General features: G+C 62.7%; 47 protein-coding genes (1 of these 47 running past the window's edge). 25 read left to right on the top strand and 22 right to left on the bottom strand.

What is annotated here, in order from left to right:
* A protein-coding gene (locus PRZ03_RS22145; protein WP_273602301.1) for an AsmA family protein crosses the window boundary here: on the bottom strand, window positions 1–3,831 show its 5' portion. The gene continues 3 nt to the left of window position 1, outside the view; 3,831 of the gene's 3,834 nt are visible here — the first part of the coding sequence; it begins with the start codon at window positions 3,829–3,831; its stop codon lies off the left edge, out of view.
* 314 nt (window positions 3,832–4,145) lie between these two features.
* On the opposite strand from PRZ03_RS22145, the gene PRZ03_RS22140 reads away from it, so the two are divergent.
* The 3 genes from PRZ03_RS22140 to PRZ03_RS22130 all read left to right on the top strand — a co-directional run bounded on the left by PRZ03_RS22140 (window position 4,146) and on the right by PRZ03_RS22130 (window position 7,844).
* Window positions 4,146–4,724 (top strand): BPSL1445 family SYLF domain-containing lipoprotein, encoded by a 579-nt coding sequence (locus tag PRZ03_RS22140; RefSeq protein ID WP_263534324.1) that lies wholly within the window; start codon window positions 4,146–4,148, stop codon window positions 4,722–4,724.
* An 80-nt stretch (window positions 4,725–4,804) separates the two neighbouring features.
* Window positions 4,805–5,827, top strand: a complete 1,023-nt coding sequence (locus PRZ03_RS22135; protein WP_273602300.1) for a stealth family protein — start codon at window positions 4,805–4,807, stop codon at window positions 5,825–5,827.
* A gap of 139 nt (window positions 5,828–5,966) precedes the next feature.
* On the top strand, window positions 5,967–7,844 hold the full coding sequence (locus PRZ03_RS22130; protein ID WP_273602299.1) for a DUF885 domain-containing protein: 1,878 nt from the start codon (window positions 5,967–5,969) through the stop codon (window positions 7,842–7,844).
* Window positions 7,845–7,918: 74 nt separating this feature from the next.
* Here PRZ03_RS22130 and PRZ03_RS22125 read toward each other — a convergent pair whose 3' ends face one another.
* The 6 genes from PRZ03_RS22125 to PRZ03_RS22100 all read right to left on the bottom strand — a co-directional run bounded on the left by PRZ03_RS22125 (window position 7,919) and on the right by PRZ03_RS22100 (window position 14,243).
* Complete coding sequence (locus PRZ03_RS22125) at window positions 7,919–8,830, bottom strand: sensor domain-containing diguanylate cyclase (RefSeq protein WP_273602298.1); 912 nt, start codon at window positions 8,828–8,830, stop codon at window positions 7,919–7,921.
* Window positions 8,831–8,944: 114 nt separating this feature from the next.
* Window positions 8,945–9,784, bottom strand: a complete 840-nt coding sequence (locus tag PRZ03_RS24000; RefSeq protein ID WP_273602297.1) for a CPBP family intramembrane glutamic endopeptidase — start codon at window positions 9,782–9,784, stop codon at window positions 8,945–8,947.
* The gene (locus PRZ03_RS22115; protein ID WP_273602296.1) at window positions 9,781–10,269 is read right to left on the bottom strand and encodes a DinB family protein; all 489 of its coding nucleotides are present in this window, start codon (window positions 10,267–10,269) and stop codon (window positions 9,781–9,783) included. The genes PRZ03_RS24000 and PRZ03_RS22115 overlap by 4 nt, the downstream gene beginning before the upstream one ends.
* A 21-nt stretch (window positions 10,270–10,290) precedes the next feature.
* Entirely contained in the window at window positions 10,291–11,055 is a 765-nt protein-coding gene (locus tag PRZ03_RS22110) for a LytR/AlgR family response regulator transcription factor (protein ID WP_273602295.1), read from the bottom strand.
* Window positions 11,055–12,134 (bottom strand): sensor histidine kinase, encoded by a 1,080-nt coding sequence (locus tag PRZ03_RS22105; protein ID WP_273602294.1) that lies wholly within the window; start codon window positions 12,132–12,134, stop codon window positions 11,055–11,057. Before PRZ03_RS22105 ends, PRZ03_RS22110 begins: the two co-directional genes overlap by 1 nt.
* 72 nt (window positions 12,135–12,206) lie before the next feature.
* On the bottom strand, window positions 12,207–14,243 hold the full coding sequence (locus PRZ03_RS22100; protein WP_273602293.1) for a M13 family metallopeptidase: 2,037 nt from the start codon (window positions 14,241–14,243) through the stop codon (window positions 12,207–12,209).
* A gap of 215 nt (window positions 14,244–14,458) precedes the next feature.
* Here PRZ03_RS22100 and PRZ03_RS22095 point away from each other — a divergent pair, with 215 nt between their 5' ends.
* From PRZ03_RS22095 to PRZ03_RS22065, 7 genes are all read left to right on the top strand, one after another.
* On the top strand, window positions 14,459–18,469 hold the full coding sequence (locus PRZ03_RS22095) for a PAS domain-containing protein (RefSeq protein ID WP_273602292.1): 4,011 nt from the start codon (window positions 14,459–14,461) through the stop codon (window positions 18,467–18,469).
* Complete coding sequence (locus PRZ03_RS22090; protein WP_273602291.1) at window positions 18,466–19,209, top strand: substrate-binding periplasmic protein; 744 nt, start codon at window positions 18,466–18,468, stop codon at window positions 19,207–19,209. The genes PRZ03_RS22095 and PRZ03_RS22090 overlap by 4 nt, the downstream gene beginning before the upstream one ends.
* 214 nt (window positions 19,210–19,423) lie before the next feature.
* A complete protein-coding gene (locus tag PRZ03_RS22085) occupies window positions 19,424–20,770 on the top strand; it encodes a peptide MFS transporter (protein ID WP_273602290.1) in 1,347 nt (448 codons plus the stop codon).
* An 81-nt stretch (window positions 20,771–20,851) separates the two neighbouring features.
* On the top strand, window positions 20,852–22,552 hold the full coding sequence (locus PRZ03_RS22080; RefSeq protein WP_273602289.1) for an alginate export family protein: 1,701 nt from the start codon (window positions 20,852–20,854) through the stop codon (window positions 22,550–22,552).
* Window positions 22,553–22,585: 33 nt separating this feature from the next.
* Window positions 22,586–23,593, top strand: coding sequence for an SDR family NAD(P)-dependent oxidoreductase (locus PRZ03_RS22075; protein WP_273602288.1), 1,008 nt, complete (start codon window positions 22,586–22,588; stop codon window positions 23,591–23,593).
* A 57-nt stretch (window positions 23,594–23,650) separates the two neighbouring features.
* Window positions 23,651–24,262, top strand: coding sequence for a glutathione S-transferase family protein (locus PRZ03_RS22070; protein ID WP_273602287.1), 612 nt, complete (start codon window positions 23,651–23,653; stop codon window positions 24,260–24,262).
* A gap of 110 nt (window positions 24,263–24,372) precedes the next feature.
* On the top strand, window positions 24,373–25,392 hold the full coding sequence (locus PRZ03_RS22065) for a tetratricopeptide repeat protein (protein ID WP_273602286.1): 1,020 nt from the start codon (window positions 24,373–24,375) through the stop codon (window positions 25,390–25,392).
* A gap of 1 nt (window position 25,393) precedes the next feature.
* On the opposite strand, the gene PRZ03_RS22060 is transcribed toward PRZ03_RS22065, so the two are convergent.
* The 5 genes from PRZ03_RS22060 to PRZ03_RS22040 form a co-directional block, all read right to left on the bottom strand.
* The gene (locus tag PRZ03_RS22060) at window positions 25,394–26,062 is read right to left on the bottom strand and encodes a class I SAM-dependent methyltransferase (RefSeq protein ID WP_273602285.1); all 669 of its coding nucleotides are present in this window, start codon (window positions 26,060–26,062) and stop codon (window positions 25,394–25,396) included.
* Window positions 26,063–26,157: 95 nt separating this feature from the next.
* Window positions 26,158–26,517: a SirB2 family protein gene (locus PRZ03_RS22055; protein ID WP_273602284.1), complete on the bottom strand. Its 360-nt coding sequence runs from the start codon at window positions 26,515–26,517 to the stop codon at window positions 26,158–26,160.
* Window positions 26,518–26,696: 179 nt separating this feature from the next.
* Window positions 26,697–27,053 carry a hypothetical protein gene (locus tag PRZ03_RS22050; protein ID WP_273602283.1) on the bottom strand — a complete coding sequence of 119 codons (357 nt, stop codon included), beginning with the start codon at window positions 27,051–27,053 and terminating at the stop codon, window positions 26,697–26,699.
* 2 nt (window positions 27,054–27,055) lie between these two features.
* Window positions 27,056–27,637: an RNA polymerase sigma factor gene (locus PRZ03_RS22045; protein WP_263534343.1), complete on the bottom strand. Its 582-nt coding sequence runs from the start codon at window positions 27,635–27,637 to the stop codon at window positions 27,056–27,058.
* A gap of 4 nt (window positions 27,638–27,641) precedes the next feature.
* The gene (locus PRZ03_RS22040) at window positions 27,642–27,851 is read right to left on the bottom strand and encodes a YgaP family membrane protein (protein WP_273602282.1); all 210 of its coding nucleotides are present in this window, start codon (window positions 27,849–27,851) and stop codon (window positions 27,642–27,644) included.
* Between the two features lie 200 nt (window positions 27,852–28,051).
* On the opposite strand from PRZ03_RS22040, the gene PRZ03_RS22035 reads away from it, so the two are divergent.
* From PRZ03_RS22035 to PRZ03_RS22010, 6 genes are all read left to right on the top strand, one after another.
* Complete coding sequence (locus PRZ03_RS22035) at window positions 28,052–28,483, top strand: thioredoxin family protein (RefSeq protein ID WP_273602281.1); 432 nt, start codon at window positions 28,052–28,054, stop codon at window positions 28,481–28,483.
* A gap of 72 nt (window positions 28,484–28,555) precedes the next feature.
* Window positions 28,556–28,993 carry a GNAT family N-acetyltransferase gene (locus PRZ03_RS22030; protein ID WP_273602280.1) on the top strand — a complete coding sequence of 146 codons (438 nt, stop codon included), beginning with the start codon at window positions 28,556–28,558 and terminating at the stop codon, window positions 28,991–28,993.
* Between the two features lie 220 nt (window positions 28,994–29,213).
* Window positions 29,214–29,930 (top strand): cytochrome c biogenesis CcdA family protein, encoded by a 717-nt coding sequence (locus PRZ03_RS22025; protein WP_273602279.1) that lies wholly within the window; start codon window positions 29,214–29,216, stop codon window positions 29,928–29,930.
* A gap of 54 nt (window positions 29,931–29,984) precedes the next feature.
* Window positions 29,985–30,746, top strand: coding sequence for a hypothetical protein (locus tag PRZ03_RS22020; RefSeq protein ID WP_273602278.1), 762 nt, complete (start codon window positions 29,985–29,987; stop codon window positions 30,744–30,746).
* A 168-nt stretch (window positions 30,747–30,914) separates the two neighbouring features.
* A complete protein-coding gene (locus PRZ03_RS22015; protein WP_273602277.1) occupies window positions 30,915–31,328 on the top strand; it encodes a GNAT family N-acetyltransferase in 414 nt (137 codons plus the stop codon).
* An 87-nt stretch (window positions 31,329–31,415) separates the two neighbouring features.
* Window positions 31,416–31,838, top strand: coding sequence for a cupin domain-containing protein (locus PRZ03_RS22010; protein ID WP_273602276.1), 423 nt, complete (start codon window positions 31,416–31,418; stop codon window positions 31,836–31,838).
* Window positions 31,839–31,845: 7 nt separating this feature from the next.
* Here PRZ03_RS22010 and PRZ03_RS22005 read toward each other — a convergent pair whose 3' ends face one another.
* The 4 genes from PRZ03_RS22005 to PRZ03_RS21990 form a co-directional block, all read right to left on the bottom strand.
* Entirely contained in the window at window positions 31,846–33,633 is a 1,788-nt protein-coding gene (locus PRZ03_RS22005) for a serine hydrolase (protein WP_273602275.1), read from the bottom strand.
* Window positions 33,634–33,821: 188 nt separating this feature from the next.
* The gene (locus PRZ03_RS22000; RefSeq protein ID WP_273602274.1) at window positions 33,822–34,106 is read right to left on the bottom strand and encodes a type 2 periplasmic-binding domain-containing protein; all 285 of its coding nucleotides are present in this window, start codon (window positions 34,104–34,106) and stop codon (window positions 33,822–33,824) included.
* A gap of 32 nt (window positions 34,107–34,138) precedes the next feature.
* Window positions 34,139–37,072 carry a collagenase gene (locus PRZ03_RS21995; protein ID WP_273602273.1) on the bottom strand — a complete coding sequence of 978 codons (2,934 nt, stop codon included), beginning with the start codon at window positions 37,070–37,072 and terminating at the stop codon, window positions 34,139–34,141.
* A gap of 310 nt (window positions 37,073–37,382) precedes the next feature.
* Window positions 37,383–38,297 carry a LysR substrate-binding domain-containing protein gene (locus PRZ03_RS21990; protein WP_273602272.1) on the bottom strand — a complete coding sequence of 305 codons (915 nt, stop codon included), beginning with the start codon at window positions 38,295–38,297 and terminating at the stop codon, window positions 37,383–37,385.
* Window positions 38,298–38,419: 122 nt separating this feature from the next.
* On the opposite strand from PRZ03_RS21990, the gene PRZ03_RS21985 reads away from it, so the two are divergent.
* On the top strand, window positions 38,420–39,547 hold the full coding sequence (locus tag PRZ03_RS21985; protein ID WP_273602271.1) for an alpha/beta fold hydrolase: 1,128 nt from the start codon (window positions 38,420–38,422) through the stop codon (window positions 39,545–39,547).
* Window positions 39,548–39,549: 2 nt separating this feature from the next.
* Entirely contained in the window at window positions 39,550–39,948 is a 399-nt protein-coding gene (locus PRZ03_RS21980; protein ID WP_273602270.1) for a nuclear transport factor 2 family protein, read from the top strand.
* A 7-nt stretch (window positions 39,949–39,955) separates the two neighbouring features.
* On the opposite strand, the gene PRZ03_RS21975 is transcribed toward PRZ03_RS21980, so the two are convergent.
* From PRZ03_RS21975 to PRZ03_RS21960, 4 genes are all read right to left on the bottom strand, one after another.
* A complete protein-coding gene (locus PRZ03_RS21975) occupies window positions 39,956–41,098 on the bottom strand; it encodes an alpha/beta hydrolase (RefSeq protein WP_273602269.1) in 1,143 nt (380 codons plus the stop codon).
* A gap of 137 nt (window positions 41,099–41,235) precedes the next feature.
* On the bottom strand, window positions 41,236–42,162 hold the full coding sequence (locus tag PRZ03_RS21970; RefSeq protein WP_273602268.1) for a type 2 periplasmic-binding domain-containing protein: 927 nt from the start codon (window positions 42,160–42,162) through the stop codon (window positions 41,236–41,238).
* A 16-nt stretch (window positions 42,163–42,178) separates the two neighbouring features.
* Window positions 42,179–44,956, bottom strand: coding sequence for a formate dehydrogenase subunit alpha (gene fdhF, locus PRZ03_RS21965; RefSeq protein ID WP_273602267.1), 2,778 nt, complete (start codon window positions 44,954–44,956; stop codon window positions 42,179–42,181).
* Window positions 44,953–46,662: an NADH-ubiquinone oxidoreductase-F iron-sulfur binding region domain-containing protein gene (locus tag PRZ03_RS21960; protein ID WP_273602266.1), complete on the bottom strand. Its 1,710-nt coding sequence runs from the start codon at window positions 46,660–46,662 to the stop codon at window positions 44,953–44,955. Before PRZ03_RS21960 ends, fdhF begins: the two co-directional genes overlap by 4 nt.
* A 71-nt stretch (window positions 46,663–46,733) precedes the next feature.
* Between PRZ03_RS21960 and PRZ03_RS21955 the strand changes: the two genes are divergently transcribed.
* On the top strand, window positions 46,734–47,519 hold the full coding sequence (locus PRZ03_RS21955) for an enoyl-CoA hydratase-related protein (protein WP_273602265.1): 786 nt from the start codon (window positions 46,734–46,736) through the stop codon (window positions 47,517–47,519).
* Window positions 47,520–47,542: 23 nt separating this feature from the next.
* Entirely contained in the window at window positions 47,543–49,078 is a 1,536-nt protein-coding gene (locus tag PRZ03_RS21950) for a 3-hydroxyacyl-CoA dehydrogenase (protein ID WP_273602264.1), read from the top strand.
* Between the two features lie 59 nt (window positions 49,079–49,137).
* On the opposite strand, the gene PRZ03_RS21945 is transcribed toward PRZ03_RS21950, so the two are convergent.
* Together PRZ03_RS21945 and pcaF are read right to left on the bottom strand one after the other, a co-directional pair.
* Entirely contained in the window at window positions 49,138–50,019 is an 882-nt protein-coding gene (locus tag PRZ03_RS21945) for an IclR family transcriptional regulator domain-containing protein (RefSeq protein WP_273602263.1), read from the bottom strand.
* 309 nt (window positions 50,020–50,328) lie between these two features.
* Complete coding sequence (gene pcaF, locus PRZ03_RS21940) at window positions 50,329–51,534, bottom strand: 3-oxoadipyl-CoA thiolase (protein WP_273602262.1); 1,206 nt, start codon at window positions 51,532–51,534, stop codon at window positions 50,329–50,331.
* Window positions 51,535–51,840: 306 nt separating this feature from the next.
* Here pcaF and PRZ03_RS21935 point away from each other — a divergent pair, with 306 nt between their 5' ends.
* The 5 genes from PRZ03_RS21935 to PRZ03_RS21915 all read left to right on the top strand — a co-directional run bounded on the left by PRZ03_RS21935 (window position 51,841) and on the right by PRZ03_RS21915 (window position 57,478).
* On the top strand, window positions 51,841–53,121 hold the full coding sequence (locus PRZ03_RS21935; RefSeq protein ID WP_263534361.1) for an HD-GYP domain-containing protein: 1,281 nt from the start codon (window positions 51,841–51,843) through the stop codon (window positions 53,119–53,121).
* Window positions 53,118–55,283, top strand: a complete 2,166-nt coding sequence (locus PRZ03_RS21930; RefSeq protein WP_273602261.1) for a sensor domain-containing protein — start codon at window positions 53,118–53,120, stop codon at window positions 55,281–55,283. Before PRZ03_RS21935 ends, PRZ03_RS21930 begins: the two co-directional genes overlap by 4 nt.
* 59 nt (window positions 55,284–55,342) lie before the next feature.
* The gene (locus tag PRZ03_RS21925; protein ID WP_263534363.1) at window positions 55,343–55,666 is read left to right on the top strand and encodes a DUF1840 domain-containing protein; all 324 of its coding nucleotides are present in this window, start codon (window positions 55,343–55,345) and stop codon (window positions 55,664–55,666) included.
* Between the two features lie 4 nt (window positions 55,667–55,670).
* Window positions 55,671–56,324: a histidine phosphatase family protein gene (locus tag PRZ03_RS21920; protein ID WP_338109629.1), complete on the top strand. Its 654-nt coding sequence runs from the start codon at window positions 55,671–55,673 to the stop codon at window positions 56,322–56,324.
* Window positions 56,325–56,518: 194 nt separating this feature from the next.
* Window positions 56,519–57,478: a porin gene (locus PRZ03_RS21915; RefSeq protein ID WP_263534364.1), complete on the top strand. Its 960-nt coding sequence runs from the start codon at window positions 56,519–56,521 to the stop codon at window positions 57,476–57,478.
* Window positions 57,479–57,671: the final 193 nt, after the last annotated feature.

Below are 57,671 nucleotides of genomic sequence, written 5' to 3'. Positions count from 1 at the left end.
GCGCGGCATATTGCCGCCACTGGCGCGCAAGGGGTCGGTGCAAATGTCTGCACCGTCGGGCGGATTCGGTCCCCGCATCAGCCGCTCTATGGGCAGCCAGACGGGCGAGAGAACGGAGCGTATGGTCGAGCCGATCAGGTCGCCCCGGTGGATGCCGATGCGCTGGTTGTTCAGGGTGCCGCTGACGCGCAAGGGGGTTTGCAGGCGAAACAGGGCGAAGCCTTTGGCGCGTGGGCGGAACACAAAAGACAACTCATCGGTCGCCAAGTCGGCAAAGCCCTTGCCATGCACGCGCACCCGGGTGGTGTCTATGGTCAGGTTGTCTTCGGTCAGCTTGCCGTCCTTGAGGTCGAAGCGCGCCACCACGCAATTCACCTGCGGCTGTCCGCCCGGATCAAACAGCGGTATGAGGTTCAAAACCAGATTGACCGACCAGAGGTTGAAGACATCGGCACGCAGATTGCTGGGCCAGACAGCCACATCGATCTTGCCATCGGCCGCGCGCAGCACGGTGTCCAGGGTGGGCGCTTTGCCGGCCAGGTCCAGATTCATGCTGAATAGGCCTTGCACATTGCCCTCGCGGCCCATGCGGCGGGCAATGATGCCGTAGTCAAAGCGCTCGATCACGGTTTGCGCCTTGAACTCGATTTGCTCGCCGGTTGGGTCAAACGTGGCCGTCATCCGCATGCCGCCGCCTGGCAGATTGACGAAGGCAGGGTCCAGGCGCAGGCGGCCGTCCTTGAGCTTCAGGTGTAACTCTCCGTCGGCCAGCCGGTCCTCGCCGGAGAAGACCTCGCGGGCGACGACATCGACATTGGCGTCGAAGCGGCGCAAGAAACCCGCGCTCAACAAGCCCTCGGCGCGGCTGGCCACGCTGCTGATTCTGTTGCGCAGGCTGAACATGGCGCTGCCGTTCCCCTCAGCCTTTGCCTGCGCCGCCTGCTCTGCCTCATCGCTGAGCTCAGGGGTCGGGAAGTCGGCCAACTGAACGCTGCGCCCGGATAGGCGGGCATCCAGGCGCGGCCTTGGCCCGCTCAGGTCGATATTGCCGCTGCCGCCGAGCTGACTGTCGCCGACGCGCAGGCGCAGCTGCTCCAATTCGTAGCCATCGGCGTTCATGCGCACCGGCCCGCGCAGCCGCCAGGGCCCCCAGTGCGGCAGCTTGACCCGCAGGAGCGCGTTCAAGCTGTCGAGCCTGTCACCGCTGACTTCGAAGGTCAGGTCGCCCTCGCGTCCCAAGGGCAAGGCCACCCGACCTTCGAGCTGCAGCAGCGTGCCGGCGCCTTGCGCCTCAAGCCAGAAGGGCAGGCGCTCATCGACTTGGGTGAAGCCCGCCAGCGTACCGACGCGCACGCCGAGCTTGAGCGGAGTTTTGTCGACGCTGCCGTTCAGCTCCACCCACAGCGGCTGACCGGCCGCAGCATGGATGACTGCCTGTTCGATGGCGATGTCGGTCACGGGCCGCCGGCCCGCGCCGATGACCCTGACGCTGCCGCCGCTGATATGGGCCTCCAGTGCAGCCTGGCCGAAGAACTCGCGAACGCTATTGCCCTGGCCGCTCAAGCTGACTTGCAGAGCGTCGGCCCTGCCATCGAGGGCGTCGGCCGCACCCAGCCCGCGCAGCAAGGCGCCGATGTCAATGGCCTTGCTGGAGAGTTCGAGCTTGGCGCTGAAGGGCTCGGCGCGCGGGTCCATGGCGAGCTGGCCTTGCAGCTTCTGGCCGGCGATTCTTGCGCCTAGCGCCGACGGAGCCAAGCGCCCATCGCGCAGCCGGGCTTGCAGGTGCAGGTCTTTGAGCTCGGCCAGATCGGGGCGCTCCAGCACGACGCGCTGCAGGCTCAGGTCCAGGTCGGCGTCGGGCCAGCTGAGCATAGATGCGAGCAAGGGCTCCAAGGAGCGGGGTGTGGGCTGTTGCCTGGGCACGACGCGCAGGGTCGAGAGCTCGGCCATATCGAGCAAGGGGCTGTGCAGCGTGGCGCGGCTGATCTGGCCGTGGCCGTCTGCAGCGCTTGCGACGCGGCTGAGGTAGGCGTCCAGCAGCAACGCGCTGCGGCCAAGCTTCAGTTGGGCATGGCTCAGCTGCAGCGCCGCATCGCTGAGCTGCAGCTGCCCCTTGAAGTCGACCGCAAGCCTGGACGTCGGTGCAAGGCTCAAATAAGGCGCTAGGTCGCCGGAGCTGGGCGCCTTGAAGGCGAAGCTCAAGGCGGTGTCGCGCCAAGCACTCGGCTTGAACTGGCCTTGCAGGCGCAAGCTCATCTGCGAGGGCTTGAGCTTGAGGTCGAGCTCAAGCGGTGCGGCGAGCTCGCGCCACAGCTGCTCCAGCGAGCCTGCGCGCACAGACAGCAGCGCGCTTTGGCCGAGCAAGCTGCCGCTTGCCTGCCCGCTCAGGCGCCCACCTGCGCGAGCAGCCATGCTCAGGCGATCGAGCGTGATGGTGAGCGGCGCTGCGGCCTTGTTGCCGTCGCTGCCGCCGGGCCTGGGGATGTTCAAGCGCGCCGCTGCCGCAGCGAGCGAAAACTCGAGCCGGGGCAGCAAATCGTCCAGCGTTTCGCCGCTGCCACTGAGGCGCAGGTCCAGCCGCCCGAGCTGGCCATGGACTGGGGGCGCAGCGTCGCTCTTGCTGTCCAGTTGCTGCAGCAAGGGCTCGAGCGCCAGGTCTGCGGCCCCCAATTGCAGCGCCAGCCTTGGGCTTGCCGGGCGGGTGTCCAGGTCGAGCTGGCCGTCAAAGGGCAGACCGGCAGCCTTCGCATTGAACTTCAGGCTTGCCGTCTGCCCCTCGCTGCGCAAGGCAAAGGTGCTATCACCCAGCTCCACCGGCAGCCCAAGCCAGCGGTCCACGCTCAGATCCAACTGCAGATCCACGCCGGCCGGCACCAGGCGGCGCAGGGCAAAGGGCTGTGGTCCTGCGGCGGGCGGCTCGGACTCCCGCGCTGGCAACCAGGGCTGCAGATCCAGCGTCGCAAACTTCAAATCTCCACTGAGTCGGGGGCGCGCGGCGTCGAGCGCAAGCGTCAGCCGCCCCTCAAACTCGGTGTCGCCCAGCTTTGCGCTCAGCGCGGTCAAGCTGATCTTGGGGCTGCTTTGTAGCTGGGCCTGGCCTTCGGCGCGCAGGCTGGCGCCGTCGAAATTGGCGGCCAGCTGGAAGGGCCAAGGCGCCTGGCCCGTCAACAGCCCGGCCAGGGGAGCGCCTGCTATCGAGAGGCTCAGCGGCGGCTTCGCTTCGGCTGAGCTCTTCGCGGCCGGCAGCCAAAGCATAGACAGCTGCACATCCTCGCCGGCCCGGGCGCTGCCACTCAGCTCCTGCAGCGCCAGCTCATATTGATGGGCTTTGGCGGAGTCTTGATAACGAAGGTTCAGCCGGTGCAGCTTGAAGGGCGCGAGGTCGAGGTCTGCGGGCGCAGTGTTCGTGGCGGGGGAGTGGCCTGCCGCCCAGTTGCCGTGACCATCGGCCTTGCGTTCGAGCAGCAGGGCGGCGCTGCCGACCTCCACGCGCTTGAGCGGACTCCGCCCGCGCAGGGCCTCGATGAGATCCAGTTCGGCACTCGCATCGTCCAGCACCAACAGGTCGGCCTGGCTAAAACCGGCCGGGTTTTGAATCCGCAGCCGACCGAGCTGCAGCTCGATACCGAGGCTGCGCCTGAGCTTCAAGACCAGCGGCCCTTGCGTCAGCACCGGGCGGCCCAGGGCTTCGGTCGCATGGCGCTGCGCCGACTGGCGCCCGGGCGATATATCGATCGCCAACTCCAGCATGAAGGCGGCGACGAGCAGGGCCGCTGGCAGGGCGATCAAGCCCGCAGCCAGCCATGCCCAACGGCGCCAGCTCAAGCTCAAACCCCAAGCTCCAGCACTTTGACGCGCGCGCGGCAGATCCGTGGCCTTGAGATGTGCGGCAAAGACTTGGTGCGCCGATTGATGACAGTCATTGATGAATCATAAATGACAGGCACTGTGGCAAAAAGGCCCAGGCCAATGGCCGCTAGTCCTGCTAACGCTTGAATCGCAGTGCAAGTTGCGTACACTAGATCGACTCGGTCTGCGTACTCCGCAATGGCCAAGTCCAGAGGGGCCGGCACAAACGCCTGCCCCAGCGCACACCCTTTGGTGTGGGTTCACTCCGAAGTCCGAACATTAGAAAGACTACATCCATGAACAAGAGAAACTTCCTCGTTACCGGCGCATCTTTGGCAGCTGTTGCCTTGTTGAGCACGGCTTGCAGCACCACCGGCGGTGCCTCGGGCGACCCGGCCGCTCAGCGCGCAGCGATCGACTCGGCGGTTGAGAGTTCTTTGGCCCGTCTGTTCCAGGAAAATTCCAACGCCAAGGAATTGGTGGCTTCCGCCAAGGGCGTGTTGGTGTTCCCTAATTTCGTGTCGGCAGGCTTTATCGTCGGCGGCGCCAGCGGCACGGGCGCGCTGCGCAAGGGCGGCAAGAGCACCGCTCACTTCCGCATGACCGAGGCCTCGGTAGGCTTGCTGGCCGGCGCGCAGTCGCAAGGCGTGTTCATCTTGTTCATGACGCAAGAAGCCCTGAATAGTTTTGAAGCCAGCAGAGGTTGGACGGCCGGCGTCGATGGTTCCATCACCTTCGTCAATGTGGGCGCGGGCGTCAATGTCTCGACCCAAACGGCGCAGCAGCCCATCATTGGTTTCGCGCTGACCAATGGCGGCTTGATGGGCAATCTGAGCCTGAACGGCAGCAAGATTTCGCCCCTGACTTTCAATTAATTGCCGGCGCAAATCTGGCAAAGGCTCGGTGACTCGGCGCGCTCGCGCCCCTGTCGCCATTGCTGCCCTTGATGGCATGAATGCCGAAATTGGTGAGCGCAACCGAGCCTGTTGATATTGTTTACCTCTGGGTAGACGGTAGCGACCCCGCTTGGCGACGCAAACGTCGCCGGGCGGCAGCGCGCCTGTGTGCGGGGCACCGCGACGCCATGGCTGTTTATGGCAATGTCGAAGGGCGCTTTCGTGACAACGATGAGCTGCGCTACAGCTTGCGCGCATTAGAGCGTTACTTCCCTGCACATGGCCATGTCTATTTGGTCACCGATGGGCAGCGGCCGGCCTGGTTGATCGAGTCAGAGCGCCTGACCGTCATCGACCACAGCGCGCTGATGCCGGCCGGCGCCTTGCCGACCTTTGACTCCGGGCATATCGAGTCCTATATCCACCGGATCCCGGGGCTGTCGGAGCGTTTTCTCTATTTGAACGACGATGTCTTTTTGGGCGCGCCGCTGCGCCTGGAGGATTGGTTTTGGCCCGGCGGCATCTACACCGCATGGTCTGACGAGGCGCCGGTCAGTGATGAGCCGATGCGGGCCGACGCGACCGCGCTGGACAATGCCTGCCGGCTCTCGCATCAATGGCTGAGTGCCAGCCCACAGCAGCCCGTGGCGAGCTATCTGCCGATCTTTCGCACCTTTGCCCATGCCCCGCGGCCGATGCTGCGCTCGGTCTTGTTTGAGCTGGAGGAGCTGGCCCCGGAGCTGTTCGGAACGGTTCGCTCGACGGTTTTCAGGGTCTGGAACAAGCCGACGATTGTGTCGGACTTCGTGATGCGCTGGTCGCTCAGCCGCGGCTGCGCCAAGCTGCGCAGTTATCGCCATCTGTTCTTGGCCACCGGCGCCGCGCATGAGGACACCGAGGCGAAGTCCGCGCTACAGGCCTTGATTGCGGCCGAGGGCGAGCTGGACTTTTTCTGCCTCAACGACACCACCGACGACGCGTCCGCCGACGACCCTCGCTTGTTGCGCGTGCGCGCCGCCTTGCAGCAGATGTTCGCGGTGCCGTCGAGCTTTGAGCGCTCGACCGGGCCAGCTTCTGCTTGAATGGGCCTAAATACTCCGCTGCCCAAGCGGTATTCTCGGTGGCTCAGATGCTCCCCTGCCGGCGTACTTCAGCGTGACCGTGGGCACCCGGTCTGGAGCGCCGTCGCAGCTGTCTTTCGTCGATCTTGCTTGCCTTTATATGAAGAATAGAAATAGCGTGGCTGCCTTGGCTTTAGGTGCGCTGGTCTTGCTGCTGGCGCTGGCACCGCTTGGCGCCAGCGCTGCCAGCGCTGCCAGCGGTACCAGCGGTAACAGTATCAGCGCCGCCCCTGGCGGCTCCGCAAGGCCGCCGGCGGCAAGCGCCAGCAAGCAAGAGGCCAAGCGCTTGCAGCAGCTGCTTTCCGACTACTACCTCGCCAGGAGCCGGTACGAGCCGCTGGGGGCAAGTGCGAGCGGAGATCAGCGATTCGACGACCAACTCGGCCTCAGCATTGCACCGCATCTGCAGGCCAAGCAATACGCGCTGTACCGCCAATTTGCTGCGCGCCTGCAGCAGATCAAGCCGGCGCAGCTTGGGCAGGCAGACCGCATCAACTACGAAATTCTCGATTACGAACTGGCCGAGGCCCTGTCTTTCGAGCCTTTCCCGACCCATCTATTGCCGATCGACCAAGAGGACAGCGTGCCGGTGCAACTGGCCAATTACTCCAGCGGTGACGGTCCTCAAGCGCTCTCAACGCCTAAGCAATACTGGGCTTATCTGAATCGACTCAGGCAATTGACGCCCTGGATAGATCAGGCCATTGCCAATATGCGGGAGGGCATACAGACCGGCATCGTGCCGCCCAAGGCCTTGGTGGTCGCGGCTCTGCCGCAGCATCAACAGATTGTCAGCAGCACGGCCGAGGCGAGTGTTTTCTACAGCCCGATCAAGCGCCTGGAAGCAGGTGCGACGGCGGGCTTTTCGGCGGCCGAGTGGCGCCGTCTTGGCGCCGCCTACCGGCGCGAAATCGACACACATCTCAACCCGGCCTTGGCCCGCTTGGCGCAGTTTTTGCAAACCGAATATCTGCCGGCAAGCCGCAGCAGCGCCGGCTTGGGCGCGCTGCCGAATGGCGAAAAATGGTACAGGGCAGCCGTCGCAAGCGCCACCGGCAGCCTTTTGGACCCGGCGCAGATTCACGCCATCGGCCTGACCGAAGTGGCGCGCATACAGCAGCAGTTTGAGTTGCTGGGGCCGAAGCTGGGCTATAGCGGGCCGGCGGCTGATTTGCCGCAATGGGTTGCTGTGCAAGACCGCTTTCGTCCCTTCAACAGCGCGGATGAAGTCAATGACTGGTTTCGCCGGCTCGACCGCCAGCTGGACGGCAAATTGTCGGCCCTGTTCAGCCTGATGCCCAAGGCTGGCCTGGAGGTGCGACCTGAGCCCGAGTTGACACGAGCGACGGCGTCAGACCACTACACCAGCCCCAGCGCCGACGGCCAGCGGCCCGGCGTGTTCTGGTCGGTGGTCAATGATCCTCGCCGTTATGACAGCACGCAGATGAGCAGCCTGTTTTTGCATGAGGGGCGCCCCGGCCACCACTTTCAGATCGCCCTGCAGCAGGAGTTGAACTTGCCGGACTTCCGCAAGTTTGGCGGCAACAACGCTTTCATGGAGGGCTGGGCGCTCTACGCCGAAACGCTGGGTCAGGAAATGGGCTTGTATGAGGATACGGTGCAGTATTTTGGCCATCTCAATTCGGAGCTGCTGCGCGCAGCTCGCTTGGTGGTGGACACCGGCCTGCATGCGCAGGGCTGGACACGCGAGCAGGCCATCCAATACCTGCAGGCGACATTGGGCTACGACCTGGATGAGGCGACCAGCGCGATCGAGCGCTATATGGCCAGTCCGGGCCAGGCGCTGGGCTACAAGATCGGCGCCATGAAGATCGCGGCGCTGCGCCAGCGCGCCAGCAAGGCCTTGGGGGCCAAGTTCAGCTTGCCCGCCTTTCATGCCGCCGTGATCGGCGAGGGCTGCCTGCCGCTGCCTGTGCTTGAGGCCAAGGTCGAACGCTGGATTGAGGCTCAGAAATAGGCAGGTGAGGGCGAGGCTTGCGGCCCAATGCCGCCCAGCGCAATTGCTCTCAGCGGGCGCCGCGTAAGCTCACCTCAGGTCGAGACAATTTGGTTGCGGCCCTTGAGTTTTGCGGCGAACAGCCGCTTGTCGGCTAGATTGATCAATTCTTTGAGGGTATTGGTTTCCTGCGGGCACATCATGGCCAAACCAATACTGACCGTCACGGTCGGCAAAACCGTCGATTTTTCATTTGGAATCTGCAACTGCCGGATTTCTGCCATGAGTCGGTCGAGGACAACCATGGCTTGCTCAATATTTGTATTGCCGAAGACATAGACAAACTCCTCGCCACCGTAGCGGGCGCAGATGTCCCCCGGGCGCTTCCCTTGGTTAGACAAGGTTTCGGCGATACGTATAAGGCAATCATCCCCCGCTTGATGTCCATAATGGTCATTGAGCAGTTTGAAAAAATCTATATCTATCATGGCCAAGCTGATGGGTGCTTGCAGCCTGGCGCATCGATTCCATTCCGCCGCTAGAAACTCATCAAACCAACGTCGATTGAAAATGCCGGTCAGACCATCAAGGCGGGATAGCGCCATGACCGCTTCTTCCGCTACTTTTCTTTTTGTGATGTTTTGGTGAGAAATGAGGAAATAGGTTTCCAACAAGTAATCAAACGGTTTTACCGTCATCATGAACCAGCGAATTTCATCGGGGCTGTTGCAGGGATATTCGAAATTGAAGACGCCTTGCCCTGCTGCGATTAAATTTCTGATGCCTTTTGCGGCGGCGCTGCTGAATTCCTCACCGTAGTCTGCGGAACTGTCGCAGACAGCGAGATAGTTCACATCGGTCCAGTCCATCGTCGGACATAAATTTTCCTGCCCGAATTCGGTCCAGGCCCTATTGACGAATCGAATCAAACCTGTGCGATCGATAACAACAATATGCTCGGACAGGCTGTTGATTGTGGTCAGCAAAAACGCGTAGCTGTTGATCATTCAGCTCGCAACATGGTTGCGTCCTGGTGGCGGTGCAGTGTCGAAGATGCTAACAGGCAGCCAAGTGCTCAGGTGAGGATCGAAATCAAGGTCCGGTCGACGCGACACAAGACCTCACTCCGGGCACGCAACTTTGGCGTTGCGCATTCGCGCTCGGTACAGCCCGCCGCCAATGGCGGTACAAAGAGCCATCACGAGCAGACCATCGGCACTCGGCGAGAACAGCCAGGCCTGCGGGCCGGATAGCGCCAAGCCGCCGGCCAGGGCGAGCTGCGCGCTGATGTTCATGCTCGCGTGTAGCGCAAAGGCCGGCCAGATCGATGGCCAGCGCAGAAACAACTCGATATAGAGCCACTGCATCGCCAGCACACCGAGCAGAAGGCGCGGCGCCAGCGTCCGGAGCGACTCGCTGGAGTAGGCGGCCGTCAGCAGGTCCAGATAGGGCAGGTGCCAGGCAAACCAGATCAAGGCCCCGAGCAGCAGCACGCGCAAGTACGAGGTTCGCGCCAGCAGGCTGGGCATCAGATAGCCGCGCCAGCCTGACTCTTCCAGAAAGGCAAACAAGGCGATGCCGAGCGCGCTCGGCAGCAACTGCGCCAAGGCCAGCGGCTTCGGCCGCAGCATCAGGCTGCCCCAAGCTAAGCCGATGGCGATCACCAGACCGACCGCCAAGACCGCAGCAAGTGCAGCCACCGCAGCGGCGCTGGCGCTGCGCCCGTGCCAAGCGAAGTAGCCCCCCTGGGCCGGCCGCCGGGTCGCGGCGTCCCGCCGTCTGAACACAAAGCCCAACAGGGCCGGCGCCAGTATCCACAAAAGCATGCCTGTCGTGCCGCTTGGGGCTATCACTTGCCCCTGGTCAAGCACCAGGCGGCCGAGCAGGCCGGCGCCGATGGCGAGGGCGCCAAACAGCAGCGGCAGCAGCGGCAGCTGCTGTTTGGCGCCCGATCTGTTCACAAGGCGCGGTGCATGAATGTCGTCAAGGTCTCGGGTGGCGGCTGCACACCGGCCTGGAACAAGATCCGGCCGATGGCACCGCGGTGATAGCCGCCATGCGTGATCAGGTGCATCAGCATCTCCGCGCGCGTCATGCGGCCGGCTTTGCCGTCAACGAAAGTGAAGGCCACTTCTTCGGCCAGCTCCGCGTCACCGAGTCCGCGCACATAAGTCTCCAGCCACTGGTCGGCCGCCTGCTGGGCTTCGAACAGATCGGTCAGCGCCGGTGTCTCCGTTGTGTTCAGACCGGTATAACCATGCGCCAGACCTTGCAGATTGCCGTGGAAAATCTTGTCCACCACATAGATATGGTTCAGCACGCGGGTGGCGTTATGCCGCTCTTGCGCTTGGCTGGTTTCATGCAGGCCGATGACCAACGGAAATAGATCCTGATTGGCCCAGGTCTTGAAGGCGATCAGTTTGAGCAGCAGCGGTTTGATGGACATGAGGGTGTGTGGCTTGGCGGTTCAAAAACTCAGCAGCTCCTTCAGCTCGGCCGCATTGCGGCGCGAGACCTCCAGGCGCTTGCCGTCGATCATGGTGACTTCAAAGCCCTCGCGAATCGACTCCGCGATGCCTTTGATGGCTTGCAGATTGACCAGATGCTGCCGGCTGGCGCGGAAAAACAGCTGAGTCGGCAGGCGTTCCTCGATCTGGTTCAAGGACTTTTTAACATAGGCGCTCTTGGTTTCACCTGCGGGCTGGGTGAAAAACACCCGCACATAGTTCTTGCAGCTCTCAATGTAGAGAATCGAGGGCAGGGCGAGCAAGTGACAATGGTCACCGTCCTTGATGAAAATCTTGCTGTTGAGGTCCAGCACCGGTTTGGGTTCGGTTTCGGCCTCGGGCCCGGTCTGAGCCAACTCCGGCTCGGCGCTCAGTTTGGCCACTGCTTGCGCCAGCCGCAGCGGGCTGATCGGTTTGAGCAGGTAGTCGACCGTGTTGAAGTCAAAGGATCGGATCGCGTGCTCGGAGAAGGCGGTCGTGAACACGATGCGCGGCGTGTAGGCTAGCTTTTCCAGCAACTCGAAGCCGCTGTCGCCGGGCATGTGGATGTCGAGGAAAAGAAGGTCGGGCCGCAGCTCTTCGATCAGGATGCGCGCGTTTTCGGCGTTATCGGCCTGACCCAAGACCTCGATCTGTTCGGTAAAGGCGCCCAACATGCGCACCAGGCCTTCGCGAGCCAGCCGCGAATCCTCGATCACCAAGGCTCTTAGTTTGGTTTTGCTCATCAGCTGAATTCCTTGGGCAGGCTGAGTTCGACCTGGAAATGGCCTGGAGTCGATTTGATGCCTAGCGCCGCACGCTCGCCGTAGAGCAAATGCAGGCGCCGCTCGATATTGGGCAGACCTAGGCCAAGTCCTTGCCCGGCCGGCGTGGTGGCGGCATTGAGTGGCGAGTCGTTGCTGACCAGCAGCCGCAGCTTGTCGCCGGCGTCGATCACTTCAACGCTGAGTGTGCCGCCTTGGGGCAAGTGGTCGAGGCCATGTTTGATCGCGTTCTCGACCAAGAGTTGCAAGACCATGGGCGGCAAGAGGCAGCTCATCAGCGCGGGCGCTGCGTTGAGCCTGAAGTCCAGCCTGTCCTCCATTTGGGTGCGCATGATGGAGACATAGGCCTCGATGATGGCTAACTCCTGGTTCAAACGGGTCTTGCTTTGCTGGCTGCTCTCCAGCGAGTAGCGCAGCAGCTCGGACAAGGCCACGATCATCGCGTCGGCACGGTCGCCGTCTTCATGGATCATGAAGCGGATATTGTTCAGCGCGTTGAACAGAAAATGCGGTTTGAGCTGATTGGTCAAACTGCTCATTTGCGCGGCTTTCAAGCTCATCTGCAGCTGAAGATTTTGCACTTCACCCTCGCGGGCGCGCTGTGCGGCGGCGGCGCTGATGTAGACAAAGGCCCAGGCGCTGATGAAGAGCTGGGCCTGCAGACCATTGCTGAGGATGTTGCGCAGCAGAAAGCTCGGGGCGTCGAAATCCGCCCGCCCGCCGCTGATCTGGGTCCAAAAGAAAGGCATCACCATGGCCGCCACTGCCGCCATCACGGCCACACCGCTCAGGCTGCTGTAGCCGATGACGACCGGGATCAGGCGCCCCATCGCTAGCCCTGCCCAGCCGCGCCGCAAATAGAGCCAGCGAAAGCCCAGCACCGCCAACGTGTAGGGCGCCGTCCAGGCCAGGGTGTTGGCCAGATTGCTGGCGTCCAGCCGCCCAAACAAGAGGATGCTGAGCAGCGTCACCGCCGCGATAAAGCCCATGGCCGCGCCGTGATAGAGCCAGAACCGCCGCTCGCGGGGGAAGAACTTCATCGCTTTTTTCGCTGCTTTGCTGGCTAGGTGAATAGAGGGGGCTGCGCGCGGATTGTCGTGCTCATTGCTCGCTCACCACAGGCGCACACGCTCGGCGGCGGGCTTGAACATCTTGTCGCCGGCGTGGGTGCCGAAGGCTTCGTGGAAACCGTCGACATTCTGCGCCGGCCCATTGGCGCGGAATTCGTTCGGCGCATGCGGGTCGGAGCTCAGCAGCTGCAGCGTGCGCTCATCGCGGCGCTTGACGCGCCAGCTTTGCGCGAAGCTCAAGAAGAAGCGCTGCTCGCCGCTGTAGCCGTCAATCACCGGCGCCGGCCGGCCGCCCAGGCTGGCTTGGTAGGCCTTGAAAGCGATTTGAAGGCCAATCAGATCGGCCATGTTCTCCGGCAGGGTCAGCTCGCCATTGACGTGCTTGCCCGGCAGAGCCTCCAGCGCATTGAACTGCGCCACCAGCTTGGCGCCGAGCGCCTCGAAGGCCTTGCGGTCGGCCTCGGTCCACCACTGTTTCATCACGCCGTCGCCGTCGAATTGGGCGCCCATATTGTCGAAGCCATGGCTGATCTCGTGCCCGATCTGCGCGCCGATGCCGCCGTAATTGGCCGCGTCATCGGCCTGCATCTCGAACAGCGGCGCTTGTAAAATGCCGGCCGTCAGATTGATCTCATTGCCCATCGGGTCGTAAAAGGCGTTGACCTCTAGCGGCGACATCGCCCAGGCCTTGCGGTCCATGGGCTTGCCGGCCGCCGCGGCCTTGTGCTCCCAAGCAAAGCGCTTGGCGCGCTGCTGGTTGCCGAAGGCGTCGCCGGCGCGAACGTCCAAAGCGCTGTAGTCGCGCCATTGGTCCGGGTGACCGATCTTGGCCTTGTACTTGGACAGCTTGTCCAGCGCGGCCGCCTTGGTGGCAGGCTCCATCCAGCTATTGGCCGCCATCAACTGCTGGTAGGCGGCCAGCACATTGTTGAATATGAGCTCGACTTTTTGCTTGTGCGCGGCCGGGAAATGTCGCGCCACATATTGCTGGGCCAAGGCTTCGTTCATCGCCTCGCTCAACTGCTCCAAGGCGCGCTTAGCCCTTGGGCGGTCGGCTTGTGCGCCCGTGACGGCCTTGCCGTGGAAAGCGAAATGTGCCTCGCGAAAGCCCCGCGGCAAGACCTGCGCGCTAGCGTCCAGGCTGCGCAGCGTGAAGTAGGCCTGCCAGTCGGCCAGCGGCATCTCGGCGAAGAGCCGGGCGGTGGCGATGGCCGTGTCCAGCTGGGTGACGGTGACCTTGTCTTCATCCGAGATCTTGGCTGCGGCTAAAAACGCCTGCCAGTCGAAGCCGGGGGCTTTGGCCACCAGCTCTGCGGCCGAGAGGGGGTTGTACATCTTGGCGGGGTTGCGTGCCTCGCTCAAGGGGGTGTGCGCCTGGGCCAGGCGAGTCTCCAGGCTCAGCACGCGCTGGGCCAGATCCGCCGGTTTGGGCAGCCCGGCGAGTTCGGCCAAGCGGGTCAGATAAGTCAGATAGGCTGCCCGAGCTTTCGCGAATTGAGCATCGTTCAGCTTCAGGTAGTAGTCGCGGTCGGGCAGGCCCAAGCCGCCTTGCCAAGCCATCACGCGGTTCAGATTCGGGTTCATGAAGTCGGCAAAGCCGCCCCAAAGCCAGATCGGCGTTTCGATCTGTCCTTGGGCGCGGCCGGCCCAGGCAGCGAGTTGCTGCGGGGTCTTGATGGCGGCGATCTCGGCCAGCAGCGGTTTGATGGGTGCCAGGCCCGCCCTGTCGATGGTGGCGGTGTCCAGATAGGCGGCGTAATAGTCTCCGATCTTCTTGGCGCTGCTGACCTTGGGCTGGGGCTTGCTGGCGAGTTCTTGCAGGATGCTGCGGATGCGCTGGTCCACCACGGCCGGCATATCGGTGCCGTGCAGCTCGGCCTTATCGGCCGCAATGGCCTTGTCTCGCAGCCAGGTGCCGCTGCTATGGCGATAGAGATCGTCTTGCGCGCGCACGGCTTTATCGAAGCCGGGCAGGTCCAGCCCGGATTGAGCTTGGGCGGCGCCAGCCGGCGCGGCGTAGCCGGCCAATTGAATGAGCAGAGCGACGCTGCTGAGTTTGAGGAGTTGGCGAGCTTTCATGGGGGAGGGCTTTCGTGTTGAAGTGTCTGGTGGGCAGTCAGGGCGTATCAGCAGGCCCGGCGCCGCCAGTGTCTCGACTAGCCGCTCGTTTTGGGGGAAAAGGTGCCGAGCGGCAATGGGCGGGGATGAGTGGCGCCACCGTGCATCAGGGCTGCCTGCAAGCCGCCAAATTCAGGCATAGTCGAGTCACTTGTCCAGCGTGAGACTCCAGCTCTATGCAATCTGCCCCGCTCCGTGATGACGAAGCCCAAAGTCTGGCTGCACTGCGTGCGCTGGAGGTGCTGGACACCGGCCCTGAGGCCGAATTTGATGCGCTGGTCAGGGCCGCTTCTATCGTCTGCGGTGTGCCGATCTCGCTGATCAGCCTGATCGATGTGGAGCGGCAGTGGTTCAAGGCGAATATTGGCCTGCCGGGCGTGCACGAGACGCCGCGCGATTTGGCTTTTTGTGCCCATGCGGTGTTGGGCGATGAGCTGTTCGAGGTGGCTGACGCCACGCAGGACCCTCGCTTTGCCGACAACCCATTGGTCATCAGCCAGCCGGACATCCGTTTTTATGCCGGCGCGCCGGTGCGGCTCAGTGACGGCTCGCGCATCGGCACTCTGTGTGTGATCGATCGCCAGCCAAAGCGGCTGACCGAGGCCCAGCGCCAAGTGCTGACGGAGTTGGCAGTGGCTGCGGCCCAGGCTTTGGAAGGGCGGCGAGCGCTGCGGGCGGTCAAGCAGATATCGCGTGAAATGGCAGACAGCGAAGCGCGTTTTCGCCTTCTCAGCGAGAGCGTGCCTATCGGCGTGTTTGAGCTGGATGTCCAGGGGAACTTCAGTTACGGCAACAGCAAGCTGCTGGATATTTTTGGCCTGCAGCCTCGCCAAGCCCTGGACTGGACGCAAATGGTTGACGCGGACGAACGCAAGGCGATTACAACAATGTGGCGCGATGCCTTGGCCGAGCAAGAGGACATGGACGCCGAATTCCGCATTCGGCGGGCCGACGGCCGTGTGCGGCAGCTGCACGCGAAAGCGAAGCTGCGACGCAATGAAGCAGGCCAGCCGCTCGCCTATGTAGGCATGGTCGAAGACATCACCGAGGCTCGACAGCAGCAAGACGCACTGCGAACAAGCCGGGCTTTTCTGGATCGGACCGGCCGCATGGCAGGCGTGGGCGGCTGGGAAATTGACTTGGCAACGAACAGCTTGTTTTGGTCGGATGAAACCTGCCGCATTCACGGCCTGGAGCCCGGTCATAGGCCGAGTCTTGAGGAGGCGCTGGACTTCTACACCCCAGAGGCCAGACCCGTTGTCCAGCAAGCGGTGCAGCACGCGTTGGCTACCGGTGAGGGTTGGGATCTTGAGCTAGAGCAGCAGTTGCGTGACGGCCGCAAGATCTGGGTTCACGCCGTCGGTTCGGTCGAGTTCGAGGATGGCCAGGCGCGACGTTTGGTGGGGGCGTTTCAAGATGTCACCGAACGCGTCAAGGAGAGGCTGGCCTTGAAAGAGGCCCATACCTTGATGCAATTGGCCACCGACAGTGGCGGTATCGGTATTTGGGACTACGACCTCGTGCAGGGCAGCCTGAAGTGGGATGCCTGGATGTACCGGCTCTACGGCCAGATGCCCAGTGATGAGCTGGGGCCTTACGATTTGTGGGCGCGGCATTTGCATCCAGACGATAAAGCTGTTGCCGAACACAACCTTCAGGACGCGATCGAAGGGCGCCGCCCATTTGCGACGGAGTTCCGCGTTATTTGGTCGGATGGCTCGGTGCACCATATTCGCGGCACGGCGCTGATCAAGCGCGATGAGGCGGGCCGGGCTTTGCGCATGGTGGGCGTCAACTGGGACACTTCCGAGCATCACCGCATCGAGGCCGAGTTGCGCGAGGCCAAGCTGGTGGCCGAAGGCGCCAGCAAGGCCAAGAGCGAATTTCTGGCCAATATGAGTCACGAAATCCGCACGCCTATGAATGCCATCTTGGGCATGTTGACGCTGCTGCGCAAAACCAAGATGAGCGAGCGCCAGGCCGACTACGCCGCCAAGACCGAGGGCGCGGCGCGTTCCTTGCTGGGCCTGCTCAATGAGATTTTGGACTTCTCCAAGGTCGAGGCCGGCAAGATGACGCTGGACCCGCAGGCTATGCGCGTCGACCATCTGCTGCGCGATTTGTCGGTCATTTTGTCGGCCAATGTGGGCGCCAAGAAGTTGGAGTTGGTGTTTGATATCGACCCGGCCTTGCCGCGCGAGTTGGTGGCCGACGCAATGCGCCTTCAGCAAGTGCTGATCAATCTGACCGGCAATGCCATCAAGTTCACCGAGCAGGGCGAGGTGGTGCTGGCCATCAAGGTCGTGCAGCTCAATCAAGACTCGGTGAGCCTGCACTTCGCCGTCAGCGATACCGGCATTGGCATTGCGCCGCAAAACCAAGCGCGCATCTTCAGCGGCTTTACGCAGGCCGAGGCGTCGACCACACGGCGTTTTGGCGGCACCGGGCTGGGGCTGGCGATCAGCCAAAGACTGGTCGCGCTGATGGGCGGCGAGCTGACGCTGCAAAGCGAGGAGGGGCGCGGCAGCCGCTTTGAATTCAGCCTCACGCTGGCGCTTGCTGATACTGCGGTGGCCGCAAGGGCGCTGGGCGAAAAAACCGACCCACCCGCTGCACAAAGGCGCGCCCTGATCGTCGATGACAACGCGATCGCGCGTGAGGTGCTGGCCCGGATGTGCGAGTCGCAGGGCTGGATGGTGGACCTGGCCGAGAGCGGCGAGCAGGCCATTGCTTGCCTGCAAGCCCAGGCTCATACCGCTGCAGGTCCTTATCAGGCCTTGTTTGTCGACTGGCAAATGCCCGGGCTGGATGGCTGGCAAACCATCGGCCGCATCCGCGCGCAGGGGCTGGCCGGGCCGGCGCCCGTGATCGTCATGGTGACGGCGCTGGGGCGCGAGCAACTGGCGCAGCGCAGCGAAGCGGATCAGGCCATGCTGGACGGTTATCTGGTCAAACCTGTCACCGCTTCAATGCTTTTTGATGCCGTGGCCGACGCTGGCCTGCATCCAAGCCTGTTGCTGGCCAAACGCGAAGCGGCCACGTCCCCTGCCGAGCAGCAAAGATTGGTCGGCATGCGCCTGCTGCTGGTGGAAGATAACCTCAACAATCAGCAGGTCGCCAGCGAGTTGCTGCGCGGCGAGGGCGCCAGCGTGCAAATCGCCGGTGACGGTCAGCAGGCGGTCAGCGCACTTGCGGCCGCGCCTCACGCTTTTGATGTGGTCTTGATGGATCTGCAGATGCCGGTGATGGATGGTTATGCCGCGACCCACCATTTGCGCGAAGTCTTGGGGCTGAGGGCTTTGCCCATCGTGGCGATGACCGCCAATGCAATGAGTTCGGACCGCGAGGCATGCCTGGCGGCCGGCATGAACGCCCATGTGGGCAAGCCTTTTGATCTGGATGAGCTGGTGCGGGTCTTACGCCAGCATGGTGGCCTGGCAAGTTTGGACGGGGCGCGCAGGCTGGCCCCTCAGCAGGGAGGCGAGGTGACGGCGGCATGGAGTCGAGCGGCGGCCGGCGCGGGCGTGGACCTGTCCGCCGCACTGCAGCGCATGGGCGGCAAGCCGGCTGTCTATGCGCGCATGCTGCGCAACTTCACGGCCGACCTGGGCGCCATGCAGTCGCAGTTGCGCGAGCATCTGGCGCAGGCCGACGCCAGGTCTGCGCTGCGCCTGATCCATACGCTCAAGGGTGTGGCCGCAACCTTAGGCGCCGTCCAGTTGGCGGAGCAGGCCAGCCAGGCGGAGCGGGCCCTGACAGAGGCTCTGGCCGATCAGGGGGGCGAGGGTTCGGTCGCTGAGGCCTTGCTGCTGGCGAGCGTCGAGCGCTGCTGCGTCGCCATGGTCGCCGCCATGCCCGGCTTGACCGAGTTGCTGCGAGTGATGCAAGACGAAGCTAATGCGGCCTCGCCGCCGGCGCTTGCTGATTCAGCGGCCTTGCCCGTCTTGGGCGACTTGCCAGCGGCAGAGCTGCAGGATTTGACCCAGGCGCTGAGTGAGCTCTTGCTGCGTCTGCAAGATTCGGATATGGACGCCTTGCAAGTGATGTCAGTCTTGCAAAGCCGTTACGGCGCTGTCTTGGGCGGGCGCCTGCAGGGCTTGGACGAGGCTCTGGGGCGGCTTGAGTTTGATGCAGCGATCCTGCCTTGCCGCGCCTTGATCAGCGAGGTGAAAGGCATCTTGCAATGAGGTTGCCTGCTTTGTTGCTGAGCTTTGCGATGCTGGCTTGCGCTACCGCTCGGGCGCAAGATTCGGCACCGGTGATACTTTGCCTGACCGAGTTTCCACCTTTCAATAGCGAACAATTGCCCAAGCAAGGTCCCTTGATCGAGTTGGCGACCGAGGCCTTCAAGCGCGCGGGTCGCCGTATCGATGCGCAGTTCATGCCCTGGGCGCGGGCGCTCAAGGAGGCCGAAGGCGGCCACTGTGCTTTGTTTGGCATCTGGCGCAACGCGGCGCGCGATCAGGTGTTCGACTACTCCAAGCCCATCATTCAGATGGAGTTGGGTTTTTTCGGCCGGCGCGGGGTGGCGCTTGATTTCAACGATCCTAGAGTTCTGGCAGGGCTGCTGATCGGCATACAGCGCGCCACCTATTTACCGCCCTTGCTCGACAACAAGAACCTGCGCTTTGATCTCGGCAATGACCTGCTCAGCAGCATGCGCAAGCTCGTTCGCGAACGGGTCGATCTGGCCTATGGCAACCGGGCACTAGGGCAGTACCTGCTCAATGCCGAGCCCGAGCTGGGCGCGCAAGTGGAATGGAAAGCCCCGGCTCTTGAGGTCAAGGACCATTTGCTGGGCTTCGCCAAAAGCTATGAAGGCGGCGGAGCCTTGTTGAAAGGCTTCAACAAGGGGCTGGACAGCATGAAGGCGGACGGCAGTTACCGCAAGATCCTCAGCGCCGGCGGGCTTGATGTTGCGCGCTGAAATGCCGCGAGAATAGACCGCCAGAACAGGCCGCGAGAATGCCCCCGGAAAGGCCTCGACCTGTTTCTCGTCTCGTCCGCTACCTCTGGAATCGACCTTGTCTTCTCAACCTAGCTTTTTGGCCCGCATCCCTGCCGGTGCCGGCGTGCTCTTTTTCGTGCAGATGTTCTCCACGTTGGCCTACGCGGTGCTGTATTCCAGCCTGGTGCTGTAATTGAACAAGCATCTGCGCTTTCCGCCCGAGCAGGCCGCGCTGATGATGGGCGTTTTCGGCGCCTTCAATTACGGCCTGCATTTGTTCGGCGGCTATCTGGGCGGGCGTTTCTTAAGCAACCGCAACCTCTTTGTTGGCGGCATGGTGCTGCAAGTGCTGGGTTGCGCCGCGATTGCCGGCGGTACCAGTGCTCTGCTTTACTGGGGGCTGGCGCTGTTCCTGGTCGGCAGCGGCCTCAATGTGACGTGCTTGAACATGATGCTGACCCAGCGCTTTGCGCCTGAGGACAGCCGCCGCGAGGGCGCGTTTTTGTGGAACTACGCCGGCATGAATATCGGCTTTTTCATCGGCTTCACCATGGCCGGGCATTACCAGCTGAGCGAGAGCTACAGCAGCTTGTTCATCTTCGCCACGGTAGGCGGCGTGCTGGCGATTGTGTTGTCGGCGCTGTTCTGGAAGACCTTGGCCGACCTGGACACGCCGCTGATGCATGTCAGCGCGGCGCAGTTCCGCCTGCGCTTTGTCGCCGGTGTGGCGATCTTGCTGGGTCTGGTGCCGGTGCTGTGGATGTTGCTGCAAAACCCCAAGGACACCGACACCTTGCTGAAGGGGATTTGCGCTCTGGTTGCAGCGGCGCTGGTGTTCATCACCATCAAGCATCCGGATGAGCCCGAGCGCCGGCGCATGTGGGCCTATCTGATTCTGACTCTGGGTTCGTTGATGTTCTGGTCGCTGTACCAGATGGCGCCGAGCGGCCTGCAGTTGTTCGCCGTCGGCAATGTGCGCTTGGAGTTATGGGGTTATGTGATCGCGCCGCAATGGGTGCAAAACATCAACACGCTGGTGATCGTGATCGGCGGGCCGCTGCTGGCGGCCTGGTTTTCGCGGCTGCGCGAGCGCGGCTGGCCGATCGATATTCCTCAGCAGTTCGCCGCCTCGCTGGTGCTGATGGGCTTGGGCTTTCTGGCCTTGCCGCTGGGCATCTCCTTGGCGGACGCACAGGGTCAAGTGGCGTTCTCGTGGTTGTTCACCAGCTATGTTCTACAAAGCGTGGGCGAGCTGCTGATCTCGCCGGTCGGCTACGCGATGATTGGCCGCCTGGCGCCGCGCCAATACCAGGGTGTGATGATGGGCAGCTGGATGCTGGTGACGGGTCTGGCCTCGCTATTCGCGGCCGACTTCTCCGGCATGGTGGCGCAGCCAGCCGACAGCACCGCCCTGATCAGCAACCCGGCCTACAGCGCGCTGTTCACGCAGCTGGGTGCGGGCTCGGTGGTGGTGGGGCTGGTGTTGGTGGGCTTGATCCCGGCGCTGCGCCGGCTGATTGGTGAGCCGGCCAAACCCTGAGCCAAACCAAAGAATTGGGCTGAGCTGAAATGACTTTATGCGATAGTGCCCGCAAGCAAAAACCAATAGTCATTGCACTTCATGCGCAGCAAGCAGTTTCTTCTTTGTACCGCTCTCTTTGGCAGTTTGGCCGCGCCACTGCCCGCGCTCGCGCAGGTCCGAACCGAGCCGTTTGAAAACCAAAGAATCGAGTCCGTCCAGGTCACAATCGACAATCCCAGCCCAGACGCGGCGCTGAACTCGCGGGTCGAGGACCTGGTCCGGCGCACGCTGGCGGCCTACCCCAGCAGCCGCTTTTCTGAGGACCGCTTGATCGCGGCGCTGGCGCGCTTGTCACGCGCGCCGGAGATTCGCGCCACCCGTCATGAAGTCGTCAACGGCAGCACCGGCGGGGTTCAGCTGCGCGTCGCCGTGACCCTGGCCGACGGGGCCGCGCCGCCAGCCGACGCCAGCCCACAGTTCCCGACCCTGTACCAGTCGAACGGTACCTTGGTCCGCGCCAAGCTCGAGACGCTGGCCATGTATTACGGCAATAACAATGCCTGGTATGGCCGCAACGACCTGATGCTCAATGGCAATCCTTTTGCCGTCGGCAAGGCTGCCGGCAAGGGCTATAGCCAATGGCTGGAAGGCTTTGTGCAGGCCGGCCTCTACGCCATCACGCCGCTCACAGACAGCTTGTACGTCTATGGCGGGGCCAGCGTCATCGCCAGCGGCTCGGTTGGGCAAGAGTTGTTTACCGATAAGACGCGCAGCCATGTGGCACTGGAAGATGCTTTCCTTGGCCTGGTCGGCGGCAGCACTACCGAACAAGGTGACCGTTTGGTCTATAACCTCTCAGCCGGACGGCAACGATTCAGCGTCGGCGAGGGCATGATGCTGGTCAACACCGCCCAGAATGGTTTGAACCGGGCGGCGCTGCAGTCCAACCCGCGCTGGGCGGGCGATCAGGTCGTGTTGGCGCGCCTGGCCTATAACGACTGGAAGCTCGAAGCCTTTCATATCGACCCGGACGAGTTGCCGGAGGTGGACTCCAAGACGCAAATCCAGGGCCTCAATGTCGAGACCACCGCGCTGAATGATTTCACGCTGGGTGTGATGGCGCTGCGGGTGCCCAAGTCGCAGGCGTCCTACTACACCACCAGCAGCCGTTTGCAGCGCGAAGGGTTGCGGGCGTTGGACTTTCGTGTCCGCTGGCAACCGGCGCCCAGCAGCGGCGTTGGCCCCTTCATTGCCGCTGAATTTGCACGTCAGACGCACAGCAAATTCGATATGCAGGCGCAGGGCTATTTCGGTGAATTCGGCTATGTGTTTGCCAAGGCCGCCTGGTCGCCCACGCTCAGCTACCGCTATGCGCGCTTCACCGGCGACAAGCCGGGCACAGAGCGTTTCGAGCGTTGGGACCCCTTGCTGTCGGGCGGCAATGGCGAGACCTGGGTGCAGGGCATCAACCATTTCAAGATCTTTCAGGATTCCAATCTGATCGCGCACCGGCTGCAGGCACGCTTGCGGCCGCAGCAGAACATCGAGCTGGTGCCGCAGTTCTGGCTGTTCCAGGCGGATTCGCTGACCAATCTGGGCGGCAACCCCGCCTTATCGATGTTGCAGTCCAAGCAGTTGGGCAAGGAGTTGAATTTGACGGCCAAGTATTTCTACTCCAGGAACGTGATGTTCCAGGGGCATGTGGCTGCAACCTATGCCGGCACAGCGATTGATCAGGGTCTGGGCGCGCATGCCAGCCCATGGCTCAGCACCATGTTCTTTGTGCGCGTCGGTTATTGAAACCAGTTTTTTCCACAGCAAAGGGAGTCAGCAATGGAACGTCGTGATTTGATGAAGAGCGTAGCGGTGTTGGCGGCAGCGGGTGCAGCGGCCACTGGGTCCGGCAAGGCCTCGGCGCAGTTTCAAGGCAAGCCGCAAGCCGGCGTCGGGGTGAAGGACATCGAGCCGGTGCCAAAGGATCAGTTCACGCCGGATCGCTTCAAGGGCAAGACCATCATCATCACCGGCTGCGCCCGTGGCATGGGTGAGGCGGCTGCCATCCGCGCCGCGCGTGAAGGCGCCAATGTGGTGGGCGTCGACTGGATACCGGAGCTGGGCGCCCAGACGATTGAGCGCATCCGGGCGGCGGGCGGCAAGGCGGTGTTCGTGGCCGGCCATGTCGGCGAGACCGCGACCTGCGAGCGCATGGTCAAGACGGCCGTCGATACCTTCGGTGGCCTGGATTTGGCCATCAACAACGCCGGCGTGATGGACGGCGTGTACTCGGGCGACCCGATTGATTTTGAGAAGCAGAAGTCGCTGATCTTCGCGCCCATCCACGAGGCCTCGGATGAATATTGGGACCGGGTGTTCCTGAGTAATTCGGCCGGTGTGTTTCGCAGCATGCGGGCGGAGCTCAAGCAGATGGTGGCGCAGGGGCGCGGCGGTGCGATCGTCAATGTGGGCTCGATCGCCGGGCTGACCGGCCTGGCCGGCAACCCCGCTTATGTGGCCAGCAAGCATGCGGTGACCGGCCTGACGCGTAATGCGGCGATCGACTATGCGCCCTACGGCATTCGCGTCAATTCGGTCAATATGGCCGCGACCGACACGCCTATGGTCGCGCGCGCAACCGAGCTGGTGATGGCCGCGAGCAAGGCGGCGAGCCGCCCCGGCATGGGCAGCATCAAGACGCAAAGCGTTCTGGCCTATGCGGACTCCAAGCGCCGCCCGGCCACGGTCGGTGAGCAGGTCGCGGTGATGCTGTTCATGCTGTCGAACGAAGCCTCCAACCTGACCGGCGCGGCTTACGCAACCGATGGCGGCTGGACCGCCTATTGACCACGTGGCGTTGGCCTTGCGGCCTCCAAGCTCTTCACTCGCAACAAAGGCCTCGCCATGATCGAAATCCACCACCTGAACGAATCCCGCTCGCGCCGCATCACCTGGATGCTGGAGGAGCTGGGTCAGCCCTACGAAGTGATCAGTTACCAGCGCGACGCGGTGACCCGCTTGGCGCCGCCGGAGCTGATGGCGATTCACCCGCTGGGCAAGGCGCCGGTGCTGCGTGATGGCGGGCTGGTGATGATCGAGTCGGGCGCCATCATCGAGTATCTGGTGCGCCGCTATGGCAACGGCCGCTTCGCGCCGGTGCTCGGCACACCGGACTACAACCGCTATGTTCAGTTCTTGCACTATGCCGAGGGCTCGGCGATGTTGCCGCTGATGCTCAAGCTTTATGTCGGGCGCCTGGGCGAAGCCGGCGCACCGCTGCAGCCGCGCATCAGCAGCGAGTTGCAAAATCATCTGGGCTATCTGGAAGCCGAATTGGAAGGGCGGGATTACTTTGTCGGTGAACAGCTCAGCGGTGCTGATGTGCAGCTGTCTTTCGTCGCGCAGATCGCGGTCAAAGGCGCGCAGGCCGAGGCCTATCCGAATTTGCGCCGCTTTGTCGCGATGCTGGAGGCGCGGCCTGCTTACAAAAAGGCGATTTTGCGTAGCGGAGCTTGAGTGTTCAGATCAACTCAGGCCAAGGAATCGGCAACTCGTCGCACAAAGCTTCTTGCCCTCAGAGGCGGGCGCCACAATCGCCGGCATTGACCCACTCCCTGACCCAACCCATGCAAACTCGAATCCAAGGCCGCACGCGTACCCTCCTGGCTGCACTGACCTTGCTGACGGCGCTGGGCTCGGCGCAGGCCACTATCTTCAAGGACAAGGAACTCGACGCACTCTCGGACGCGAACAAGTTCGCCGAGCTTGAGCGCTTGGCGCTGAATCGCTTGAAGGCCAACCCCGCTGATGCCGAGGCCAGCGCTGCCTTGTCTTTGGCGCTCTCATCCTTGGACAGCAGCGACAGCAAGCGTGTCGAGGCTGGCGCAAAGCAGGCCAAGGTCTGTGTCGAGCAGCATCCGACGGTGGCGGTGTGTCAACTGGTCACGGCGCAAAGCCTGAATGTGCAGATGGGCAGCGCGGGCATGTTCAAGATGGCCTCCATGCTGGGTGATATCAAGGCGGCGCTGATCCGCACGCTGGAGCTGGAGCCAACGCAGGCGATGGCGCGCATCCAACTGGCCAAGCTCTATTTGTTCGCGCCCGGCATGCTGGGCGGCAGCGTCGCCAAGGCGCGTGAGCTGGAGGCGGCGGTGCGTAACAGCCAGCCCGAGCAGGCCCGGATCATCCGCATCTACATTGCCGCCGAGGGCAAAAAATGGGCAGAGATGGAGACCGAGCTGCTGGCGCTCAAACCCGCCAAGGACGCGACGCTGCTCGACGAATCACGCAGCGCCTATTTGCAGCTGGCCACGCATTACCTGAAGGACGAGAAAGACTTGGCCAAGGCCAAGAGCTTGTTTGAGCAACTGCAGCGCGAGCAGCCTGCTCAGGCGGCCGGCGTCTATGGGCTGGGGCGAGTGCAGGCCGAGATGGGTCAGGCCGACGAGGCGGTGCGGCTGTTCGAACGCGCCAGGACGCTCGAAGGTGCGGATGATTTGCCCATCGATCACCGCCTGGGTGACGCCTTGCTGGCCAAGGGCGACAAACCGCAAGCCAAGGCCGCCTATGAGCGCTTCCTCACCAAGAAGAATGCCAACCCCAATAACGTTGAGGCCGCACGCAAGAGCCTGGCCAAGCTGAGCTGAGCTATGCCTCAGCTACTTGCTTGGTGAACTGCAGCCAAATTTCGGGCTCCCGGTAGCTGTCAAAGCTGACCTTGAGCAGCTTGAAGCCAGCGCTTTCAAAGTAGCGAATCACGGTGGCCCCTTCGTCTTCGATCGGGGTGCCGAGCTCGTATTTGGCGCCGTGCGCTTCGTCGTTCCAGTTGCCCGGATCGGGGTAAGGCAGCACGACAAGGAGCGCGCCCTCGGCATGCAAGATGCGGTGAAACTCGGCCAGCACCTTGGCCGGCTCGTAGGCATGCTCGAGCGAATGGGACGAGTAGACGATGTGCAAGGACTCGTTCTCGAAGCAGCCGAGATCATGCATATCGCATTCCATCACCGGGTAGCCGCTTTGTCGCGCCATCTCCAGCTTGGCGGGGTTGAGTTCCACGCCGACTAGATTGGTAAAGCCCATTTTTTTGAAATGGCGCAGGCCCACGCCGTCGCCGCAGGCAATGTCGGCAATGCGCAGATCGTGCGGCAGGTCGGCAAAGGTGGCGTTGAGGTAGCGCTGTTGGCCCAGCTCCCATTTGGGCACCGAGATCTCATGCGAGGCCCATTTGTCCGTCTGGTAGCCCAGATAGGTCTGGTAGTCCGGGACGATGTCCTGGTAGGTTTTGGTGGCCTGTTGCGGGCCGGACGCTGAGCTCATGCGGGTCTCCGTTTGCCGGGATCACAGAAGTCAATACGGTAGCGACCGATCCATGACTCGATCGTCGGAAAAGACGGCAGGCCGCAAGCTATCTGTCAAAGACCTAACCAAGGGCTGCGTTTGACCGACACCGCCACCATATAGGCCAAGAGCAGCAGCGAGACGAAATAGGCCGGCAGGTGGAAACGGTTGCTGCCCATCGCCATATGGGCGCTGAAGGTGTAGGCCGCCAGGGCCAGCAGCTTGGCCAGCAGCCAGCCGTCACGCAAGAACGGGTTCAGGTAGAGCAGCACCCACAGGCTCAGACCGGTGATGGTCAGCAAAAAGTCGATGCCAAACACCAGCGTGCGCACGCGCTCGTCCATCACCCAGGGTGCGCCGAACTGAAAGAGCAGACCGCGCACCAAAAACATCGCCACGCTGGACCAGGCCAGCACGGCGTGTATCTGACCCATCTGAAAATCAAAGGAATAGCCCATGGCCTCGCACCTCTCGTTCGGGCGATAGCTTGGGCCAGTGGGCCTCCCGCTGTCAAGCCGGGCTTGCCATGAGTGGCGGTGCTTGATGTGCTTGGGAGAAGCGCTTGAACAAGCCGTAGCAGCAAGCCGCTGTGCCAAACCGCTGTACCAAATCGTTAGAGCTGTGATCCTTTGATCTTTTCGCGCTCGGTCTTGTCGTCTTTGAAAGACAGGCGAGCCGGTTTTTGGCAATCGGCCAGCTCTGCGACCGAGCTCTTGCTCAGGCATTCGCTGTGCGCTCGGCTTTGATCGCTTGAATAGACGCTGCTGCTGTGCTTGTCTCCTTTGGCGATAGTTTCAAACAAACCCATCAGCCAGCACATCGGGCAGCCGCGCAGTAGAAATAAGGCGCCGACCAGTGCCAAGCCGGAACCGATGGCGCCCAAACCCTTGAGCATCAAGGCGGCGGCGATCAGCGCAAAAGCTGCCGCGCCGCGCAAGAGGTGAATAGAAACCGAACTGCTGCAAAACATGTTTAAGCGTCCTTGTTGACTTCGAAGGAGCGCGGCTCGAGCGCGCCGTCCTTCATCCAATAGCCGCTGGCCATCAAATGCTCACGCACCTGCGCGCGCGCCCGGTGCAAGCGGCTCTTTACCGCTTCCAGGCTGAGCCCCAGTTGCGCGGCCACTTCCGGCGCGGTCAGCTCATGCACATCGCGCAGCAACAAAACCTCGCGGTAGGGCGGGGTGAGTCGCTCCATGGCGCGCACCAGGTCGAGCCGCAGATCGGTGGGCACGGCCGCTGCGGCTGGCATGTCTTGCGGCGCCAACTCGTCCAGATCCTCGGCCTTGCTGCGTAGGCGGAACAGTCGGTAGCACTCGCGCTCGACGATGCGAAACATCCAGGTGGCAAAGGTGGCGGCGGTGCGCAACGCGCCGATCTTGCGGTAAAGCTGCCAAAGCGCGATTTGCACAGCGTCCTCGGCATCCTCGGTGGTGGAGCAGGTGCGCCGGGCGAAGCGTTTCAGGTCCGGCTGGCAGACGCTCAGCAGGCTTGAAACGGCACCTGCTTCGCCCCGCGCAGCGGCTTCAATCAATTGCGCTTTGGCAGCGATCATCGGTCTATTTCTCCAGGTAGCGGCGGCCAACCATCGCACAGGCCGGGCAAAAGCCGACGAAGGCGGTCAGCACCATTGTGGCGGCGGTGACGATGGCTAAGTAAGTCACGATGCCTGTCGTGAGGCCGCCGAGTATGGCCGCGGCGATGGCTACACCCATGGCGATGCGTAGGGCGCGTTCCCAGGTGGGTAGATTGCGTTTGAGGAAGAACATGATGAAAGAGTCCTAGGTTCAGGTGGATGACCTAGACCTAGAGGCGCGGTGCTTCGAAAAGGATTCAAAAGGGAGCGAAAAAGATTGAAAATTTTTTCGCCAAAGCTGAATCCTTTGGCGCCTCGGCCGCCTCTTGGTCAATGGGAGCGCGATCTTCGTGACGCCGCCCAGTTCATTGCTTCAATTCAAACAAGGCCGACATGACACGCAACATTTCAAACAAGTTCTCCATTCAACGCAAGCTGGCCCGCGTGGCGGCGTCGACCGCCATCGGACTAGCCGCTGCCCTGCTGGGCAATGCAGCTAACGCTGGCGAAATCCGCAAGGCGGATATGGAAGCCTATATGCAAGCCGCGACGCAGAACAAGCCCATCATCATGCATGTGCATGCCGGCTGGTGCCCGGTCTGCAGCAAGCAGGGGCCGCTGATCGAGGCGCTGATGCAAGAGTCCGAGTTCAAGGATGTGATCGTCTTCAAGATCGACTTCGATGCCGACAAGCCGCTGGTTGATCAGCTGGGCGTCAAGTTTCAATCGACCTTGATCGCGGCCAAGGGCTCGACCGAAGTGGGACGCAGCGCCGGTGTGACCGACAAGGACAAGCTGCGCGAGTTCATCCGCAAGTCCTTGTAATCTGCGACCCAGTGGCCGGTGGCAGATCAGTCGCACCGGCCAATTTTCAAGTTAGTCAAAGCGGAACACATCATGAACTCGGTTTCCATTGCCGTCGAAGCAGACCCTGACAGACAGGTGAAGCAGGCCATACAAAGCGGGCTCTTCGATGCCAACGTTGCGCACACGGGCGACGGGCATTTCGACGCGGTTTTGCTCGTGGCGCGTGACGCGAATTCAAACGTGATCGGCGGTGTGGTCGGCGAAGCCTATTGGGGCTATGTCAATTTCACGGCGGTCTGGGTGCATCCCGAATACCGAAGACAAGGCCTGGCCAGACAAATGCTCCAGGCGGCCGAAGTGGAGGCAGCCCGCTTGGGCTACACGCAGGCCTATCTGGATACGTTTTCCTTTCAAGCACCGGAGCTGTATTTGCGTGCGGGCTATGAGGTTTTTGGGGTCTTGGACCATTTCCCGGCCGGCGCCAAGCGTTTGTTCCTGCGCAAAGCGATAGGGCCACAAGTTGCTTAGAACTTGTCCGTAAATAGCCGGGGTCGGCTGACGGTCGATTCGAACCCATAGCTGTGTTGCAGATCCTCGCGATACCAACAGGTATCGCTACGGTCTGTGCCTTGCTCTGCGCTCAATTCGCCTCGCCATCCTCTGACCCGCTTGTTTGCGGAAAAGTTCTTAGCCATGACCGCCGCGGGCCTGTAGTCCGCCTCCCAAAATCTGACCTGGAGCACTTCAATTGCTAACTTTAGCTTTCAGCCTGCTCGCGGGCGCCTTGTCCACGCTCTCGCCCTGTGTCTTGCCCATCGTGCCCATCATCATGTCCAGCGCCATGCAGGTGGCGCGCCTGGGGCCAATCGCCTTGTTGGCGGGCTTGGCGCTGTCCTACACCCTGGTGGGCACCGGGCTGGCGCTGTTTGGCAGCAGCCTCGGCGTGGATGCTGGCTGGGTGCGCAACATCAGCGCCGGCTTGATGATCTTGTTCGGCACGATGTTTTTGTTGCCGGCGCTGCAGCAGGGTCTGGTCAAGCTGCTGACGCCACTGACGGCCGGTGCCAATGCCCAAATCGCCAACTTCAAGGCCGACAGTCTGTGGGGTCAGGGCTTGCTCGGCTTGATGCTGGGTCTGGTGTGGTCGCCCTGTGTTGGGCCGACCTTGGGCGCGGCCGTGACGCTGGCTTCCCAAGGGGACAGTGCTTTGCAGGCCTTGCTCACCATGTTTGTGTTTGGCCTCGGCGCCGCCTTGCCGATGGGCCTCTTGGCCTACGGTTCCAGGGCGGCGATGTCGGGGCGGCGCAAGGCGATGGGCGAGGCGGGCCTGTGGGGCAAGCGGGTGATGGGTGTCGGGCTGGTGTTGGTCGGTGCGCTGGTGCTCAGCGGGGCCGACCATTTCTTGGAGGCCTGGTTGACTCGCCAGATGCCGCCTTGGCTGCTTGATTTGACGACGCGTTTCTGATCCATGGCCCAAGCCTTACGGACAAGGCAGCCCTTGGCTGCCTTGAATGCAGCCATGATTGCCGCGGTAGCAATGCTTTTGCTGAGCGGCTGCTCGACGCTCAAGGGCGGCAAGCTGTTTGCGCCGGAATTGTTTGGCTGGGTGCCGGTCGGCGCGAACCTTTATGTTGAGCGCGGCACCGACGAGGCGACTCAGCGCTCGCTGGTCTTGGCGATGAGCCAGGCCGAAGCGGTGATTGAGACCGCCTTCGGCAGCGTCGCCTCGCGGCCTGTCGTGCATGCTTGTGTGAGTGCGGAGTGCCTGGCCGATTTCGGCGGTCAGGGCAATATCGCCAAGGTCTATGGCGACCGCATTTTGCTGTCGGCGCGCGGCGCCAACTGGCAGTTCATCGCGCATGAATGGAGTCATGCCGAGCTGTTCAAGCGCCTGTCTGTGCGGGCCTGGTGGCGCTTGCCGAAATGGTTTGATGAGGGCTTGGCGGTTGTCGTCAGCCAGGCGCCCGAGCATTCGCAGGCGCATTGGCAATACCTCGTCGATGCCGGCATTGCACGGCCCAGTGACGCCGAGTTGCTGAGTTTGCAAACTCGCAGCCAATGGCTGGTGGCGCACAACAAGTACAGCGACAACAAGAACGGCGAGCGGCGAGCCCGTGGCGAGCCCGAAATTCACGCCCTCTACGCGGCTGCCGGCCACCAGGTGCGGCCTTGGTTGGCTGCGGCGAGCAGGGCCGGCTTGTTACGCTTGATCGAGCGCCTGAATTCGGGCGAGGAATTCGATCTCTCAGGCGCTGGCCGAGGCAAAGGACGCTCTGCATAACTCCTCGCGGCGTGTGCTAGCGCGGCCTCGGGCGGTCTGCGGCCTTGCATTTTTCGCCAATAGCTACGGCTATTGGCTTCAAAACACGCCTTGCAGCCCATCCCGATCCGCGCTGCACCCACTCGCGCTTAGTTATGCAGAGCATCCTTAAGGCTAAAGTTCTCAATCATGTCTCAATTCGAACTTTCCACTGAACTGCCTGCGGCCGAGGCCTTCAAATCGCTCTACGACACCACAGGCTGGGGACCCGCCTCGCGCGACGCTGCCTTCTACCAAGCCGCACTGGCCGGCTCTTGGCGCGCGCGCGCGGCCTATGCCGAGGGGCAATTGATTGGTTTTGTGCGCGCCATCTCCGATGGGCATCTGCACGCCTTCATCACCGAGATGATCGTGCGCCCGGAGTTTCAGGGCCAAGGTGTCGGGGCTGCGTTGCTGGGCGCCATCATTGCAGATTGCCAGGCGGCCGGCCTGAGCGATATCCAGCTGTTTTGCGCTCAGGGCAAGTCGGTCTTTTACCAGCGCCATGGCTTTGTCAGCCGGCCGCTTGATGCGCCCGGCATGCAGTTCAAGCCGGCAGGGTAAGCCGCCTTGCCTCAGGGACTGCGGTCGATATAGTCAGCCAGGGCGGGATAGGCCCGGCTGCACTACTGTTTTGAAAGGCTCAGCTTGATGAAGGCAAAGACTCTTAAACTTCTGGCGACCGGCTTGGCCCTGCTGGGTTCAAGCGCTTTATTGCTGGCGCAAGCGCCGGCCCCCGCTCCCGCCTTGAGTCGCACCGTAGTCGCAACCGCCGATGTGTCGGTGCCGAATCGGCAGGCGGTAGTCGCGCGGGTCGAAGTGGCGCCGGGCGGCGTGGCCGGCTGGCATACTCATCCCGGCGATGAAATGAGTTATGTGATGGAGGGCGAGGCGGTGCTCTTGATCGCCGGCCAGCCCCCACGCCATGTCGCCAGCGGCCAGGCCTTTGTGGTGCCGGCCGGCGTTGTGCACAGCGCGCGCAACGAAGGCAGCACCACCGCCAAGCTGGTCGGCGTTTATGTGGTGGAAAAAGGCCAGCCCTTGGCCTCGCCGGCTTCGGCGCCCTCTCCTTGAGGGGCGCTCAGTCCTTGCGCTGCGCGACGGTAGCGCTGCCGTTCTGGCGCATGGCCATCTGGCTGTAGCGCCCGCCGGCATCGGGCAGGAACTCGACGCTGAAACCGTTACGGCCCTTGACCTGGAAGCGGTTACCGCGCAGGCCCAGCAATTCGGACGGCGCACCGGTGCGGCCGGCCATCGTCAAGACACCGTCTGGGCGTAGCGTTATCGTCAGCTCATTGCTGCCAATCGCATAGGTGCCGGCGAACTTGGCCAGGAAAGCTTGATCCTTGAAGTGCCGGTCGGGCAAGCGCTTGAATTCGATCGCTTTGACGGCCGGCTCCAGCTCGACGCGCAGCGCGTCCACATCTCCCTCAAAGTTGGAGAGGAACTGCACGCGCGTTTCGCTCAGTTCCGAGAGCTTGTCTTTCGGGGCTTGGAAGACCTCGTAATGCCAATGCGGCAGCGCCGCCTGCATGTCGTTGTAGCGCATCTTTAACCCTTGCTTGGCATCGCCGCCGATGGTCAAAATGCCATAGCCCGGATGCTCATATTCACCTGCATATTCGACCAGGTCGAGCGCCGGCTTGGTGCCGGGCTTGCCGGTGTTGAGTTGCTGCGTCTCGGCGGCCTTTTCGGCGGCCAGGGCTTTCAGGTAGTTGCCATGCAGGCGCGCCGTCCAATCGACCGGCTGAAGCCCAAGCAGGCGATCAATGGCCGCATAGAGGATCACATCACGCATCGCACTGTTGCCGATGTTGACGGTCGCATAGACGCCGATATTGCGTGCCGGCACAAAACCCACGGTGGTCGCTGCGCCGGGCATATTGCCGCCGTGATCGACCAAGGTCACGCCACGGTAATTGCTGACGAACCAGCCCATGCCGTACTGCGGGCCATTGCGCTCGGGCCAGAGTCGGGCGTCGGGTAGCGTCATCTGGCCGGAGGTCATGGCGCGCAAATCACCTGACGTGATCAAGGTCTTGCCTTTGTAGCTGCCGTCGGCGGTCAGCATCAGCAAGTAATTGGCCATGTCCCGGGCGCTTGAGTTCAAGGAGCCGGTCGGGCCCATCGCATCGATAGGCGTATAGGGCTTGGCCTGCGGCTGCTCGTCATTGTCCAAGGAGTAGCCGGTGCCGTGGTCGGGCGCCTTGAGCAGGTCCTTGATGCTGAAGTTGGTGGCGTTCATGTCCAGCGGCTTGAGCACCTTTTCGCTGACCAGCGCCTCCCAGCTGCTGCCGGCGACCTTGCCGCCAAGAAAGCCGGCGGTCATATACATCAGGTTGTTGTACTGGAAACGGGCGCGCGGCTCGGCGCTGAGCTCGAAGTGGCGCACGCGTTTGATCAGCTCTTCGCGGCTGAGCTGGCTGTTGAACCAAACCGCATCGTGGCGGGGTAGACCGCTGCGATGAGTGACGAGGTCGCGCACGGTGACGGTCTGGGTGGCGTAGTCGCTGTGCAGGCGAAAGTCAGGCAGGTACTCGCGCACCGGCTCATCCCACTTGATCTTGCCGTCACGCACCAGCGTTGCCAGCGCCGCCACGGTGAAGCTTTTGGTGGTGCTGGCAATCGGCTGCACCGTGTTCTCGGTCATCGGCAACTTCTTCTCGAGATCGCGGAATCCGTAGCCGCGTGAGAGGATGACCTTGCCGTCCTTGACGATGGAGATCGATGCGCCGGGCACTTTCCACAGCGCCAGTTGCTCGGCCATAAAGGCATCCCAGTCGGCGAATTCGGCCGGTAAAGGCGCTTGTTGCTGTGCTTGGGCCGCCAGGCTGAGCAGGCAGGCGGCGCTGATGAGCAGGAACTTCATGGTTGGGCTTTCTTGGCTTGGGATGATGGTGCCGAATGGATGGATCGAATCAACGGGCGCGATGCTAGCGGAGCTCACTCGCTGCGGCCAGTGCTTGATGGCATGGGCAGGGTTTTCATTGTGGCGCCTTGCCGTCTGTCATGCCTTCTCGTTGTTGCCCTCTCGTTGTTGCCTGATAGTTGCCGCGCCTACTCCTCCGCCTCAGCATGCCGCCACTCAGGCAATATGCGCAGCGCCTGTGGGTAGACGTTGTGGTAGCGGCGCTTGCTGCTGCCATTCGTGGTGGGATCGAGCAGGCGCCGCAAGCGACCCTCCAGGAGCGCGTGGGAGGCCAGCAATTTGCACAGCAAGGCAACGCCCATACCTTGCTTGGCGGCCTGCCCCAGCAAGCCACCGTCGTAGAAACTGGCGGCCGGCGTGCCCCTGCTGGGCTCAAGCGGCCTTTGATCGGCTAGCCAAGGCCAAGCCAACATGGCCCAGACCTTGGCTGGAGCAGACGCCGACTTCAGTACTGCGTTTTCACCTGGACGCCCGAGTAGGCCGTCTTGCCATACAGGCTGATGTAGATATAGCTATTGCCAGGCGGGTTGGTGATGGTGATGGTTTCGGCGTTGCTGGCACCGATGGAGCGATAGTTGTAGGCGGTCGAGGTGGCCCAGGTGCTGGTGTTCACGTAAAGGTCCGCGTTACCGCTTCCGCCCGCCGACGAGATGGTGATCGCCGTCGTGCCCGCCGGGATGTACACGTACCTGTACTTCAGGCTGCCCGCGCCGCCCGAGAGATTGCTCTTCACGCAGTTCTTGCCCAAGGCTTCGGCCGCGCCGGTGCATTCGGGCAGCGTGCCGGCTTGCACCACAACAGTGGCCGTGCTGGAGGCGCTGCCGCCTTTGTTGTCGGTGACGGTGAGCGTGACGCTATAACTGCCGGCTGCCGCGTAGGTCTTCACCGGCGCGGCCAGGTTCGAGCTTGTGCCGTCGCCAAAAGTCCAGGTGCGCGAGCTGATGCTGCCGTCACTGTCGGTGGATTGATCGGCAAAGTTGACGCTCAAGCCATTGACGCTGCTGCTGAACTTGGCGACCGGCAGGGCATTGCCCGAACTGGCTTGCACAGTCAGCAGCTTGGAGACGGTGCCTTTGCCGCCGCTGTTGTCAGTCACGGTCAGGCTGACGGTGTAGCTGCCTGCGGCCGTATAGCTGTGGCTGACCGTGGCGGCCGTTGAACTGCTGCCATCGCCGAAATTCCACAAACGAGAGGCAATCGTGCCGTCGCTGTCTGTGGAGGTGTCGGTGAAGCTGACCTGCAAGTTGGTGATGGCGTTGTTGAAACTGGCCACCGGCAAGACATTGGCCGGCGGCGTGGTGTCCGCGCAGTTAGGCTGGGCGGCGTCAGCGGCGCATGTCAGCCAGGTGTTGAAGCCGGCGTCCATGCTGGCGCTCATCGCTGCGCTATTCATATAGCTGGTGTAGCCGGCGTAATTGCCCGGCCTGAAGTAGCCCAGAATATTACCAACCTTGCTGCGTTGCTTCTCGAACATATAGCGCACGGCCAAATAGCCCCAGTTATAGACGCGGGTGGTGCCGGAGTTGTAGTCGTTCTTGAAGATAGTGCTCAAGGCATAGGTTTTCGCTGCGGCTTGATTGCGGGCGTCAACATAATCGAGCTTGCGGTAGGAATAGGACATATATTCCGCGAAACCTTCTATCCACCAGACCGAATTGACGCCGGTGGCGGCACCGAAGTCCCCATACATATTGAAGCGGCCATCGAGGTAGTGGATGTATTCGTGTGTCAGATTCCAGATCTCAAATTTCGGCAACATCCATTCTGCTTGGTAGGCGATAAAGCGCGCCTGGTTGCCGGCGATTTCTGGGCTGCCTTCCAAATACATGCCGCCGTTATTGGTGTCAATACCAAAAAGCGCACCCGCATAGGCTTTATAGTCCTTGCTGCTGCTGAAGATGACCATTTCCAGCTGGGTATTGTTGTCGTTTGCGACCGGCACTTTTCCGCTGGCGACTTGGGTGTGGAAGTAACCCTCTTCGGCAGCGACGATGGCGCAAGCCTCGCTCAGTTGAGCTGCGGTCAGGGATTGCGCCTTCAAGCGCAGGGTACTGCTGCAGCTGTGTTTGATCGGCAAAACATTGCTGTCGATGCGAGCGACAAAGTCACAGAGGTTGTAATAGCTGCAATTGGCTTTGTCGTAATAATCCACATTGCCGCCGACCGCAACCCATAGTGCGGCGGTGTTGCCGGTGACATTGCTGCGGTCCAGTATCAGTTTGACTTTGGGCTTGGTGGCATTTTTGAGTGCTGAGCCTTCGGTGTATTTTAAAAAGCGGCTGAGTTCCCGCCCGGCATTGGTAACGAGATAATCGGCGCTGCCGCCAAGTGCATTGAAATTGTTATTGATGAAGTTATACAGCGTGTCTGTGATCGATGTATCTGCTTGCACCAGCGTTGCAAACGCCGCATTGTCATGTCCGCGGAATAGTATGGTAAAGGTGTTGTTGACCGCGCTTTGCATCCAGAAGTAGTTATTGAAGCTGCTGTTGTAGTTATCCAGCAAGCGTTTGACTACCGAGCTTAAATAACGGGCATTTTCTGAGCTGCTGTCAATCAAGGTCACAAACTCGGCCAGTATTTCGCCATGCGTGTTATTGACCAAGCTGAAATTGCCGTTGTTGACAAAGGCGTCCAGCGCTGCCCGCACTGCGGTTTTCAAGGCCGCGCCGTAAGGCCCGGTGTCGGCGCTGTAATACCAATTGACGTAATAGCCGGCGCGCAAGAATAGGATCAGCTGCATCGCGCTGTTGGCGTTGCTGCCGTCATAGCTTGAGGCCACCGTTCGAAACGCGTCCGCAATGCTGACCATTTTTGCTTCGTTCAGCGTTTGGCCGGCAGCACTGCCGGTGAGGCTGAACAACTGTCCGACGCAGTCGGTGCTGCTGGCCTTCACTGCATTCACCAAGCTGGCGCCGGATGAGGTGGCAAACAATTGCAAATCACAGCTGGCCGCTGTTGCCGCCGCTGCAGCCGCCGCAGTTGCGGCGCCTTTTGCGGGCTGAGCTGGTGCCTGCGCCTGTAGCTGAGCTTTGGACTGGTTTTCTGCCCGCATGGACGGGCGCTGAATCAGCGTTTTGAGGCTCGCTTCTTGGCCGCCGTATTTCATCCTTGCGCTGAGTTCGCTTGGCGCGTTAGGCCGCAATTCGGCAGCGCTTAAAGGGCGCTTTTGATGGTGGGCGCCACTCAGTTGCGATTCCGTGCTGCCGGCAACAGCAGGCGGCTTGGATTCACTCTTGCTGCTGCCGAGTTGCTCGTTTGCGGTTTGCGCATGCGCTGCCGTGCTGAATACCGCCGCTGCGACGGACATTGCGCAGACTGCGTTGATGGCGCTGATTACATTGCGCCAGCCGGCCGATTGTTTGCCATGTGTTTTCACAAAGTCTCCTGCTCACTGAAGGGGAGGGCACCCCGGGGAGGGGGTGGACTCAGGCGCCTTGTCGCTGCCTGGTTTGCTCAAATGTTTTTCTGATATATCAACACAAGAGCTGCGCCGACTGTAGGAGCGGATGGGCTGGGCCCACACTGTCAGGTCTTACAGGGGTGGCTTGCCACGAGTGGCCTTGACTTTGTGTCCATCAAGTGCCAAACACGTGCCAGGGGGCTGCAGTTTCTGCTCCATCGTCGGGTACAGGGGCCGAGGAAAAGGCTGGGGGTGGCGATTCACCGTGCTGGCGTGAATCGTCGCCTTAGACGAGTCCCTTCAAGCGCCGCGCCGACTCGTTCATTTCCGCATGCAGCCAGTCGCACAACATGCGCAGCGCCGGCTCCTCACGCAAGGCCGGCGGGTAGACGATGTGATAGCGGCGCTGGCTGGCGCCTTCCAGCGTTGGGCCGGGCAAGCGCCGCAGGCGACCGTCCAATAGCGCATCGGCACACAGCAGTTCGCGCGCCAACGCCACGCCCATGCCTTGCTCAGCGGCTTGCACCAGCAGGCCGCCGTCATTGAAGCTGGCCGCCGGGAAGATGCTGCAGGCCAGGCCTGCTTGGGCGAACCACTGCGTCCATTGCTCGGCGTCTCCGAGCAGCGCTTGATCGGCCAAGGTCTGCAAGCTGGCGCCTTCCAGTTGCTGCGCCAAGGCCGGCGCGGCCACCACGATCTGGCGCGACTCCATCAGCACCTCGTTGACCAAACCCGGCCAAGGCCCCGCGCCCTGACGCAAGGCCAGGTGGAAGCCCTCTGATTCCAGATCAATCACGCGCTGCAGCGTGAACAGTTTCAGGCTGATGTCTGGATGCGCGGCCCGCCAGCCGCTCAGGCGGGGCATTAGCCAGCGCTGCGCAAACGAGGGTGTGCAGGTGATGTTGAGGCTGCGCATGGCACTGCCGTCAGCCGCACTGGCGGCGCGCAGGCCCAGATCCAGCTCGGCCCAGGCGCGCTCCACGGCGGCTTGCAAAGCGCTGCCGGCGGCATTGAGCTGGATGCCGCGGCCGGCGCGCTCGAACAACGCGAAACCCAGCTGCGCCTCCAGCGCGCGGATTTGCTGGCTGACGGCGCTGTGCGTCAGGTGCAGTTGTTCGGCCGCGGCGCGCACATTTTGCAGGCGCGCGACGGCTCGAAATGCGGCCAGGTATTGCAGAGGCAGACGAGGTGGATTGCTCATTTGGTAAGTTTAACTGCCCATAACGGGCGGAAATTCGCGCTTTTCAGCCGGTTATTGAAAACTTACGATGCCCAGCAAGTGATTTGACCTCAGCATTCCCCGCCTTGAAGGAGCCCCAGCGCATGAGCCCGCACCGTCTGATGATCGCCACCCTCGTGATTGCCGCCTTGGCTGCGAGTACTCAATTGCCGCAGGTCTTTGCCACCGATGCGGCGGCCTTGCCGCATGCGCAAGTGGACCCGCAGGCGAATGCCGAAATCGGCGCCGCAGCGGCGCGGGCCGGCGAGTTGCTGCGGGTGAGCGCGCGGTCGTCGACGCCCAAGTCGGCCGAAGCTGCCCAGCCCGCCGCCTGGAGCGAGCATCAAGTGGTCACACCCGACGGCTTGCTGGCCTATACCAGCTTAGGCCAGGGCCCGGTGCTGCTGGTCATTCCGGGTGGGCCGGGCGGCAGCAGCTATAGCTTACGCAGCCGCTTCTTGCCGCTGGCCAAGGACTTCAACATCATCCTTGTCGACAATATCGGCCGAGGCCGCTCGACGCGCCTGGCCGACCCTACGCGCTACACGGTGGAGCGGGATGCGCAAGACATCGAGCATCTGCGCCGCTTTTTGGGCGTGAAGACGCTGGCGCTGTATGGGCATTCCTATGGCGGCCTGGTGGCGCAGGCTTATGCCGCGCAGTACCCGCAGGCGGTGGACCATTTGATTCTGGGCAATACCTTGCACGGCGAGCAGAGCTGGCAGGCGCAGATCGACGGCTTCAAGGACTGGTTGCGCCGCCATCACCCCGAGCGCTGGCAGCGCGTGCTTGCACTGCGCGAACAGGGCCAGCTGAGCGGCAGCGCCGAGGGGCAGGACTTGTTCGGTGCGGCGCTTGACGCCTTGTACTGGTCCGATCGTGCGGCGCAGCGCCCCAAGGCGGCCGTCAGCGGCGACCCGCGCGACGCGATGAACAAGACGGTGTATTTGGCGATGCTGGGCCCTGACCCGGAGTGGCGGGTTGGCGGCACGCTGCGTGGCTTTGAGCTGCTGCCGAGATTAAAGTCGGTCACCGCACCGACCCTGTTGCTGACGGGGCGCTTTGATCCGGTGGCGCCGCCCAGCGTGATGGTGGAAATGCAGCAGGCCCTGGTGGCCAGCGCAGGCACAAGCACCTTGGTGTTTGAGCATTCCGGCCACCGGCCATTTGCCGAAGAGCCCGTGGCCTGGGCCAAGGCCGTGGGTGAATTCATGCAACGCAGAGCTAACTGACTATGTCCAATCACCCCGCCCCTGAATTCGTCGTCCAAGCCCAGCTTGATGCTTACAACGCTCGCGATATGGATGCTTGGCTCGCGACCTATGCAACGGAAGCCAAGCAATATGCCTATCCCGGCGTTTTGCTGGCCAGCGGCCACACAGAAATCCGCGCCCGCATGACGGAGCGATTCACCGAAACCAATCTGCATGCCCGCTTGCTCAGCCGCTCGGTCTCGAAAACCGCCGACGGTGCGACGGTGATCGACCATGAAACCATCACCCGCAGCTTCCCCGAGGGGCCGGGCGAGATCGATATGGTGGCCATCTACGAAGTGGGCGGCGGGCTGATTCGCTCTGGGCTGTTCATTGTCGGGGAGGCCAGGCTTGCTGCTTTGTCTGGCGATCGGGCTTGACGCTTGCTCAGCGCAAGCGCCATTCCGCCAAACCTTTCAACCAGACGGCGGCCGATTGCTGCAACCAGCTCTGGGCCTGGGGGTCTGCCCGCAGATGCGTGTTCAGGAACGCAATGCTGATGTGCTCCACCACGACGCCGGCTTCCTGGTTGCCCTTGTCCAGCAGCGTGGGCGGCGGGGCGGCACTCATGATGGCGTTCTGCGGCCCCAAGCCCTTGGCAGGCTGGCTTTGTGGGCGTCGGCTGATGCCCCGACCGGCGGGCTCCTCCGGTGATTCAGCCATGCCGCTGGCACCCGCCAGTGCGGCATGGCTGGGGTTGTTCAGCAGCAATAGATACTTGTTCGCGTCAGCGGGCAATTGCTCGAAGAAGCGCGTGCGCTCGGCCGCCGAGTTGAGCAGGCCGGTGAGGTCAGCCGCGCGGCGTGAGTTGATTGCCAGCAGCGGCAGCCTCGGGGGCATGGTGGCCAGCGCCTGTTCGGCATCAGCATGGGTCACGCCCGAGGGGCTCAGCATGATGACGGCGCGGGCGCCTCGGCCCGGTTCAGCGGCCTGGGGCCCCAGGCTTGCGCCCCAGGCCAGCGCCGTGGCCGCGCCCAGGTCATAACCGACCACTGCCACGCGGCTCAGGTCCACCCGCGACCACAGCGCCTCGCCGGCTGCGGCGCGCCGGCCGAGCTCGGCAATCGCCCCCTGCAGCACATTTAGCCTTGCTTGCAGCAGATGGGGCTGCTGGTGTTGCAAGGCCAGCGCGCTGAAATCGGCCGAGCGAGCCAGCGCCGATGACCAGGCTGTCTGGTCGGCCTCCAGGGCTTGAAAGCTCAGTACCGCATAACCCGCACGTGCCCAGGCATAACGCCAATGTGCACCGGCTTGAGCCGACTCACCCAGGCCGGGCAAATAGACCAAGAGCGGCAAGCTGGAGCTGCCGCTCAGCGGGGCCGCCAGCGTCACGGACAACGGCTCTCCATGGACCACCCATTGTTGGCTGGCGACCGCGAGCTCCACCGTTGCCGCCTGCGTGCTGGCCGGCCTGGGGGCGCCGCTATAGCCACGCGCGGCCAAGTCCAGTGCGCGTTGCTGGGCGGCCGAGGCGTCTTGGCGCGGCGGGCCATAGGGCGTGTGCTTCTGGCTCGGGCTGGAGCAGCCCAAGACAGCCGAGGCGCAAATGAGAACACAGAGCAGCGAGCAGGCGAATCGGGGGGACCTATTTTTCGGCATGGATCTCAGTCTTGGACGGAAGGCGGTGGGGCGGCGAGCAGCGACAAAAACCGGCCAAGGATAGCGCCTCAATGCAAGGCCGCGTCCAGCAGCCGGCTGCGCACCAGTGGGTGCCACAGTCGCGCATCGCCCAGCGGTGTGGCGGGCGGCAGATCGGGGTTGCGCAGAATCAACCAACGCCGTTCGGCCAGTTGGGCGCGCAGCAGTTGCGGGCCCACCCAATGGTCGAATAAGGCCTCGAAGCTGCCATCGGCCAGCACCAATTCCCAGCCCTTGCGCAAGCGCTCGGCTAGCGCCGGCGACTGGGGGCTGACGAAGAAGTAGAAGGCCGAAGGATAAGCAATCAACCATTGGTCCAGCACAGTCAAGCCCGGCAGCGCGTCAACAATGGGGAAGACCTCAATCGCCCCGAGCGCAAACAGATCGATGCGCTCGCGCTTGAGCATTTCGGGGAAGGGCGCTAGCTTCGCCATGCGTTCGACCTTCCAGCCATTGGCGCTGAGGATCTTGGCATCGGGCCAATCCGCCACTTGCCCGATGCTCAGCGCTTGCGCCTGACTCGGGCTGCTGATGGCTTCCATCTGTTCACGCCGGCTGCTCAGCGCGATCGGCAAGCGTACACCCAGGAGGCCACGGTAAAGACAGACCCGAACCGGGATGCCTTGGGCTTCGCGGGCTTGTGAAGTCATCGAACTCAGCAACTCCAGTTCGCCCGCAGCGAGTTGCAAAAAGGCCCGGCTTTGCGACACCACCTCGCTGGGCTGCAGCCGGTAAGGGCCGTGGGTCGGTATGGTCTTGTCCAGCAAAAGCTTCAGCACTGCTTGCTCATAGGTCAAGACCTTGGCGTTTTGCTCCTGCGCCAGGGCGTGCCGAATCACCAGGACCTCGGCCAAGCAGCTTTCGCCGTAAAGGCCAAGCCACAGGGCCGCAACGACGATCAAGCACCGCTTGATGGCTGCGGCGTCCCAACTCAACAGTGCTGCGGCCGGCTTCATCGTCTGGCCATCTTAATCAAAGCGCCTGTACACGCACCGCTGTAACCTTGAAGCCAGGAATCTTGCCCGCCGGGTCGAGCGCGCTGCCGGTCAAGACATTCGCCGCCGCTTCCCAATAGCAAAAGGGCAGAAAGACCTGACCCCGGCGCACCTCGGGGCTGACCTGCAGGAGGGCTTGCAGCGTGCCGTGACGCGACGCGATGACGATTGCTTGACCTTCATCCAAGCGCAGCGCGGCGGCGTCCTCGGCGTGCATGCTGAGCAGGGGCTGGGGCGACAAGGCGTCCAAGACCTCGGCGCGGCGCGTCATCGCGCCGGTATGCCAATGCTCCAGCACACGCCCGGTGCTGAGCACCAGCGGGAAGTCTTGGTCGGGCTGCTCGGGGCCAGGCATGAAGCTGGCCGGCACCAGCTGCGCACGGCCGCTGGGCGTCGGAAAGCTCTGCTCGAAGATGATGGCGTGGCCGGGTTCGCCCTCAAGCGGCGCCGGCGTGACCACCGCCTGCTCGCGCCTTAATCGCGCCCAAGGCACGCCGGCCAGCGGCGCCATCACCGCACGCATTTCCTCGAACACGCGCGCCGTCGGCGCTTCGGCCGCCAGCTGGCCATCGCCGTCGGCGGCTTGCCAATACTGCCAGCCCAGGCCGATGCGGCGCGCCAGTTGCTCGATGATCCACAGGTCTTGGCGTGCTTGGCCCGGCGGCGTCAGGGCCGGCCGGCCCAGCTGTATCAGCCGGTCAGTATTGGTATAGCTGCCCCATTTCTCCAAATGGGCCGAGGCCGGCAGGATCACGTCGGCGAGCAGCGCGGTTTCGGTCGCGAAGATGTCTTGCACGATCAGATGTTCCAGCTTCGCCAAGGCGGCGCGCGCATGGTCGAGATCGGGGTCGGACATGGCCGGGTTCTCGCCCTCGATGAACATGCCCTTGATGCGACCCTCATAGGCGCCATGGATGATCTCGACCACGGTCAGGCCGGGCTGTGGGTCCAGCGGCGTGGCCCATAGCGCCTCGAAATGCTCACGTATGTCGGGCAAGGCGATGCGCTGGTAATTGGGCATCATCATCGGGATCAGGCCGGCGTCCGAGGCGCCCTGCACATTGTTCTGACCGCGCAGCGGATGCAGGCCGCAGCCGGGTCGGCCGATCTGGCCGGTAATCATCGCGAGCGCAATCAGGCAGCGGGCGTTGTCGGTGCCATGCACATGCTGGCTGATGCCCATGCCCCAGAAAATCATCGCGCTCTTGGCCTTGGCATAACGCCTTGCCACATCGCGCAAGACCTCGGGCGCGATGCCGCAGATTTCGCTCATGCGCTCCGGCGTGCACTCGGCCACCGAGGCCTTCAAGGCCTCATAACCATTGACCCGCGCGGCAATGAAATCCGGGTCGGTCAAGCCCTCGGCAATGATCACATGCAGCAGCGCGTTGAGCAGCGCCACATCGGTGTCGGGCCGGAAGGCCAGATGGTGGGTGGCGAATCGTGCCATCGGCGCGCGCCGAGGGTCGGCGACGATCAGCGTGGCGCCGGCTTTCACCGCGTTCTTGATGAAGGAGGCGGCGACGGGGTGGTTGGAGCTGGGGTTGGCGCCTATCAACAGAATCACTTCCGCATATTGAGCGTCCAGCACCGGGTTGCTGACCGAGCCCGAGCCCAGGCCTTCGAGCAAAGCAGCAACCGAGCTGGCGTGGCACAGCCGCGTGCAATGGTCGACGTTATTGGTCAAGAAGCCTTGGCGAATCAGTTTCTGGAACAGATAGGCCTCTTCGTTGCTGCCCTTGGCCGAGCCAAAGCCGGCCAGCGGGCTGGCAGAGCCGTTGGCGTGGGCATCGCGCAATTCGCAGAGGCCGGCAGCGGCAAGGTCCAGCGCTTCGTCCCAGGTCGCTTCGCGGAATAGCGCCGCCAGCGGCACCTCGCCGCGTCGCACGCGGCCAATGTCGGCCGGGTCCTTGGCCACGCCTTCGCGGCGGATCAGGGGTGTGGTGAGGCGCTGATCGCTGGACACATAGTCGTAGCCATAGCGGCCTTTGACGCATAGCCGGCCCTGGTTGGCCGGGCCGTCGCGGCCGATCGCCTCAATCACCTTGTTGTCCTTGACTCGGTAGCTGAGCTGGCAGCCGACGCCGCAATAGGGGCAGACCGAATCGACCACCGCGTCGGCCGGTTGCAGCGCGGCGCCATTGGCCGGCGTCAGCGCCCCGGTCGGGCAGGCTTGCACGCATTCACCGCAGGCCACGCAGCTGCTGTTGCCCAGTGCCTCGTCGGCATCGAAGCTGATGCGGGTGTCGGCCCCCCAGCCGGCCACGCCCAGCACATCGTTGACCTGCTCATCGCGGCAGGCGCGCACACAGCGCATGCATTGGATGCAGGCATCGAGTTGTACGGCTATGGCCGGGTGGCTGCGGTCGGCCGGCGGGGCCGCTGGTTGCGAGAAGCGTGGTTTGCCGACTTCGAGCGCCTCGCACCATTGCGTCAGCTCGGACTTGAGCGTGTGGGCATCGGCAGGCGCCTTGGCCGCGAGCAGTTCCAAGACCATGGACTGGCTGCGCCGCACGCGAGCGGTTTCCAGACCGACCGTCATGCCCTCCCGGGGCTGCCGGCAACAGGAGGCCGCAAGCGCGCGTTCCCCGCCAATCTCGACCACGCAGGCGCGGCAATTGCCGGCCGGCTTCGAGCCGTCTTGGTGGCACAGAGTCGGGATGCTCAGACCTTGGCGCCGCGCGGCGCTCAAAATCGTCTCGTTCGGCTTGGCCTGCAGGGCCTGGCCGTCAACGGTGAAGGTGATGTCACTCATGCTCGTGCCTCGGCGCTGAACTCGTGCGGGAAATAGCGCATCGCGCAGCGCAAGGGGTTGGGGGCGGCCTGGCCGAGGCCGCAGATCGAGGCGTCGGCCATCACCGAGGCCAGATCCTCCAGCAGCGGCTGATCCCAGACCGGCTGGCGCATCAACTCGACGGCACGCTGCGTGCCTTCACGGCAGGGTACGCATTGGCCGCAGCTCTCATGCTCGAAGAACTCCATCGCATTGAGGGCCAAAGCGCGGGCGCTGTCTTGGTCAGAGAACACGATCACCGCTGCCGAGCCGATGAAACATTCATGCACCTGCAAGGTGTCGAAGTCCAGTGGCGCATTCGCTTGGCTGGCCGGCAGCATGCCGCCGGATGCGCCACCGGGGAAGTAACCGTATAGCCGGTGACCCGGCAACATGCCGCCGCCGTATTCGTCGATCAACTCCACGGCGGTGATGCCGGCCGGCGCCAGATAGACACCAGGCTTGTTGACCCGGCCCGAGAGCGAAAACGAGCGCAGCCCTTTGCGGCCGTTGCGGCCCTGGTTTGCAAACCAGTCGGAGCCGCGCTCCAGAATGTGACGCACCCAATGCAGCGATTCGATATTGTGTTGCAGCGTTGGTCGGCCAAACAGGCCGCGCTCGGCCACATAGGGCGGGCGCTGGCGCGGCCAGCCGCGTTTGCCTTCGATCGATTCGATCATCGCCGACTCTTCGCCGCAGATATAGGCGCCGGCGCCGCGCCGCAGCTCGATCACCGGCAAGCCGCTGCGCGCCGCTTGCAGCGCGGCAATCTCCTCGCTCAGTACCTGGCGCAGTGCGTGGTATTCGTCGCGCAGATAGATGTAGACGGCCTCGGCGCCTACGCAATGTGCCGCTATCAACATGCCTTCCAAAAACAGCTGCGGCTCGCGTTCCAAGTAATAGCGGTCTTTGAAAGTGCCTGGTTCACCTTCGTCGATATTGACGGCCATCAGCCGGGGAGCGGACTGTGCGCGCACGATGGACCATTTGCGCCCGAGCGGAAAACCGGCGCCGCCCAAGCCCCGCAGGCCCGATTCGCTGAGCGTGTGAATCGTGGCGTCAATGCTGCGCGTGCCGCTCAGCAACTCGTCGAGCACGCGGTAGCCGCCTTGTGCCAGATAGTCGGCCAGGGGCTGGTGTGTGGGCCGAATGTCTTGTACTTGACCTTGTTGCAGCAGCTTGACGGCTTCGCTCGCCGTGGCGTGGCCGAGTGGCCGCTGACCGATGACCGCCACGGGCGCCTGCTCGCAGCGCCCAACGCAAGGCACATCGATGACGCGCACGCCGCTCTGCTCGGCCAGCAAGGCACGCAACTCGCGGCTCAAGCCGGCTCCGCCCGCCATGGCGCAGCTGAGCGAATTGCAAACGCGTAAGGTCAACGGGGCGGGCGCTTGCTCGCCTTCGTAAACGATGTCGAAGTGGTGATAAAAACTCGCCACCTCATGCACCTCAGCTTGAGATAGCTTCATCTCCTCGGCCAATGCGGCCAGCATATCGACGCTCAAGTGACCCTGCGCGTCCTGAATGCGGTGCAGGTGTTCGATCAATAAGTCGCGTCGGCGCGGCAGGTCGCCCAGTAAAACGCGCACCGCTTCGATGGCGGCAGGGCTGGCTTGGCGGCCCCGTAGGCCGCCGCCTTTGGCGGGGCGGCGAGAGGCTTCGCTGTGGATGGGGATGACGGCTTTCATGACGGGATTGTGCCGGGTGAATTGACCGCGGGAGGGCTGCGATACTGAGCAGATTACTAGGAGTTTCATGCATGGAGACATTGACGATTGCGGTCGACGCGGGCGGCGTGGCCCACATCACCATGACCAGGCCCGAGGTCTTCAACGCTTTCAATGAGCTGATGATTTCGGAGCTGAGCCAGGCGGTGGAGCATTGCGTGGCCGACCCCGGCGTGCGCGTGATCGTGCTGGCCGGCGCCGGCAAGGCCTTCAGTGCCGGTGCCGATATCGAATGGATGCGCCGCGCGGCGGCTGCCTCGGAGCAGGTAAATCTGGAAGACGCAAGGCGCTTCGCTGCGATGCTGCAGCGGCTGGCCGAATGCCCCAAGCCGACGCTGGCGCGCATCCAGGGCCTGGCCCTGGGCGGCGGGGTGGGCCTGGCCTGCGCCTGCGATATCGCGATTGCCAGCAGCGAGGCCAAGTTCGCCGTCAGCGAGGCGCGCTTTGGCATCTTGCCGGCCGTCATTGGCCCTTATGTCATCAATGCGGTGGGGCCGCGTCAGGCCAAGCGCTTGGCGCTAACGGCCAGCCGTATCGGCGCGGCCGAGGCGCTGCATATGGGTTTGGTGCATGAGGTGGTGGAGCCGGGTGAGCTGGACGCTGCGCTGGCGCGCTGGGTGCCAGAGTTGCTGGCCAGCGGGCCGCAGGCGCAGGCCGAGATCAAGGCCTTGTTCGCGCAGATCGAGGTCGGCCCTGTCAGCGCCGAAGTACGCGAGTTGACGGCCCAGACGATAGCGCGTGTGCGCACCGGCGCCGAGGCGCGGGAAGGCTTCGCCGCCTTTTTGGCCAAGCGCGCCGCGCCCTGGGCGCCCCAGTAAAAAGAAACATTTGGAGCAGAGCGATGAGTGAGACAAAGCAATGGGCGGTGGCCGCGGAGCGGCCGGCGCTGATTGGCGTGGTCGGTGCTGGCGTCATGGGAGCCGGGATCGCCCAAGTGGCCGCACAGGCGGGCCACGCGGTGCTGCTGCTGGATCTGCGCGAAGGTGCGGCCGCGTCGGCGATCGCGCAGACGGCCCGGGCCTTGGACGCCTTGGTGGCCAAGGGCCGCATGGAGGCCGTCGAGTGCGCGGCGGTGCTGGCGCGCATTCAACCGGCGCAGAGCCTGGCCGAGTTGAAGGATGCGGCCTTGGTGATCGAAGTCATCGTCGAAAAGCTGGAGCCCAAGCAGACCTTGCTGCGCGAGCTGGATGCCTTGCTGGGCGAAGGCGCCATCATCGCGAGCAATACCTCGTCGATCAGCGTGACGGCCCTGGCCAACGGCATGCAAAACCCGGGCCGCCTGGTTGGCATGCATTTCTTCAACCCGGTGCCTTTGATGAAGTTGGTGGAAGTGGTTTGGGGCGCCGAGACCGAGGCCGGCGTGGCCGAGGTGATCGAGGTCTTGGCGCGGCGCTGGGGCAAGACGCCGGTGCATGCGAAGTCAACGCCAGGTTTTATCGTCAACCGCATTGCCCGGCCTTTTTACGCCGAGGCGCTGGCCTTGTTGCAAGAGCAGGCCGCGACACCGGCGCAGATCGACCGGGCCTTGCGCGCGGCGGGTTTCCGCATGGGGCCTTGCGAGCTGATGGATCTGATTGGGCATGACACCAACTTCTTGGTCACGCAGTCGGTTTTCGAAGCTAACTTTGGCGATAAGCGGTATATGCCTTCCTTGGTGCAAAAGGCCTTGGTTGACGGCGGACGCCTGGGACGCAAAGTGGGCAAGGGGTTCTTTGTTGGCCTGCCCGAGGCGGCGGGGCCGGTGGAGGCGCCGCAGCAAGCGCTGGCCGCGATCGGCGTGGTCGGGCGCGGGCCTTTGGTCGATACGCTGGCCGCTTGCTTGGACCTGAAGGGCTTGACTTACACGCGCGGGGAATCTGCCGATTGGAACGGTTTGTCGGTGGGCGATGTTCATGTGCATCTGAGCAGCGGTGTGACCGCCGCGCAACTGGCCGCCGAATGGCGTCACCCGCAGCTGGCCGTGATGGACTGGCCTTTGGCGCCCGGCCGTGTCGATGCGCTGGCGCTCAGTGTGGCGCCACAGTTGGACGCAGCAGGCTTGGCGGCGATCGAAGATGTCTGGCGGGCCTTGGGCTGGCAGCCGCTGCGCATGCGCGATGTTCCCGGCTTGGCCGTCGCGCGAACCGTGGCGATGTTGGTCAACGAGGGTTGCGACGCGGTCTGGCAAGGCGTGTGTGACGAGCGCGCGGCAGATCTGGCCTGCAAGCTCGGTGTCAACTATCCGGCTGGGCCGTTTGAATGGTTGCCGCTGATTGGTGCGCCGGCCTTGGTGGCGACACTGGACGGCCTGTTTGCTGCCTACCGCAGCGAGCGCTACCGCGTCAGCCCTTTGCTGCAGCAGCGGCGCTGGTCAGAGCCCGGGCACAAACAGGCCTGAGACCTGTTTGTGCCTAGTGAAGGCTTCAGGCCTCCGGCCTGGAGCTGGACGAGGCTGAACTACAGCAACATGCGCAGATGCGTTTGGGCTTGGAGCAGGGGAGGCAGGCATTGCTCAAGCAACTGCTCCATGCTCATGCGGGAGGCGTGGGCGCAAATATTGAGCGAGGCGACGACCTCGCCCCGGTAGTTTTTCAGCGGGACGGCGACGGTACGCAGGCCCAGCTCTAGCTCTTGGTCAATGCAGGCGTAACCGAGCGAGCCAGCTCTTGCGATTTCTTGGCGCAGGCGCTCAGGCTGTGTGATGGTGTGCGGCGTTAAAGCCGTCAGCTGCTGGCGAGCCAGCCAAGCGTCTAGCTCGGCCGGGGCCAAGGCGGCCAACATGACGCGCCCATTGCCCGAGCAATGGGCCGGCACGCGCATGCCCGGCTGCAAGGCGGGCGCCACGAGGCGGCCGGAATTGGTGGCGGCGATGCAGATCACGTCGTCACCGTCCAAGACGCCGGCCGAGCTGGCCTCTTTCAAGGCAAAGGCGAGCTTGTGCAGCTCGGGCTCGACGATGCGGGGCAGGCGGGCCGAATGCATATAGCTTTGACCCAGGCGCAGAACTCTTGGCGCCAAGGCGAACATCTTGCGGTCTTGCGTCACAAAGCCCAGATGCGTCAGGGTCAGCAGGTAGCGCCGTGCGGCCGCTCGTGTCAGCCCGGTGCGGATGGCGACCTCGCTGATCGTCAGCCGAGGCCGCTCTTGATCAAAGGCCTCGATGACGGCCAGCCCTTTTTCCAGGCCGGCAACCAAGTCGCGCTTCAGCGGCCCGGCCGGCTTGCTCTCTTGCGCGGGCAATGCCGCAGGATAGAGCTCGGGGCGCTCAAAGGTCGGGGGCGAGGGCGAGCCCAGGGCCTGCTGATACTCAAGGTCATCGAAATTGCGGGCAGCTGACATGGTCGGAGTGGCGAAAAGGCTCCCCAATCTTGATTGCTTGGTCAAGAGGCGCGGCCATGAGTGGGCCGGGGAAGCTTTTGAATCTGAAAGAAAGCTCCACCGCGAGGCGGAGTGCTGCCGGACAGGCCTGTGAACAAGTTGGATCGGCAACTTTTCGGGCGAAACTTCCGTCGATATATGTGCGCTGTACGCCAAAAATCAAATTTAGTATGCCATGTTAAATTTTGTTTCTGGGTACTAATACCTAGGAAGTTCGGGACTAAAACTCATTTTGCTATGAGCTTTAGTCATGGCAAACGACTGCGCTTCTCAGACTCTTTCGATGACGAGGGCGATGCCTTGGCCGACCCCAATACACATGGTGCACAGTGCATAGCGCCCGCCGCTGCGCTGCAATTGATGGACGGCGGTCATCACCAAGCGTGCGCCGCTGGCGCCCAGCGGATGGCCCAGGGCGATGGCCCCGCCGTTCGGGTTGACGCGCGCGTCGTCGTCGGCCAGGCCCAATTGGCGCAACACGGCCAAACCCTGGGCGGCAAAGGCTTCATTGAGCTCGATCACATCCATCTGAGCGAGGCTCAAGCCGGTCTGCGCCAGCACTCGCTGGCTGGCCGGCGCCGGGCCAATGCCCATGATGCGCGGCGCCACGCCGGCACAGGCCATGCCAAGCACGCGCGCGCGGGGCGTCAGCCCATTCTTGGCGGCCGCAGATTCGCTCGCCAGCAGCAGTGCGCAAGCGCCGTCATTGACGCCCGAGGCATTGCCGGCGGTGACGGTGCCGTCGGGGCGCACGATGGGTTTGAGCTTGGCCAGCGCCTCCAGGCTGGTTTCACGCGGATGCTCATCGCGATCAACGCAGATCGGCTCGCCCTTTTTTTGTGCAATCGAGACCGGCGTGATCTCGGCGTCGAAGTAGCCGGCCTGCTGCGCGGCGACCGCCCGCAGCTGGCTGCGCAAGGCCATCAAATCCTGGTCGGCACGGCTGATGCCAAAGTCGGTGGCGACGTTTTCGGCCGTCTCGGGCATCGCGTCGACGCCGTACTGCTCCTTCATCAACCGGTTGACAAAGCGCCAGCCTATTGTGGTGTCATAGACGGCGTTGCTGCGGGCGAAGGCGGTTTCGGCCTTGGGCATCACGAAGGGCGCGCGGCTCATGCTTTCGACGCCGCCGGCCAACATCAGGCCGGCCTCGCCGGCGCGAATTGCGCGCGCCGCCGAGCCAACGGCGTCCATGCCCGAACCACACAGGCGGTTGATCGTGGCGCCGGGCACGCCCACCGGCAAGCCGGCCAGCAGCGCCGACATGCGCGCAACGTTGCGGTTATCTTCGCCGGCCTGATTGGCGCAACCGTAGAGCAGGTCGCTGACCGAGGCCCAGTCCACGCCAGGGTTGCGGGCCATCAATGCACGCAGCGGAATGGCGCCCAGATCGTCCGCCCGCACTGAAGACAAAGCACCGCCATAGCGTCCGAAGGGTGTGCGAATAGCGTCACAAATAAAGGCCTGTTGGGTCATGGTTCTTCCTGTTGGGAATAAAAGTGCTGCGTACTGCTGAATTTATGCACGCAAACGACTGCCGTGGTCGCAGCAGTTGATGCGTGACTATATATAGTGGCCTCAGAGATTGAGAATGCTTGCGCGGGGGCTGAGCTGGTCCCTGTTCAAGCCGGTCATTTGGGCCGTGGTGGACGTGATAAATCGCACGAGGCTTTCAGGCATTTGAGCAGTGCGCACCAAAGGCGGGACTAAGGACTTAAGTTTTAACCATTGCTTGCCGAAGCTTGACCGGAGGGCGCCTCAAGGAATTGGCGTAGGAAAAATATGAAGGAAAGTTCGGACTATCCGCTGATCGAAGTCAGCCAGTTGAAGGTGGGAATGTTCATCCACCTGGATCTGGGCTGGATGGCGCATCCCTTCCCGCTCAGCAGCTTCAAGCTGGCCAGCGAGGAGCAGCTGATGATTTTGCGCCGCCTGGGGCTGAGTCAGGTGCGCTGGAGTCCGGGCAAGAGCGAGTTGCAACTGGAGGCTACGCCGCTGCCCATCGCGGCGCCGGCGGCCGCCGACCTGTCGGCCGTTTCGAACGAAGATTTGGCCCGCGAGGCGCATCGGCGCGCGCTGGCTGCGCAGCGTGCGGCGCTGCAACTGTGTGAGCGCCAATATGGAGAAGCGGCTTCGGCGTTCCGGGATGTGATGGAGTCAGTGCCCAAGGACCCGCGCGGCAGCCGCGAGCAAACCACCGCACTGGCGGCGGCTTTGCTGGACAAAATGCTGATCGAGGGCGATCTGAATATTCGCCTTCTGAACGAAGGTGCCGGTGATCGCAGCACCGCGCATGCCCTGAATGTGTCCATCATCGCTTTGTTGCTGGGTCGGGCTTTTGGCCTGAACCGGGAGGAAATGCTTGATCTGGGTGTTGGGGCGCTCTTGCATGATGTGGGCAAACTCGAGGTGCTGGCCCGCTTGCGGCACCGTGAAGACACGTTCACCGGCCCCGAAATGCAGCTTTATCAACAGCATGTGGCCAAGGGTGTGGCGATCGCGCAAGGCATGGGTTTGACGCCCGGCCCCTTGCTGATCATTGCCCAGCATCATGAGAACGCCGATGGCAGCGGCTTCCCGCAGCGCATCAATATGGACAAGATGAGTGCCGGCGCACGCATCGTCGCGCTGGTGAATCGTTTCGACGGGCTGTGCAATCCCTTGCTGGCCTCCAAGGCGATGACACCGCATGAAGCGCTGTCGCTGATGTTTGCGCAGGGCCGCAACCGCTTCGACGCCACGATGCTGAATGCTTTCATCCGCATGATGGGTGTCTACCCGCCGGGTTCAGCGGTGCAGTTGACCGATGACCGCTATGCCTTGGTGGTGGCCGTCAATTCTTCCCGGCCACTGAAGCCACGCGTGATGGTGCATGACCCGAAAGTACCGCGTGAAGAGGCGCTGGTGCTCAATCTTGAGGATCAACCCGATTTGGGCATTCGTCGCAGCATCAAGGCGCAGCAATTGCCGCGCGCCGCGATGGACTACCTAAGCCCGCGCACGCGGATCGCCTACTTCTTTGAGCCGGTAGGTGCTGGCATGGCGACGGAGTTAGCGGCGTGACAGTTCTCAGGCTGCAGCTGGCGCCTCAACCAAGCCCTGTCGAACCCTATGCCGCCCTGCTGGACGGGCTGCTGGATTCGGCATGGTTGGTTGACGGCACAAGCCGCTGCATCCTGGCGGTGAACAAAGCTGCGCACCAGATGTTGGGGCTCAAGCCCGAGCAAATGGTCGGCCAAGCGGTTGAAACCCTGGTCAGCACGCCCGAAGATGCGATGTTCTGGCTGGAAGCGGCCAGCAGCACGGCGGCCAGTTTGAATTCGGACACCTTGATGCGCCATGCCGATGGGCAGATGCTGTGGGTTACGCGGCGTATCAGCTATGTGGCGGTCAATTCAAAAGCGGCCGGTATGGCCAGCTCAGTTTATGGCGCAGAGCCGGCCGGTTACTGGTTGGTCGTGATCCGTGATCAAAGTCGGCAGCGTCAAAGCGAAGAAGAGCGTGAGGCCTTGGTGGCCGAGTTGCAGGCCACGCTGGAATCAACTGCCGACGGCATTTTGGTCACCGATCTGGCCGGCCGCATGCGTTCCTTCAACAAGCGTTTTGCCTCTTTGTGGGGGATTCCCGCTGATTTGCTGCAGGAACGTAACGACGAGGCTGTGCAGACTTGGATGCGGCGTAGCGTGCTTGACGGCAAGATCTATGCACAGCGCTTAGATGCGATTGAAGAGGCGCCCTTGCTGCAGAGCAGCGACGTGATCACGCTGACCGATGGTCGGGTGCTGGAGCGCGTCTCGCTGCCGCAATTCAGCCGCGGTCGGGCGGTCGGGCGGGTGTATTCCTTCCGCGACCTGAGCGAAAAGCTGGCTGCCAGCCAGCGCATCGACGAACTGGCTCACTCGGACATGTTGACCGGCCTGCCGAACCGGCGCGCTTTGGCCGAACGGGTCGACTATGCGCAGGCAATGGCGCGGCGCGAGAGCATTCCTTTTGCGCTGCTCAGCGTCGATCTGGATCGCTTTCAGCAAATCAATGAAACGCTCGGCCACTCCTATGGCGACCGGGTCCTGAAAGAGGTGGCCGAACGCTTGAAGAGCTGCCTGCGCGAAGTCGACACGGTGGCTCGTCTGAGCGGCGATGAGTTCGCGCTGCTGATTCATCAGGCCGATGTGCGCGGCGCCGAGAACGCGGCGCGTCGGGTGCAAGAGGCGATGTCGCGGCCCTTTAGTTTCGATACGCTCAGCTTCACCGTGACCTGCAGCACCGGCATTGCCCTGTTCCCGGGCGACGGCGGCACGGCAGAGGAGTTGATGGCCAGCGCCGAGAGGGCGATGCACTGGGTCAAGGAAAGCGGCCGCGGCACTTTCCATTTCCATCGGCCGCGCAAGGACGTCGATCTGCTTTCGCGCATGCGCCTCGATCATGCGATGCGCCAGGCCTTGCAAGAGGGGCAGTTCCGCCTGCATTACCAGCCGCAAGTCGCCTTGGGCAGTGGCCAGGTCATAGGGGCGGAAGCGCTGATTCGTTGGCGCGATCCGCTGCGTGGCGAGATTTCTCCGGGCGAGTTCATCCCGGTGGCGGAAGAAAGCGGCTTTGTCGTTGCGATTGGCGAATGGGTGCTGCGCCAGGCCGTCGAGCAAGCGGCGACTTGGCTGCGCCAAGGTCGTGCGATGCCGGTGGCGGTCAATGTCTCGGCCATGCAGTTCCAGCAAAGCCAGTTCGTCGACTCGGTGGCTGCGGTTTTGAAATCCTCTGGCTTGCCGCCCGCCTTGCTCGAGTTGGAATTGACCGAATCGATTTTGTTGCGCGACGCCGAAGAGGCGCTGCTGCGCCTGCAGGCGCTGGCAGAGCTGGGGGTGACCATGTCGATTGACGACTTTGGCACCGGCTATTCGAGCCTGGGCTATTTGAAGCGCTTCCCGATTCAACGCTTGAAGATAGACCGCAGCTTTGTGCAGGGCTTGCCAGGCGACAGCAGCGACGCGGCGATCGTCAACGCCATCATCCAAATGGGCCAGGCCTTGCGTCTGCAGGTGATTGCCGAGGGCGTTGAAACCGAGGCGCAGCGCGAATTTTTGCTGCGTGCCGGCTGCCACGAATTTCAGGGCTTTCTCTTTGCGCCGGCCTTAGACCCGCGCGCTTTCGAGGAGCGTGTTTGGCGGCGCAGCCCCGAGACCCCGGTGCGCTCCGTCGGCATGCATTTTCTAGGCGGCTTGCTGGTCTGAGGGATCGGGGTTCAAGCAGGCAACGCACAATAGCGCTCAGTTCCTAAAAGGAGTGAGTGATGATTTACAAATTCAAGTCCAAAGCCGGTGCCGACGTCATCATGATGGGCCCGCAGGGCGATCAAATCTTGGCGCTATTGGGCCGGGAGCCTTCCAGCCAAGGCCTGCTTGCCCTGGCAAGTCTGAGCGAGGCGATGGCCAGCCTTGAGCGAGCCGCAACAGAAGATGATGCCGCGTTTGCCGCGCAGCAAGCCGAAGCAATGGCTGCTGGCTTGCCCGCCCCGCGCCGCGAAGGCATCAGCTTGCGTCAGCGTGTTTGGCCTCTGCTTGAGTTGATGCGCCACAGCGTGCAAGCGGGGGAAGACCTTGTGTGGGGCGTCTGAAGCGATGCCTCTGGACAGCAGTACTCAAATCCTGGCGATTCGGCATGGCGAGACCGAATGGAATCGCGTCAAGCGGATTCAAGGCCACACTGATATTGCACTCAGCGAGATCGGTCTGGCCCAAGCGCGCTTGTTGGGCCTGGCCTTGCAGGAGCAGCCGATCGCTGCGATCTACACCAGCGATCTGCAACGTGCCAGGCAAACCGCCCAAGCGGTGGCCGACCAAGCGTCTCATGCAAGCTTGCACTTACGGCTGGATGCGCAGTTGCGGGAGCGAAACTTTGGTGTTTTCGAAGGCATGACCTGGGAAGAGATTGCTGCGCGTTGGCCGGAGCAAAGTGAACGCTGGCGCAAGCGGGATGCCGAGTTCGGCGCGCAAGGCGGTGAAACCTTGGGTGAATTTTACCGACGCAGCATCGCGGCGCTGACCGGCATTGCTTCGCAGCATCCGGGGCAAACGATTGTGGTGCTGACGCATGGTGGCGTGCTGGACTGCCTGTATCGCGCTGCCACCGGCCTGGATTTGCAGGCGCCGCGCAGTTGGGTACTGGGCAATGCGGCCATCAACCGGCTGCTTTTCACGCCAGCGGGCTTTAGCTTGGTCGGGTGGAACGACGCAAGTCATTTGGTCGACCTTGGGAAAGAATCGCTGCCTTGAAAATCGCGTCGATTCCCATCGCACGCGCAAGTGCTGAAGCGCATGCTCTTGGGGTTAGCAGGGAAGTGTTGCAATTTCGCGTCGAACCACTGGCGCTCAAACGTGGCACTTCTATACTCGCGACACATTGCGCAGAAGTCCGGGCCAATCAGCCTAACTGAGCTCAGCTCAATTTCAACTCACCAAGGAAAACGATGAAAAAGATCGCTATCGTGGCCGCTATTGCAGCCTTCGCAGCTCCCGCCGCATTCGCACAAAGCTCGGTCACCCTGTGGGGCCGGATCAATACGTCGGTTGAGAGCCAGTCGACTGACGGCGGCGATCGCGTTGCCGTGGTTCAGAACAACAGCTCGCGTTTGGGCTTCAAGGGTACCGAAGATCTGGGCGGCGGCCTGAAGGCTCAGTTCCTGCTGGAGCATGGTCTGAATTCGGACACCGGCGCGGCAACGAAAGGTTCCAGCGCGTTCTGGAATCGCGAAGCTGCAGTTCAGTTGAGCGGCTCTTTCGGTGCCGTCAAGTTGGGCCGTTGGACCAATGGTTCCTACTTCGCCACCGCTGACTACATCAGCATGCACAACCACGACACCGGCACTTCGTCGGATGCGCTGTATGCATTTGGTACGGGTTGGAGGGAAGCCAACAAGGTTGGTTACTTCACACCTAACTACGCCGGCTTCACCGCTGAAATCACCGCCAGCGCCGGCGAAGGTGCTCCAGGCGTTGAGCGTGCATTCGACCTGTCCGCCAACTATGACATGGGCCCTATCCACTTGGGCGCTGGTTACGGTAAGGAAGGCGACAACAGCCAGTACGCCATCCGTGGCCTGTACGAAATGGGCGCTTTCACTTTCGGCGCCTACTGGCAGTATGAAGATCACGCAAGCAAGGGCGTGAAGAACAGCACCCGTAACATCGGCCGCGTTTCGGCCATGTACACGATGGGCGCATCTGAATTCCACGTCAACGTCGGTGGCACCGAGTCCGGCGGCACCGCGGGCTTCAATAATCATGGCGCCAAGCAGTACACCTTTGGTTACAACTACAACCTGAGCAAGCGCACCAAGGTCTATGGCTTCTACACAGCCATCGACGCTAACGACACCAAGAAGGGCGACTTTGACTCCTTCGCAGTGGGCGTGCGCCACAATTTCTGATCGTTCACGACAGAATCAAAAAAGCGACCTTCGGGTCGCTTTTTTTATGGGGCTGACCCGTCCTGACCCAGGTTGACACATTTGCCTTCAAGAAAGGGCATGTGTGATGGATACAGGCGTCAAGCGAACACAGCGCGACTACACGATGGCTTTTAAGCTGGCCGTGGTGGAGCAGGTCGAAAAGGGCGAACTG

Origin of the sequence: Roseateles albus (assembly GCF_028595345.1) — a bacterium.
Taxonomy (GTDB): domain Bacteria; phylum Pseudomonadota; class Gammaproteobacteria; order Burkholderiales; family Burkholderiaceae_C; genus Paucibacter_A; species Paucibacter_A albus.
This window is presented reverse-complemented; position numbering and strand designations above follow the sequence as displayed.

Coding starts and splice junctions, on each gene's coding strand:
- PRZ03_RS22140 (WP_263534324.1), top strand. CDS start 4,146: ATGAACAAGAGAAACTTCCTCGTTACCGGCGCATCTTTGGCAGCTGTT.
- PRZ03_RS22135 (WP_273602300.1), top strand. CDS start 4,805: ATGCCGAAATTGGTGAGCGCAACCGAGCCTGTTGATATTGTTTACCTC.
- PRZ03_RS22130 (WP_273602299.1), top strand. CDS start 5,967: ATGAAGAATAGAAATAGCGTGGCTGCCTTGGCTTTAGGTGCGCTGGTC.
- PRZ03_RS22125 (WP_273602298.1), bottom strand. CDS start 8,830: ATGATCAACAGCTACGCGTTTTTGCTGACCACAATCAACAGCCTGTCC.
- PRZ03_RS22115 (WP_273602296.1), bottom strand. CDS start 10,269: ATGTCCATCAAACCGCTGCTGCTCAAACTGATCGCCTTCAAGACCTGG.
- PRZ03_RS22110 (WP_273602295.1), bottom strand. CDS start 11,055: ATGAGCAAAACCAAACTAAGAGCCTTGGTGATCGAGGATTCGCGGCTG.
- PRZ03_RS22105 (WP_273602294.1), bottom strand. CDS start 12,134: ATGAAGTTCTTCCCCCGCGAGCGGCGGTTCTGGCTCTATCACGGCGCG.
- PRZ03_RS22100 (WP_273602293.1), bottom strand. CDS start 14,243: ATGAAAGCTCGCCAACTCCTCAAACTCAGCAGCGTCGCTCTGCTCATT.
- PRZ03_RS22095 (WP_273602292.1), top strand. CDS start 14,459: ATGCAATCTGCCCCGCTCCGTGATGACGAAGCCCAAAGTCTGGCTGCA.
- PRZ03_RS22090 (WP_273602291.1), top strand. CDS start 18,466: ATGAGGTTGCCTGCTTTGTTGCTGAGCTTTGCGATGCTGGCTTGCGCT.
- PRZ03_RS22080 (WP_273602289.1), top strand. CDS start 20,852: ATGCGCAGCAAGCAGTTTCTTCTTTGTACCGCTCTCTTTGGCAGTTTG.
- PRZ03_RS22075 (WP_273602288.1), top strand. CDS start 22,586: ATGGAACGTCGTGATTTGATGAAGAGCGTAGCGGTGTTGGCGGCAGCG.
- PRZ03_RS22070 (WP_273602287.1), top strand. CDS start 23,651: ATGATCGAAATCCACCACCTGAACGAATCCCGCTCGCGCCGCATCACC.
- PRZ03_RS22065 (WP_273602286.1), top strand. CDS start 24,373: ATGCAAACTCGAATCCAAGGCCGCACGCGTACCCTCCTGGCTGCACTG.
- PRZ03_RS22060 (WP_273602285.1), bottom strand. CDS start 26,062: ATGAGCTCAGCGTCCGGCCCGCAACAGGCCACCAAAACCTACCAGGAC.
- PRZ03_RS22055 (WP_273602284.1), bottom strand. CDS start 26,517: ATGGGTCAGATACACGCCGTGCTGGCCTGGTCCAGCGTGGCGATGTTT.
- PRZ03_RS22050 (WP_273602283.1), bottom strand. CDS start 27,053: ATGTTTTGCAGCAGTTCGGTTTCTATTCACCTCTTGCGCGGCGCGGCA.
- PRZ03_RS22045 (WP_263534343.1), bottom strand. CDS start 27,637: ATGATCGCTGCCAAAGCGCAATTGATTGAAGCCGCTGCGCGGGGCGAA.
- PRZ03_RS22040 (WP_273602282.1), bottom strand. CDS start 27,851: ATGTTCTTCCTCAAACGCAATCTACCCACCTGGGAACGCGCCCTACGC.
- PRZ03_RS22035 (WP_273602281.1), top strand. CDS start 28,052: ATGACACGCAACATTTCAAACAAGTTCTCCATTCAACGCAAGCTGGCC.
- PRZ03_RS22030 (WP_273602280.1), top strand. CDS start 28,556: ATGAACTCGGTTTCCATTGCCGTCGAAGCAGACCCTGACAGACAGGTG.
- PRZ03_RS22020 (WP_273602278.1), top strand. CDS start 29,985: ATGATTGCCGCGGTAGCAATGCTTTTGCTGAGCGGCTGCTCGACGCTC.
- PRZ03_RS22015 (WP_273602277.1), top strand. CDS start 30,915: ATGTCTCAATTCGAACTTTCCACTGAACTGCCTGCGGCCGAGGCCTTC.
- PRZ03_RS22010 (WP_273602276.1), top strand. CDS start 31,416: ATGAAGGCAAAGACTCTTAAACTTCTGGCGACCGGCTTGGCCCTGCTG.
- PRZ03_RS22005 (WP_273602275.1), bottom strand. CDS start 33,633: ATGAAGTTCCTGCTCATCAGCGCCGCCTGCCTGCTCAGCCTGGCGGCC.
- PRZ03_RS22000 (WP_273602274.1), bottom strand. CDS start 34,106: ATGTTGGCTTGGCCTTGGCTAGCCGATCAAAGGCCGCTTGAGCCCAGC.
- PRZ03_RS21990 (WP_273602272.1), bottom strand. CDS start 38,297: ATGAGCAATCCACCTCGTCTGCCTCTGCAATACCTGGCCGCATTTCGA.
- PRZ03_RS21985 (WP_273602271.1), top strand. CDS start 38,420: ATGAGCCCGCACCGTCTGATGATCGCCACCCTCGTGATTGCCGCCTTG.
- PRZ03_RS21980 (WP_273602270.1), top strand. CDS start 39,550: ATGTCCAATCACCCCGCCCCTGAATTCGTCGTCCAAGCCCAGCTTGAT.
- PRZ03_RS21970 (WP_273602268.1), bottom strand. CDS start 42,162: ATGAAGCCGGCCGCAGCACTGTTGAGTTGGGACGCCGCAGCCATCAAG.
- fdhF (WP_273602267.1), bottom strand. CDS start 44,956: ATGAGTGACATCACCTTCACCGTTGACGGCCAGGCCCTGCAGGCCAAG.
- PRZ03_RS21960 (WP_273602266.1), bottom strand. CDS start 46,662: ATGAAAGCCGTCATCCCCATCCACAGCGAAGCCTCTCGCCGCCCCGCC.
- PRZ03_RS21955 (WP_273602265.1), top strand. CDS start 46,734: ATGGAGACATTGACGATTGCGGTCGACGCGGGCGGCGTGGCCCACATC.
- PRZ03_RS21950 (WP_273602264.1), top strand. CDS start 47,543: ATGAGTGAGACAAAGCAATGGGCGGTGGCCGCGGAGCGGCCGGCGCTG.
- PRZ03_RS21945 (WP_273602263.1), bottom strand. CDS start 50,019: ATGTCAGCTGCCCGCAATTTCGATGACCTTGAGTATCAGCAGGCCCTG.
- pcaF (WP_273602262.1), bottom strand. CDS start 51,534: ATGACCCAACAGGCCTTTATTTGTGACGCTATTCGCACACCCTTCGGA.
- PRZ03_RS21935 (WP_263534361.1), top strand. CDS start 51,841: ATGAAGGAAAGTTCGGACTATCCGCTGATCGAAGTCAGCCAGTTGAAG.
- PRZ03_RS21925 (WP_263534363.1), top strand. CDS start 55,343: ATGATTTACAAATTCAAGTCCAAAGCCGGTGCCGACGTCATCATGATG.
- PRZ03_RS21920 (WP_338109629.1), top strand. CDS start 55,671: ATGCCTCTGGACAGCAGTACTCAAATCCTGGCGATTCGGCATGGCGAG.
- PRZ03_RS21915 (WP_263534364.1), top strand. CDS start 56,519: ATGAAAAAGATCGCTATCGTGGCCGCTATTGCAGCCTTCGCAGCTCCC.